52 protein-coding genes (1 of these 52 cut by a window edge) are annotated in these 57,671 nt (G+C 52.3%); 28 read left to right on the forward strand and 24 right to left on the reverse strand.

Features of this window, described 5'->3' with window-relative positions:
• The first annotated feature begins 166 nt into the window (after positions 1-166).
• From priA to rraA, 7 genes are all read left to right on the forward strand, one after another.
• Positions 167-2,362 carry a primosomal protein N' gene (gene priA, locus ACJ9Y9_RS23430; RefSeq protein WP_028018109.1) on the forward strand — a complete coding sequence of 732 codons (2,196 nt, stop codon included), beginning with the start codon at positions 167-169 and terminating at the stop codon, positions 2,360-2,362.
• 119 nt (positions 2,363-2,481) lie between these two features.
• Positions 2,482-3,507, forward strand: coding sequence for a DNA-binding transcriptional regulator CytR (gene cytR, locus ACJ9Y9_RS23435; RefSeq protein ID WP_028018110.1), 1,026 nt, complete (start codon positions 2,482-2,484; stop codon positions 3,505-3,507).
• 93 nt (positions 3,508-3,600) lie between these two features.
• Positions 3,601-4,602, forward strand: a complete 1,002-nt coding sequence (ftsN, locus tag ACJ9Y9_RS23440) for a cell division protein FtsN (RefSeq protein ID WP_028018111.1) — start codon at positions 3,601-3,603, stop codon at positions 4,600-4,602.
• Positions 4,603-4,696: 94 nt separating this feature from the next.
• The gene (gene hslV / locus ACJ9Y9_RS23445; protein ID WP_014172194.1) at positions 4,697-5,227 is read left to right on the forward strand and encodes an ATP-dependent protease subunit HslV; all 531 of its coding nucleotides are present in this window, start codon (positions 4,697-4,699) and stop codon (positions 5,225-5,227) included.
• Positions 5,228-5,236: 9 nt separating this feature from the next.
• Positions 5,237-6,571 (forward strand): HslU--HslV peptidase ATPase subunit, encoded by a 1,335-nt coding sequence (gene hslU, locus ACJ9Y9_RS23450; protein ID WP_028018112.1) that lies wholly within the window; start codon positions 5,237-5,239, stop codon positions 6,569-6,571.
• A gap of 62 nt (positions 6,572-6,633) precedes the next feature.
• Positions 6,634-7,560: a 1,4-dihydroxy-2-naphthoate polyprenyltransferase gene (menA, locus tag ACJ9Y9_RS23455; protein WP_152546600.1), complete on the forward strand. Its 927-nt coding sequence runs from the start codon at positions 6,634-6,636 to the stop codon at positions 7,558-7,560.
• A 92-nt stretch (positions 7,561-7,652) separates the two neighbouring features.
• Positions 7,653-8,138, forward strand: a complete 486-nt coding sequence (rraA, locus tag ACJ9Y9_RS23460) for a ribonuclease E activity regulator RraA (RefSeq protein WP_014172197.1) — start codon at positions 7,653-7,655, stop codon at positions 8,136-8,138.
• A 584-nt stretch (positions 8,139-8,722) separates the two neighbouring features.
• Here rraA and zapB read toward each other — a convergent pair.
• The gene (gene zapB / locus ACJ9Y9_RS23465; protein ID WP_010436935.1) at positions 8,723-8,962 is read right to left on the reverse strand and encodes a septal ring assembly protein ZapB; all 240 of its coding nucleotides are present in this window, start codon (positions 8,960-8,962) and stop codon (positions 8,723-8,725) included.
• 398 nt (positions 8,963-9,360) lie between these two features.
• Between zapB and ACJ9Y9_RS23470 the strand changes: the two genes are divergently transcribed.
• The 4 genes from ACJ9Y9_RS23470 (at position 9,361) to fpr (ending at position 13,689) form a co-directional block, all read left to right on the forward strand.
• Positions 9,361-10,206 carry an MIP/aquaporin family protein gene (locus ACJ9Y9_RS23470; RefSeq protein WP_028018114.1) on the forward strand — a complete coding sequence of 282 codons (846 nt, stop codon included), beginning with the start codon at positions 9,361-9,363 and terminating at the stop codon, positions 10,204-10,206.
• 21 nt (positions 10,207-10,227) lie between these two features.
• Positions 10,228-11,736: a glycerol kinase GlpK gene (gene glpK / locus ACJ9Y9_RS23475; RefSeq protein ID WP_028018115.1), complete on the forward strand. Its 1,509-nt coding sequence runs from the start codon at positions 10,228-10,230 to the stop codon at positions 11,734-11,736.
• Positions 11,737-11,835: 99 nt separating this feature from the next.
• The gene (glpX, locus tag ACJ9Y9_RS23480) at positions 11,836-12,846 is read left to right on the forward strand and encodes a class II fructose-bisphosphatase (RefSeq protein ID WP_028018116.1); all 1,011 of its coding nucleotides are present in this window, start codon (positions 11,836-11,838) and stop codon (positions 12,844-12,846) included.
• A gap of 96 nt (positions 12,847-12,942) precedes the next feature.
• Entirely contained in the window at positions 12,943-13,689 is a 747-nt protein-coding gene (fpr, locus tag ACJ9Y9_RS23485) for a ferredoxin--NADP(+) reductase (RefSeq protein ID WP_028018117.1), read from the forward strand.
• Here fpr and ACJ9Y9_RS23490 read toward each other — a convergent pair whose 3' ends face one another.
• Complete coding sequence (locus ACJ9Y9_RS23490) at positions 13,690-14,109, reverse strand: DUF805 domain-containing protein (protein ID WP_023309691.1); 420 nt, start codon at positions 14,107-14,109, stop codon at positions 13,690-13,692.
• Positions 14,110-14,221: 112 nt separating this feature from the next.
• Between ACJ9Y9_RS23490 and ACJ9Y9_RS23495 the strand changes: the two genes are divergently transcribed.
• The gene (locus tag ACJ9Y9_RS23495) at positions 14,222-14,818 is read left to right on the forward strand and encodes a DUF1454 family protein (protein WP_407226226.1); all 597 of its coding nucleotides are present in this window, start codon (positions 14,222-14,224) and stop codon (positions 14,816-14,818) included.
• A gap of 111 nt (positions 14,819-14,929) precedes the next feature.
• Positions 14,930-15,697: a triose-phosphate isomerase gene (gene tpiA / locus ACJ9Y9_RS23500; RefSeq protein ID WP_028018119.1), complete on the forward strand. Its 768-nt coding sequence runs from the start codon at positions 14,930-14,932 to the stop codon at positions 15,695-15,697.
• Positions 15,698-15,741: 44 nt separating this feature from the next.
• On the opposite strand, the gene ACJ9Y9_RS23505 is transcribed toward tpiA, so the two are convergent.
• The 6 genes from ACJ9Y9_RS23505 to cpxP all read right to left on the reverse strand — a co-directional run bounded on the left by ACJ9Y9_RS23505 (position 15,742) and on the right by cpxP (position 21,788).
• The gene (locus tag ACJ9Y9_RS23505) at positions 15,742-17,046 is read right to left on the reverse strand and encodes an SLC13 family permease (RefSeq protein WP_028018120.1); all 1,305 of its coding nucleotides are present in this window, start codon (positions 17,044-17,046) and stop codon (positions 15,742-15,744) included.
• A gap of 73 nt (positions 17,047-17,119) precedes the next feature.
• Entirely contained in the window at positions 17,120-17,863 is a 744-nt protein-coding gene (locus ACJ9Y9_RS23510; protein ID WP_028018121.1) for a CDP-diacylglycerol diphosphatase, read from the reverse strand.
• A 111-nt stretch (positions 17,864-17,974) separates the two neighbouring features.
• Complete coding sequence (locus tag ACJ9Y9_RS23515) at positions 17,975-18,964, reverse strand: sulfate ABC transporter substrate-binding protein (protein ID WP_028018122.1); 990 nt, start codon at positions 18,962-18,964, stop codon at positions 17,975-17,977.
• A 134-nt stretch (positions 18,965-19,098) separates the two neighbouring features.
• The gene (gene pfkA, locus ACJ9Y9_RS23520) at positions 19,099-20,061 is read right to left on the reverse strand and encodes a 6-phosphofructokinase (protein ID WP_028018123.1); all 963 of its coding nucleotides are present in this window, start codon (positions 20,059-20,061) and stop codon (positions 19,099-19,101) included.
• A 174-nt stretch (positions 20,062-20,235) separates the two neighbouring features.
• Complete coding sequence (gene fieF, locus ACJ9Y9_RS23525; RefSeq protein WP_028018124.1) at positions 20,236-21,129, reverse strand: CDF family cation-efflux transporter FieF; 894 nt, start codon at positions 21,127-21,129, stop codon at positions 20,236-20,238.
• A 152-nt stretch (positions 21,130-21,281) separates the two neighbouring features.
• Positions 21,282-21,788 carry a cell-envelope stress modulator CpxP gene (gene cpxP, locus ACJ9Y9_RS23530; protein WP_028018125.1) on the reverse strand — a complete coding sequence of 169 codons (507 nt, stop codon included), beginning with the start codon at positions 21,786-21,788 and terminating at the stop codon, positions 21,282-21,284.
• A gap of 150 nt (positions 21,789-21,938) precedes the next feature.
• Here cpxP and cpxR point away from each other — a divergent pair, with 150 nt between their 5' ends.
• Both cpxR and cpxA read left to right on the forward strand, forming a co-directional pair.
• Positions 21,939-22,637 carry an envelope stress response regulator transcription factor CpxR gene (gene cpxR / locus ACJ9Y9_RS23535; protein ID WP_028018126.1) on the forward strand — a complete coding sequence of 233 codons (699 nt, stop codon included), beginning with the start codon at positions 21,939-21,941 and terminating at the stop codon, positions 22,635-22,637.
• Positions 22,634-24,007, forward strand: a complete 1,374-nt coding sequence (cpxA, locus tag ACJ9Y9_RS23540; protein ID WP_028018127.1) for an envelope stress sensor histidine kinase CpxA — start codon at positions 22,634-22,636, stop codon at positions 24,005-24,007. The genes cpxR and cpxA overlap by 4 nt, the downstream gene beginning before the upstream one ends.
• 44 nt (positions 24,008-24,051) lie before the next feature.
• Here cpxA and ACJ9Y9_RS23545 read toward each other — a convergent pair whose 3' ends face one another.
• The 7 genes from ACJ9Y9_RS23545 to ACJ9Y9_RS23575 form a co-directional block, all read right to left on the reverse strand.
• Positions 24,052-25,302, reverse strand: a complete 1,251-nt coding sequence (locus tag ACJ9Y9_RS23545) for an MFS transporter (protein ID WP_028018128.1) — start codon at positions 25,300-25,302, stop codon at positions 24,052-24,054.
• Between the two features lie 107 nt (positions 25,303-25,409).
• Positions 25,410-26,375 carry a sugar phosphate isomerase/epimerase gene (locus ACJ9Y9_RS23550; RefSeq protein WP_028018129.1) on the reverse strand — a complete coding sequence of 322 codons (966 nt, stop codon included), beginning with the start codon at positions 26,373-26,375 and terminating at the stop codon, positions 25,410-25,412.
• Positions 26,376-26,383: 8 nt separating this feature from the next.
• On the reverse strand, positions 26,384-27,088 hold the full coding sequence (locus ACJ9Y9_RS23555; RefSeq protein ID WP_028018130.1) for a UTRA domain-containing protein: 705 nt from the start codon (positions 27,086-27,088) through the stop codon (positions 26,384-26,386).
• A gap of 184 nt (positions 27,089-27,272) precedes the next feature.
• Positions 27,273-27,947 carry a 6-hydroxyaminopurine reductase gene (yiiM, locus tag ACJ9Y9_RS23560; RefSeq protein WP_028018131.1) on the reverse strand — a complete coding sequence of 225 codons (675 nt, stop codon included), beginning with the start codon at positions 27,945-27,947 and terminating at the stop codon, positions 27,273-27,275.
• Positions 27,948-28,026: 79 nt separating this feature from the next.
• The gene (locus tag ACJ9Y9_RS23565) at positions 28,027-33,471 is read right to left on the reverse strand and encodes an Ig-like domain-containing protein (RefSeq protein WP_231079210.1); all 5,445 of its coding nucleotides are present in this window, start codon (positions 33,469-33,471) and stop codon (positions 28,027-28,029) included.
• Positions 33,472-33,695: 224 nt separating this feature from the next.
• On the reverse strand, positions 33,696-34,316 hold the full coding sequence (gene sodA / locus ACJ9Y9_RS23570) for a superoxide dismutase [Mn] (RefSeq protein WP_010436906.1): 621 nt from the start codon (positions 34,314-34,316) through the stop codon (positions 33,696-33,698).
• 184 nt (positions 34,317-34,500) lie between these two features.
• Complete coding sequence (locus tag ACJ9Y9_RS23575) at positions 34,501-35,049, reverse strand: helix-turn-helix domain-containing protein (protein WP_028018133.1); 549 nt, start codon at positions 35,047-35,049, stop codon at positions 34,501-34,503.
• A gap of 102 nt (positions 35,050-35,151) precedes the next feature.
• Here ACJ9Y9_RS23575 and ACJ9Y9_RS23580 point away from each other — a divergent pair, with 102 nt between their 5' ends.
• Together ACJ9Y9_RS23580 and ACJ9Y9_RS23585 are read left to right on the forward strand one after the other, a co-directional pair.
• On the forward strand, positions 35,152-35,811 hold the full coding sequence (locus ACJ9Y9_RS23580; protein ID WP_028018134.1) for an AzlC family ABC transporter permease: 660 nt from the start codon (positions 35,152-35,154) through the stop codon (positions 35,809-35,811).
• Entirely contained in the window at positions 35,811-36,134 is a 324-nt protein-coding gene (locus ACJ9Y9_RS23585) for an AzlD domain-containing protein (RefSeq protein WP_028018135.1), read from the forward strand. The genes ACJ9Y9_RS23580 and ACJ9Y9_RS23585 overlap by 1 nt, the downstream gene beginning before the upstream one ends.
• A gap of 41 nt (positions 36,135-36,175) precedes the next feature.
• Here the strand turns inward: ACJ9Y9_RS23585 and ACJ9Y9_RS23590 are convergent, their stop codons facing one another.
• Both ACJ9Y9_RS23590 and fdhD read right to left on the reverse strand, forming a co-directional pair.
• Positions 36,176-36,388, reverse strand: a complete 213-nt coding sequence (locus tag ACJ9Y9_RS23590) for a DUF1471 domain-containing protein (RefSeq protein WP_014072382.1) — start codon at positions 36,386-36,388, stop codon at positions 36,176-36,178.
• A gap of 114 nt (positions 36,389-36,502) precedes the next feature.
• Positions 36,503-37,339 (reverse strand): formate dehydrogenase accessory sulfurtransferase FdhD, encoded by an 837-nt coding sequence (gene fdhD, locus ACJ9Y9_RS23595; RefSeq protein WP_028018136.1) that lies wholly within the window; start codon positions 37,337-37,339, stop codon positions 36,503-36,505.
• A 372-nt stretch (positions 37,340-37,711) separates the two neighbouring features.
• On the opposite strand from fdhD, the gene fdnG reads away from it, so the two are divergent.
• From fdnG to fdhE, 4 genes are read left to right on the forward strand one after another with little or no spacing between them, the layout of a single operon-like run.
• Entirely contained in the window at positions 37,712-40,762 is a 3,051-nt protein-coding gene (gene fdnG, locus ACJ9Y9_RS23600) for a formate dehydrogenase-N subunit alpha (protein ID WP_152546601.1), read from the forward strand.
• Positions 40,763-40,774: 12 nt separating this feature from the next.
• Positions 40,775-41,677, forward strand: coding sequence for a formate dehydrogenase subunit beta (gene fdxH / locus ACJ9Y9_RS23605; RefSeq protein WP_028018139.1), 903 nt, complete (start codon positions 40,775-40,777; stop codon positions 41,675-41,677).
• Positions 41,674-42,309, forward strand: coding sequence for a formate dehydrogenase cytochrome b556 subunit (gene fdoI / locus ACJ9Y9_RS23610; RefSeq protein ID WP_008501832.1), 636 nt, complete (start codon positions 41,674-41,676; stop codon positions 42,307-42,309). The genes fdxH and fdoI overlap by 4 nt, the downstream gene beginning before the upstream one ends.
• Positions 42,306-43,235: a formate dehydrogenase accessory protein FdhE gene (gene fdhE, locus ACJ9Y9_RS23615; protein WP_028018140.1), complete on the forward strand. Its 930-nt coding sequence runs from the start codon at positions 42,306-42,308 to the stop codon at positions 43,233-43,235. The genes fdoI and fdhE overlap by 4 nt, the downstream gene beginning before the upstream one ends.
• 39 nt (positions 43,236-43,274) lie before the next feature.
• On the opposite strand, the gene ACJ9Y9_RS23620 is transcribed toward fdhE, so the two are convergent.
• Both ACJ9Y9_RS23620 and ACJ9Y9_RS23625 read right to left on the reverse strand, forming a co-directional pair.
• Positions 43,275-43,646, reverse strand: coding sequence for a type II toxin-antitoxin system VapC family toxin (locus ACJ9Y9_RS23620; RefSeq protein WP_028018141.1), 372 nt, complete (start codon positions 43,644-43,646; stop codon positions 43,275-43,277).
• A 2-nt stretch (positions 43,647-43,648) separates the two neighbouring features.
• Complete coding sequence (locus tag ACJ9Y9_RS23625; RefSeq protein WP_028018142.1) at positions 43,649-43,891, reverse strand: ribbon-helix-helix protein, CopG family; 243 nt, start codon at positions 43,889-43,891, stop codon at positions 43,649-43,651.
• A gap of 198 nt (positions 43,892-44,089) precedes the next feature.
• On the opposite strand from ACJ9Y9_RS23625, the gene ACJ9Y9_RS23630 reads away from it, so the two are divergent.
• The gene (locus ACJ9Y9_RS23630; RefSeq protein WP_028018143.1) at positions 44,090-45,007 is read left to right on the forward strand and encodes an alpha/beta hydrolase; all 918 of its coding nucleotides are present in this window, start codon (positions 44,090-44,092) and stop codon (positions 45,005-45,007) included.
• An 11-nt stretch (positions 45,008-45,018) separates the two neighbouring features.
• Here ACJ9Y9_RS23630 and fabY read toward each other — a convergent pair whose 3' ends face one another.
• Genes fabY through yihX form a run of 4 tightly spaced genes read right to left on the reverse strand, consistent with a single transcriptional unit; the run spans position 45,019 to position 47,913 of the window.
• A complete protein-coding gene (fabY, locus tag ACJ9Y9_RS23635) occupies positions 45,019-45,960 on the reverse strand; it encodes a fatty acid biosynthesis protein FabY (protein WP_028018144.1) in 942 nt (313 codons plus the stop codon).
• Between the two features lie 44 nt (positions 45,961-46,004).
• Positions 46,005-46,442: a D-aminoacyl-tRNA deacylase gene (dtd, locus tag ACJ9Y9_RS23640; RefSeq protein ID WP_028018145.1), complete on the reverse strand. Its 438-nt coding sequence runs from the start codon at positions 46,440-46,442 to the stop codon at positions 46,005-46,007.
• Positions 46,439-47,320 carry a virulence factor BrkB family protein gene (locus tag ACJ9Y9_RS23645; RefSeq protein WP_028018146.1) on the reverse strand — a complete coding sequence of 294 codons (882 nt, stop codon included), beginning with the start codon at positions 47,318-47,320 and terminating at the stop codon, positions 46,439-46,441. The genes dtd and ACJ9Y9_RS23645 overlap by 4 nt, the downstream gene beginning before the upstream one ends.
• Positions 47,314-47,913: a glucose-1-phosphatase gene (yihX, locus tag ACJ9Y9_RS23650; RefSeq protein ID WP_028018147.1), complete on the reverse strand. Its 600-nt coding sequence runs from the start codon at positions 47,911-47,913 to the stop codon at positions 47,314-47,316. Before yihX ends, ACJ9Y9_RS23645 begins: the two co-directional genes overlap by 7 nt.
• Before the next feature lie 411 nt (positions 47,914-48,324).
• Between yihX and ACJ9Y9_RS23655 the strand changes: the two genes are divergently transcribed.
• The 4 genes from ACJ9Y9_RS23655 (at position 48,325) to ACJ9Y9_RS23670 (ending at position 52,842) form a co-directional block, all read left to right on the forward strand.
• Positions 48,325-49,101: a hypothetical protein gene (locus tag ACJ9Y9_RS23655; protein ID WP_028018148.1), complete on the forward strand. Its 777-nt coding sequence runs from the start codon at positions 48,325-48,327 to the stop codon at positions 49,099-49,101.
• Positions 49,102-49,103: 2 nt separating this feature from the next.
• On the forward strand, positions 49,104-49,388 hold the full coding sequence (locus tag ACJ9Y9_RS23660) for a hypothetical protein (RefSeq protein ID WP_028018149.1): 285 nt from the start codon (positions 49,104-49,106) through the stop codon (positions 49,386-49,388).
• Positions 49,389-49,457: 69 nt separating this feature from the next.
• Positions 49,458-50,732 carry an HlyD family secretion protein gene (locus ACJ9Y9_RS23665; protein ID WP_028018150.1) on the forward strand — a complete coding sequence of 425 codons (1,275 nt, stop codon included), beginning with the start codon at positions 49,458-49,460 and terminating at the stop codon, positions 50,730-50,732.
• A complete protein-coding gene (locus ACJ9Y9_RS23670) occupies positions 50,725-52,842 on the forward strand; it encodes an ABC transporter transmembrane domain-containing protein (RefSeq protein WP_028018151.1) in 2,118 nt (705 codons plus the stop codon). Before ACJ9Y9_RS23665 ends, ACJ9Y9_RS23670 begins: the two co-directional genes overlap by 8 nt.
• 157 nt (positions 52,843-52,999) lie before the next feature.
• On the opposite strand, the gene typA is transcribed toward ACJ9Y9_RS23670, so the two are convergent.
• On the reverse strand, positions 53,000-54,823 hold the full coding sequence (gene typA / locus ACJ9Y9_RS23675) for a ribosome-dependent GTPase TypA (protein WP_023331638.1): 1,824 nt from the start codon (positions 54,821-54,823) through the stop codon (positions 53,000-53,002).
• Positions 54,824-55,201: 378 nt separating this feature from the next.
• On the opposite strand from typA, the gene glnA reads away from it, so the two are divergent.
• Together glnA and glnL are read left to right on the forward strand one after the other, a co-directional pair.
• Positions 55,202-56,611 (forward strand): glutamate--ammonia ligase, encoded by a 1,410-nt coding sequence (glnA, locus tag ACJ9Y9_RS23680; RefSeq protein WP_008501856.1) that lies wholly within the window; start codon positions 55,202-55,204, stop codon positions 56,609-56,611.
• A 170-nt stretch (positions 56,612-56,781) separates the two neighbouring features.
• Positions 56,782-57,671, forward strand: the 5' portion of a protein-coding gene (gene glnL / locus ACJ9Y9_RS23685) for a nitrogen regulation protein NR(II) (protein WP_028018152.1). The gene runs 160 nt beyond the window's last position; 890 of the gene's 1,050 nt are visible here — the first part of the coding sequence; it begins with the start codon at positions 56,782-56,784; its stop codon lies beyond the right edge, outside the window.

Consider the following 57,671-nt stretch of genomic DNA (forward strand, 5'->3'; position numbering starts at 1 on the left):
AGCCCTAACGCCAGACACCACGCGATGTTGATTGTAAGTTCTTTGGCGTAAAGTACACCAAAGGCGGCGAATCATACAGAATTTGACCAACGTATGCAAACTGATCCGCACGCCGCTTTTACTAATGTGTATACTAACGCGCCACTTTTCAAGTCAGGAAGATTAGATGCCCGTCGCTCACGTTGCCCTGCCCGTTCCGCTTTCCCGCACCTTTGACTATCTGCTGCCTGACAGCATGAGCGCCAAAGCGGGCTGTCGCGTGATCGTGCCCTTTGGCAAGCAGCAGCGTGTGGGGATTGTGGTTTCGGTCAGCGATAAGAGCGAGTTACCGCTTAATGAACTGAAATCCGTTGTTGAGGTGCTGGACAGTGAGCCGGTTTACTCCAGCAGCACCTGGCGACTTCTGCTGTGGGCGGCGGATTACTACCACCATCCCATCGGCGACGTCCTGTTCCACGCCCTGCCCATTATGCTGCGTCAGGGTAAGAGCGCCAGCCATGCGCCGATGTGGTACTGGTTTGCCACCGAAGAAGGTCAGGCTGTCGACATCAACAGCCTCAAACGCTCGCAGAAACAGCAGCAGGCGCTGGCGGCGCTGCGCCAGGGGAAAATCTGGCGTCATCAGGTCGACGAACTTGAGATCAGCGAAACGGCGCTACAAGCCCTGAGAAAGAAAGGGCTGAGTGAACTGGGCAGCGAAGCGCCTGCGCTTTACGACTGGCGAGAGAGTTTCTCCGTTTCAGGTGATCGCCTGCGTCTGAATACCGAGCAGGCCACCGCCGTCGGCGCGATCCATAGCGCCTCCGATCATTTCTCTGCCTGGCTGCTGGCGGGAGTCACCGGTTCCGGCAAGACCGAAGTCTACCTGAGCGTGCTGGAAAACGTGCTCGCACAGGGTAAACAGGCGCTGGTGATGGTGCCGGAAATTGGCCTGACGCCGCAAACCATCGCCCGATTCCGCGAGCGCTTTAACGCGCCGGTTGAGGTGCTGCACTCCGGCCTGAACGACAGCGAGCGCCTCAACGCCTGGCTGAAAGCGAAAAACGGTGAAGCGGCGATTGTGATCGGCACCCGCTCGTCGCTGTTTACGCCGTTTAAAAATCTCGGCGTTATCGTGATCGACGAAGAGCACGACAGCTCCTATAAACAGCAGGAAGGCTGGCGTTACCATGCCCGCGATCTGGCGGTCTATCGCGCGCACAGCGAGCAAATTCCTATTATTCTCGGCTCCGCCACGCCGGCGCTCGAAACGCTGCACAACGTGCGCCAGCGTAAATACCATATGCTGCGCCTGACGCGTCGCGCGGGAAATGCGCGCCCGGCCATTCAGCACGTACTGGATCTGAAAGGACAGCAGGTTCAGGCGGGGTTAGCACCCGCGCTTATCACCCGGATGCGCCAGCATTTGCAGGCCGGGAACCAGGTCATTCTGTTTCTCAACCGACGCGGATTTGCGCCAGCTCTGCTGTGCCACGACTGCGGCTGGATTGCCGAGTGCCCGCGCTGCGATCATTACTACACCTTCCATCAGGCCCAGCGTCATTTGCGCTGCCACCACTGCGACAGTCAACGCCCTGTTCCGCGCCAGTGTCCATCGTGTGGTTCAACGCACATTGTGCCGGTGGGTCTGGGGACTGAACAGCTGGAACAGGCTCTTGCGCCCTTCTTCCCTGACATCCCCCTGTCCCGCATCGATCGGGACACCACCAGCCGCAAAGGCGCGCTGGAACAACAACTGGCGGAAGTGCATCGCGGCGGCGCACGCATTTTGATTGGTACCCAGATGCTGGCGAAAGGACACCATTTCCCGGGTGTAACGCTAGTTGCCCTGCTGGATGTCGACGGCGCACTCTTCTCAGCAGACTTCCGTTCCGCGGAACGTTTTGCCCAGCTTTATACCCAGGTCGCCGGTCGTGCCGGACGCGCGGGCAAACAGGGCGAAGTGGTTCTGCAAACGCACCACCCTGAACACCCGTTACTCCAGACCCTGCTACACAAAGGCTATGACGCCTTTGCCGAACAGGCGCTGGCAGAACGCCAGACCCTGCAGCTACCGCCGTGGACCAGCCACGTGATCGTTCGTGCAGAAGATCATAACAACCAGCAGGCCCCACTTTTCCTGCAGCAGCTGAGAAACCTCCTGCAGGCCAATCCACTGGTGGATAACCAACTGTGGATTTTGGGCCCGGTTCCGGCACTGGCACCAAAGCGCGGCGGACGTTTTCGCTGGCAAATTTTGCTCCAGCACCCTTCGAGAATTCGTCTCCAGCATATCGTCAGCGGCGCGCTGGTACTGATTAACACCCTTCCGGAGGCGCGAAAAGTGAAGTGGGTACTGGACGTCGATCCCATCGAAGGCTGAAGACGGATCGAAAAATTTAACGTTCCTCACACTTTTTATGAAAATTCTGTAACCGATTCCATTAACTATCTGTAAAAATGGTGATGTCAGAAGTTCGGTGTTCAGGCGAGGAGAAGACGTTGAAGTCCAGCAAAGAGGTTGCACCGGCGACCATGAAAGACGTTGCCCAGAAAGCACAGGTCTCTACGGCAACGGTATCCCGCGCATTAATGAATCCGGATAAAGTCTCCCAGGCGACCCGTAACCGGGTTGAGCAGGCTGCGCTGGAAGTGGGCTATTTTCCACAGGCGATGGGCCGTAACGTCAAGCGCAATGAGTCGCGCACCATCCTGGTGATTGTGCCGGACATCTGCGATCCCTTTTTCAGCGAGATTATCCGCGGTATTGAAGTGACAGCGGCTGAACAGGGTTATCTGGTACTGATTGGCGACTGTGCGCACCAGAACCAGCAGGAAAAAACCTTTATCGACCTCATTATCACCAAGCAGATCGACGGTATGTTGCTGCTTGGCTCTCGCCTGCCGTTTGATGCCAGCATTGAAGAGCAGCGTAATTTACCGCCGATGGTCATGGCCAACGAGTTTGCGCCAGAGCTGGAGCTGCCGACGGTCCATATCGATAACCTCACCGCCGCATTCAACGCCGTCAACTATCTCCAGGAACTGGGGCATAAACGTATTGGCTGCATTGCCGGACCGGAAGAGATGCCGCTGTGTCACTACCGCTTACAGGGCTACGTTCAGGCGCTGCGCCGTACCGGCGTCACTGTCAATCCGCACTATATTGCTCGTGGTGACTTCACCTTCGCTGCGGGTGGACAGGCGCTGGAAAAACTTCTGGACCTGCCTGAGCCGCCCACCGCCGTATTCTGTCACAGCGATGTAATGGCGCTGGGCGCATTGTCGTATGCCAAACGTCGTGGCCTGCGCATACCGAAAGATTTATCGATCATCGGATTCGATAATATTTCGCTTTCAGAATTTTGCGATCCACCGCTCTCAACGGTCGCTCAGCCGCGCTATCAAATCGGCCGCGAAGCGATGCTTCTTCTGCTGGATCAGCTTCACGGTCAAACAGTTAGCAGCGGCTCGCGGTTGCTGGACTGCGAACTGATTGTTCGCGGCACTACCCAGGCATTGACTTAAAGTAAACGTCTTTCGGATACCCTTATCTGGTCAAAGCCCCGCCGCTTAAGTAACATGGCGGACTGACGAACGAATAAATACAGCGAAACGATAGTGGCACAACGAGATTATGTACGTCGCGGCCAGCCGGCACCTTCGCGACGCAAAAAGAGTAGCTCAAGGAAAAAGCAGAGTAACCTGCCTGCTGTCTCGCCAGCAATGGTCGCTATTGCTGCGGCTGTAGTCGTCGCCTTTATTGGTGGACTGTACTTTATTACGCACCATAAAAAAGAAGAGTCTGAGGCGCTTCAGGCCAGTAAAGTGGCCGGAAATGGTCTTCCTCCGAAGCCTGAAGAACGCTGGCGCTATATCAAAGAGCTGGAAAGCCGTCAGCCTGGCGTACGCGCGCCAACCGAGCCTTCCGCAGGTGGAGAAGTGCAGAATGCGAATCAGCTGACGGATGAACAGCGTCAGTTGTTGGCACAAATGCAGGCTGATATGCGCCAGCAACCCACGCAGCTGAATGAAGTCCCGTGGAATGAACAGACTCCGGCACAGCGTCAGCAAACGTTACAGCGACGTCAGGCGCAACAGCAAATTCAGCAACAGCAACAGCAGCAACAACAGTGGGCGCAAACCCAGCCGGTGCAGCAGCCGAAAGCACAGCCGCGGGTAACGGAACAGCCTTACCAGCAGCAGACGCGTACGGTGCAGTCCCAGCCGGTTCAGCAACAGCCGAAGACTCAGCCGCAGAAGCAAACGGCTCAGCCATATCAGGATCTCTTGCAGACGCCAGCGCATACCACCGCTCAGCAGCCGAAAACGCAGCAGGCCGCGCCTATCACTAAAGAGACCGAGGCACCGAAGCAGACGGCAGAGAAAAAAGACGAGCGCCGCTGGATGGTTCAGTGCGGTTCGTTTAAAGGTGCCGAGCAGGCGGAAACGGTGCGCGCGCAGCTGGCCTTTGAAGGGTTTGATTCACGTATTACCACCAACAATGGATGGAATCGCGTGGTGATTGGCCCGGTGAAAGGCAAAGAAAATGCTGATGGCACCATTTCACGTTTGAAAGTCGCTGGTCACACAAACTGTATTCGACTCGCATCCGGGGGTTGAAACCCCCAATTTCCCCCCCATCTATCATTCTATTCAGCCCTGAGCACAGGCTCAGGGCTTCTGTTTCCCGATTCTGTAACCAGGGGGTCTGCTCGTGACAACAATAGTAAGTGTACGCCGTAACGGCCATGTGGTAATCGCCGGTGATGGCCAGGCCACGCTGGGTAATACCGTCATGAAAGGCAACGTGAAGAAAGTACGTCGTCTCTATAACGACAAAGTGATCGCCGGTTTTGCTGGCGGCACCGCTGATGCCTTCACGCTGTTTGAACTTTTTGAACGCAAACTGGAAATGCACCAGGGTCATCTGGTGAAAGCCGCTGTTGAGCTGGCGAAAGACTGGCGTACCGACCGCATGCTGCGCAAGCTCGAAGCGCTGCTGGCCGTAGCCGACGAAACCGCGTCGCTGATTATCACCGGTAACGGTGACGTCATTCAGCCGGAAAACGACCTGATTGCCATCGGCTCTGGCGGCCCTTATGCCCAGGCTGCAGCCCGCGCGCTGTTGGAAAATACCGACATGAACGCGCGAGATATCGCGGTGAAGGCGTTGGATATTGCAGGTGATATCTGCATTTATACCAACCACAACCACACCATCGAAGAATTACCGTCTAAAGCGTAAGGATCTCCCATGTCTGAAATGACCCCACGCGAAATTGTTAGCGAACTGAACAAACATATTATCGGCCAGGATAACGCCAAGCGCTCCGTGGCGATCGCCCTGCGTAACCGCTGGCGTCGTATGCAGCTTGACGAAGAGCTGCGCCATGAAGTGACGCCGAAAAACATTCTGATGATCGGCCCGACCGGCGTCGGTAAAACCGAGATCGCCCGTCGTCTGGCGAAGCTGGCTAACGCACCGTTCATCAAAGTTGAAGCCACCAAGTTCACCGAAGTAGGTTATGTCGGTAAAGAAGTGGATTCTATCATCCGCGATCTGACCGATTCTGCTATCAAAATGGTGCGCGTTCAGGCGATTGAGAAAAACCGCTACCGCGCGGAAGAGATGGCCGAAGAGCGCATTCTCGACGTGTTGATCCCACCGGCAAAAAACAACTGGGGCCAGGCTGAACAACAGTCTGAACCTTCAGCCGCACGTCAGGCGTTCCGCAAAAAACTGCGTGAAGGCCAGCTGGATGATAAAGAGATTGAGATCGATCTCGCGGCCGCACCGATGGGCGTGGAAATCATGGCACCTCCAGGTATGGAGGAGATGACCAGCCAGCTGCAGTCCATGTTCCAGAACCTGGGCGGCCAGAAGCAGAAAGCGCGTAAGCTGAAAATCAAGGACGCGATGAAGCTGCTTATCGAAGAAGAAGCGGCAAAACTGGTGAACCCGGAAGAGCTGAAACAGGATGCTATCGACGCGGTTGAGCAGCACGGTATCGTGTTTATCGACGAAATCGATAAAATCTGTAAACGTGGCGGCAACAGCTCCGGCCCGGATGTGTCCCGTGAAGGCGTTCAGCGCGACCTGCTGCCGCTGGTTGAAGGCTGCACCGTTTCCACTAAGCACGGCATGGTAAAAACGGACCACATTCTGTTTATCGCCTCCGGTGCATTCCAGGTTGCCAGCCCGTCTGACCTGATCCCGGAACTGCAGGGTCGTCTGCCCATCCGCGTTGAGCTGCAGGCGCTGACCACTGAAGATTTCGAACGTATCCTGACCGAGCCAAATGCCTCTGCTACCGTACAGTACAAAGCGCTGATGGCGACCGAAGGTGTGAACCTCGAGTTCACCCAGGACGGTATCAAACGTATCGCCCAGGCCGCATGGCAGGTGAACGAAACCACCGAGAACATCGGTGCGCGTCGTCTCCATACCGTGCTGGAACGCCTGGTAGAAGATATCTCTTATGATGCGAGCGACCTTAACGGTCAAACCATCACCATTGACGCAGAATATGTGAGTAAACATCTGGATGCGTTAGTGGCAGATGAAGATCTGAGCCGTTTTATCCTATAATCGCGGTTACTGGATTCTCATCACGTTTAATGGGGGCTAATGCCCCCATTTTTATTGGCTAAATAACTATGACTGATATCAGCCGTACTCAGGCGTGGCTCGAAAGTCTGCGCCCTAAAACACTTCCTCTGGCCTTTGCTGCGATTGTCGTCGGTACGGCTCTTGCCTGGTGGCAAGGTTATTTTGACCCGCTGGTCGCGGCACTGGCATTGATTACCGCTGGTCTGCTGCAAATTCTCTCCAATCTCGCCAACGATTACGGTGACGCGGTAAAAGGCAGCGATAAACCTGACCGTATCGGGCCACTGCGCGGGATGCAGAAAGGGGTGATTACTCAGGCGCAGATGAAACGCGCATTGATTATCACCGTGGTGCTGATTTGTTTATCGGGTCTGGCACTGGTGACGGTGGCGTCTAAAACCACCAGCGATTTTATTGGCTTCCTGGTGTTAGGTTTATTGGCCATTGTTGCGGCCATCACCTACACCGTCGGCACGCGTCCTTATGGTTATATTGGTCTGGGTGATATTTCCGTGCTGGTGTTCTTCGGCTGGTTGAGCGTGATGGGAAGCTGGTACTTACAGGCGCATACCCTTATCCCTGCGTTGTTCCTGCCTGCAACCGCCTGCGGACTGCTGGCAACGGCGGTGCTCAATATCAACAACCTGCGCGATATCGACAGCGATCGTGAGAACGGTAAGAACACGCTGGCGGTACGTCTGGGTCCGGTTAACGCGCGCCGCTACCACGCCTGCCTGCTGATGGGTGCGCTGGTCTGCCTGGCACTGTTTAACCTGATCTCGCTGCACAGCGTATGGGGCTGGCTGTTTGTACTTGCCGCACCGCTGCTGATTAAGCAGGCGCGATTTGTCATGCGCGAACTGAGCCCTACAGCCATGCCACCAATGCTGGAACGCACGGTAAAAGGCGCGCTTCTGACTAACCTGTTGTTCGTCATCGGGATTGTTTTAAGCCAGACGCTTCGTTAGCTGACAAATATCAATTAACAATTGATGATTTTGCCAACAACGCATTTCGCACGATATACTGAACACATTCGCAGCAACTGAGCGTTAAACCTATGAAATACGATACCTCCGAGCTTTGTGACATCTACCAGGAAGATGTCAACGTCGTTGAACCGCTGTTCTCCAACTTTGGTGGGCGGTCGTCGTTTGGCGGACAAATCGTCACGGTGAAATGTTTCGAGGACAACGGGTTGCTGTACGATCTGCTCGAACAGAATGGCCGTGGCCGCGTTCTGTTAGTTGACGGCGGGGGTTCCGTGCGTCGCGCGCTTATTGATGCTGAGCTGGCTCGCCTTGCCGTGCAAAACGAGTGGGAAGGGATTGTGGTTTACGGTTCCGTGCGCCAGGTAGACGATCTTGAAGATCTGGATATTGGTATTCAGGCCATTGCCGCCATTCCGGTTGGTGCAGCGGGTGAAGGCATTGGTGAAAGCGATGTGCGCGTTAACTTCGGCGGCGTGACCTTCTTCTCCGGTGACCATCTGTACGCCGATAACACCGGCATAATCCTTTCCGAAGATCCGCTGGATATCGAGTAATAAAACCGTAAGCGTGGGCCATAAAAAAACCGCCAACAGCAATGTGGCGGTTTTTTTGTCCCTCGGGATTCGCGGTCCGTTGGGTTATCTTGCAACCTTTAACCAGGATTTTTATCTTACCCTGGTTCATCCCTCTGGTAACCCCCGTCGACCCTTTATAAATTCCTAATCTCCTCTGAAGGCCTTAACTACGCTACTGTTGCTCATTATGATGCACCGTCCCTTTCCGCCATCTCGCACATGGGCATCGGTCCAGGGAAAGGTGTATTCACAACCGTAAAGCAACCTTTAACCGGGCTTGTGTCCACCGACTTATCGCCGGTGGTGAACGGTGGAGCGGTTAGCTGCAGGGAACGCATAATGAAACGCTATTTATGTATCGCGTTCATTGTCGCCAGCGTACTCGTTGTAAAGAGTGATGAACCGAATGTGTTCGTTGCTTTTGCTATGACAGCGCAGGACAAGTAGCGTTAAGGCCGCCTCTGGCGGCCTTTTTTATGGTTGGATGTCAGTTAGCGAGAACCATAAAAAAGCCGGGTAGCGGCATCGCCTTACCCGGCCTGTTCAGTTCATTCCAATGGGAATCAGACTTCTTCCATACGTCCCAGCAGCGCCTGCAGGCGATCCTGCCAGCCGTTCTGCTGTTCGCGCAGCTGGTTGTTTTCGCGCTCCAGTTCTTCGCGGCCGTGCTGAGCGTTCTGAACTTCCTGCGCCAGGCTGTTGTTCTTCTCTTTCAGCTCTTCGATTTCCATCTGCAGCAGGGTGATGGTGTCAATCGCCTGCTGTACTTTCGATTCCAGTTTCTCAAACACTTCTAAAGACATGATGCTACCTCTCCTGAATTGCAAGGCGACGCTTTAACGTAAACGCGCACGACATATACCGTCGATTGTATGGAGCACAGCGCTCTGTGTCCAGCGACACACCGCGCAGATCGCGGTTTGCAACACTTTTAGGTCTGGTCCTGGTGCGTTCGCGTCATATCACCCTAAATTGTTAACTCATTCGTTAATGAAATGATTCAGCTCACATTCCGCCACTGATGCAAAAATGTGCTTTATGGCGCGAAAACGCTCATTTTATGACGAAGACCACACATTTTGATTTCGATATTTCTCGTTTTTGCTCGTTAACGATAAATTAACACTATGTCTACAGGGCATCGTGGCTGTCACGGGCGGCCATGCTAACAATAAACATCAATTTCTTCAGGATTCCGATTATGAGTCAGACATCAACCTTAAAAGGCCAGTGCATTGCCGAGTTCCTTGGTACCGGGTTGTTGATATTCTTCGGAGTGGGCTGTGTCGCTGCACTGAAAGTGGCGGGTGCCAGTTTTGGTCAGTGGGAAATCAGTATTATCTGGGGTCTGGGCGTGGCGATGGCCATCTACCTGACTGCAGGTGTTTCTGGTGCACATCTTAACCCGGCGGTGACTATCGCACTGTGGCTGTTCGCGTGCTTCGAAGGACGCAAAGTTGTTCCTTTCATTCTTTCTCAGTTTGCCGGCGCGTTTTGCGCAGCGGCGTTAGTTTACGGGCTTTATTACAATCTTTTCATCGACTTCGAACAGACGCATCATATGGTGCGCGGCAGTGTCGAAAGTCTGGACCTGGCAGGCATCTTCTCAACCTACCCTAACCCGCATATCAATTTTGTGCAGGCGTTCGCAGTTGAAATGGTGATTACCGCTATCCTGATGGGCGTTATCCTGGCGCTGACTGACGACGGAAACGGCATTCCGCGCGGCCCGCTGGCACCCCTGCTGATTGGCCTGCTGATTGCGGTGATTGGCGCATCAATGGGCCCGCTGACTGGGTTTGCGATGAACCCGGCACGTGATATCGGACCAAAAGCGTTCGCCTTTATCGCAGGCTGGGGCGACGTCGCCTTCACCGGTGGCAAAGACATTCCTTACTTCCTGGTTCCGCTGTTTGCGCCGGTTGTCGGGGCTGCGCTGGGTGCATTTAGCTACCGCAAATTAATTGGTCGCCACTTACCGTGCGACACCTGTGTGGAAGAGGAGAAGGAAACGACTTCTACCGCACAACAAAAAGCTTCGCTGTAATCTGACTACGGGACACATACCATGACCGAAAAAAAATATATCGTTGCGCTCGACCAGGGCACTACCAGCTCCCGCGCTGTCGTAATGGATCATGACGCGAACATCGTCAGCGTGTCACAGCGCGAATTTGAGCAAATTTATCCTCGTCCAGGCTGGGTAGAGCACGACCCGATGGAGATCTGGGCATCACAAAGCTCCACGCTGGTCGAAGTGCTGGCGAAAGCCGATATCAGTTCCGACGAGATTGCCGCGATTGGTATTACTAACCAGCGTGAAACGACGATTGTCTGGGAACGTGAAACCGGTAAGCCTATTTATAATGCCATCGTCTGGCAGTGCCGCCGCACATCAGAAATCTGCGAACAGCTGAAGCGCGATGGCATGGAAGAGTATGTGCGCAGCGCCACCGGTCTGGTTGTTGACCCGTATTTCTCCGGTACCAAGGTGAAGTGGATCCTCGACCACGTGGAAGGGTCGCGCGAGCGTGCAAAACGTGGCGAGCTGCTGTTCGGTACCGTCGATACCTGGCTTATCTGGAAGATGACCCAGGGACGTGTCCACGTCACCGACTATACCAACGCCTCACGTACCATGTTGTTCAACATCAACACCCTGGAGTGGGATGACAAGATGCTGGACGCGCTGGATATCCCACGCGCGATGCTGCCTGAAGTACGCAAGTCTTCTGAGGTATACGGCCAGACCAACATCGGCGGTAAAGGCGGTACGCGTATTCCTATCGCCGGTATCGCGGGTGACCAGCAGGCGGCGCTGTTCGGCCAGCTGTGCGTCAAGGAAGGGATGGCGAAGAACACCTATGGCACTGGCTGCTTTATGCTGATGAACACCGGCGAGAAAGCGGTGAAATCAGAAAACGGCCTGCTGACCACCATTGCCTGCGGCCCACGCGGCGAAGTGAACTACGCGCTGGAAGGTGCAGTGTTCATGGCGGGTGCGTCTATTCAGTGGCTGCGTGATGAGATGAAACTGATCAGCGATGCGTTCGACTCCGAGTACTTCGCGACCAAAGTGAAAGACACCAACGGCGTATACGTGGTGCCTGCATTCACCGGTCTGGGCGCACCGTACTGGGACCCGTATGCACGCGGCGCGATTTTCGGTCTGACGCGTGGTGTGAACTCTAACCACATTATCCGCGCCACGCTGGAATCCATCGCCTACCAGACGCGCGACGTGCTGGAAGCGATGCAGGCTGACTCCGGCATTCGTCTGCACGCCCTGCGCGTGGACGGCGGTGCGGTCGCAAACAACTTCCTGATGCAGTTCCAGTCGGACATTCTGGGTACCCGCGTTGAACGCCCTGAAGTGCGTGAAGTCACGGCGCTGGGTGCGGCGTACCTCGCCGGTCTGGCAGTAGGTTTCTGGCAGAACCTGGACGAGCTGCAGGAAAAAGCGGTGATCGAACGCGAATTCCGCCCAGGTATTGAAACCACCGAACGTAACTTCCGCTACAGCGGCTGGAAAAAAGCGGTGAAACGCGCCCTGGCATGGGAAGATCACGAAGAGTAATTCCCCTCACCCTAACCCTCTCCCCACAGGGGAGAGGGAACTCGTCTCCCCACTCTGTGATAAACTTCGTGCAATTCCTTTTGATTGCACGAGTACCTCATGAAACGTGAACTTGCTATCGAGTTTTCCCGCGTCACCGAAGCGGCCGCCCTCGCAGGCTATAAATGGCTGGGTCGTGGCGACAAAAATACCGCAGACGGTGCGGCTGTCCATGCCATGCGCATCGTCCTTAACCAGGTCAACATCGACGGCACCATCGTGATCGGCGAAGGCGAGATCGACGAAGCGCCAATGCTCTACATTGGTGAGAAAGTCGGCACCGGCAAAGGCGATGCGGTAGATATCGCCGTCGATCCGATCGAAGGCACGCGCATGACGGCAATGGGTCAGGCCAATGCCCTGGCGGTGCTGGCGGTGGGCGACAAAGGCTGCTTCCTCAACGCGCCAGATATGTACATGGAAAAGCTGATTGTCGGCCCGGGTGCCAAAGGCGCAATCGACCTCAGTCTGCCGCTGGAAGAGAACCTGCATAATATCGCCAAAGCATTGGGCAAACCGCTCAGCGAGCTGACCGTCACCATTCTGGCGAAACCGCGCCACGATGCCACGATTGCGCAGATGCAAAAACTCGGTGTGCGCGTGTTTGCCATTCCGGATGGCGACGTTGCCGCCTCGATTCTGACCTGTATGCCGGACAGCGAAGTCGATGTGCTTTATGGCATCGGTGGCGCGCCGGAAGGAGTCGTATCCGCAGCAGTGATCCGCGCCCTGGACGGCGACATGCAGGCGCGCCTGCTGCCACGTCATGATGTCAAAGGCGACAGCGAAGAGAACCGTCGGATTGGCGAAGAGGAGCTGGCACGCTGCGAAGCAATGGGCATCGAAGCTCATAAAGTTCTCGCTCTGGACGAAATGGCCCGCAGCGATAATGTTATCTTCTCGGCGACCGGCATCACGAAAGGCGATCTGCTGGACGGCATTACCCGTAAGGGCAACATGGCAACCACTGAAACGCTGCTGATCCGCGGTAAATCACGCACCATTCGTCGCATTCAGTCTATCCACTATCTCGACCGTAAAGACCCGGACGTACAGACGCACATTCTGTAAAACCGTTTGATCGATAGAGCTTTCCGGCCCAAATGGGCTGGAAATCTTCACGACAAGACAGGAAGATAGACCAGAGAAACAGCACAGGAGAAGATCATGGCGGACTGGGTAACAGGTAAAGTCACAAAGATACAGTTCTGGACCGATACGCTATTTAGTCTCACCCTGCATGCTCCCGTTCACCCGTTTACGGCCGGGCAATTTGCGAAGCTGGGGCTGGATGTCGACGGTGAACGCGTACAGCGCGCTTACTCTTACGTTAACGCGCCAGATAACCCGGATCTCGAGTTCTATCTGGTTACCGTTCCGGACGGCAAACTCAGCCCGCGTCTCGCCGCTCTTAAGCCCGGTGATGATGTGCAAATTGTGAGTGACGCTGCCGGCTTCTTTGTGCTCGACGAAATTCCTGACTGTGACACGCTATGGATGCTGGCAACCGGTACGGCCATCGGTCCGTATCTCTCCATTTTGCAATATGGCAAAGACCTTGAACGCTTTAAAAACATCGTGTTGGTTCATGCCGCGCGCTACGCTGCAGACTTAAGCTATTTGCCGCAAATGCGCGATCTGGAACAGAAGTATGGCGGTAAGCTCAAAATTCAAACGGTGGTCAGTCGTGAAACGGCAGAAGGTGCGCTGACGGGCCGTGTGCCGGCATTAATTGAAAGTGGAGTTCTGGAAAAGGCAGTGGGTTTGCCGATGACGGCGGAAACCAGCCATGTCATGCTGTGTGGTAATCCGCAGATGGTTCGTGACACGCAACAACTTCTGAAAGATACCCGGCAGATGACGAAACATCTTCGCCGCCGGCCGGGCCATATGACCGCCGAACACTACTGGTAATCAGCGGTACTTCACCTCAAGGGTGTCTTTACCGTATTTGTTTTCGCTCTGGGTGCCAATAAACGCGCCCAGATCGACAATCATCATCACGAAGATAACTGACGGTAGCAGCCTGCCGACGACCCAGGGAAGAATGGACGGAAGCATCGCCCAGTTCCCTGCCACCAGCATCCACGCCAGAATAATCAGAAATGCCCACGCCCCGGAACGCCCGCGATCGTGCAAACGTTTTACCACCACGGCCGCTGTTGGCCATAGCAGACAGACCAGCGCAAAGGCCGCCGTTTGCGTACTCAGCCACGCGTTGTAAGCAACAAAAAACAGAAGCAGCATGGCGACAACCCACGTCACCATCCAGATCCAGAAATCACGGCGTCCAATACGCCCTTTGAATGAAAACAGCCACTGCTGTATGGTCATGTAAGGTTCCTTATTATCGTATAGCGCGCATTTTACCCTGGAGTTGTGACCTTTTGACAAGCCGACCAGATATCGTTTTAATCATGAGCACTTACGGCCAGGGGCAATGTTGATGAAAATTTCGGCGCGTTCTCTTTTCCTGTGTTTAACGCTGCTTATCGCGGGCTTTCCCCTGCATGCAGCCGAAACCACCGCCCCGACAACGGCGCCGTATCTGCTTGCGGGCTCCCCGTCTTTCGATCAGTCCATCAGCCAGTTTCGTGAAGCCTTCAATCAGGCCAACCCAACGCTGCCGCTGGATGAATTTCGCGCCATTGATGGTTCTCGCGATACCCCTACGCTGACCCGTGCGGCAAGCAAGATTAACGAGAACTTGTATGCCTCAACGGCGCTGGAGCGCGGCACGCTAAAAATCAAAAGCATGCAAATCACCTGGCTGCCAATTCAGGGGCCAGAGCAGAAAGCAGCGAAGGCGAAGGCGCTGGAGTATATGAGCGCGGTGTTACAGGCCTTTACCCCGGCACTGACGAAAAAGCAAAGCCAGCAAAAGCTGCAAAAACTCCTCGCCGCCGGTAAAAACAAGCGCTACTACGCCAATACCGAAGGTGCGATTCGCTATGTTGTCGCAGACAACGGCGAAAAAGGACTGACCTTCGCAGTTGAACCGATTAAGCTGGCACTATCTGACACTCTCGGAGGGGCGAATTAATGACAAAAAGCAAAGCCTTTCGAGGGAAAATCTCTATACTGATTCACAGACCATGCTGCCCGACAGGGTGGCCATATTCCTTAATTCGCTTATTTAGCGTGGAGAATTGAAATGCGACATCCTTTAGTGATGGGTAACTGGAAACTGAACGGCAGCCGCCACATGGTAAACGAACTGGTTGCGAACCTGCGTAAAGAGCTGGCTGGCGTGACGGGCTGTGCGGTTGCTATCGCTCCGCCGGATATGTACCTGGATCTGGCTAAACACGCCGCTGACGGCAGCCACATCATTCTGGGTGCACAGAACGTTGACGTTAACCTGTCTGGCGCATTCACCGGTGAAACCTCCGCTGAAATGCTGAAAGATATCGGTGCGAAATACATCATCATCGGCCACTCTGAGCGTCGTACCTATCACAAAGAATCCGACGAGTTCATCGCGAAGAAATTCGCGGTGCTGAAAGAGCAAGGTCTGACCCCAGTTCTGTGCATCGGTGAAACCGAAGCTGAAAACGAAGCAGGCAAAACGGAAGAAGTGTGTGCTCGCCAGATCGACGCAGTGCTGAAAACTCAGGGTGCAGCAGCATTCGAAGGCGCGGTCATTGCTTATGAGCCAGTCTGGGCGATCGGTACCGGCAAATCAGCAACCCCTGCGCAGGCTCAGGCAGTTCACAAGTTCATCCGCGACCACATTGCTAAAGCCGACGCGAAAGTGGCTGAACAAGTCATTATCCAGTACGGCGGTTCCGTAAACGCATCCAACGCTGCTGAGCTGTTCACCCAGCCAGACATCGATGGCGCGCTGGTTGGCGGTGCATCCCTGAAGGCTGACGCTTTCGCGGTGATCGTTAAAGCAGCAGAAGCGGCTAAACAGGCGTAATGCTGTTGTGGCGGGTAGCGCTTGCGCTTACCCGCCTTACTCCGCTACAAACGACCCAATACGCTAAACCACAAGTAATCCAGCGGCAACAGCACCAGATAGGTCGCTATCGCCAGCGCCAGACAGAGCACCATCCCCGCCTTTGCAGGCACCTTCCCGAGCCCCATCGCCACCACAATTGGTGACGCCTGATACGGCAGCAGCGGTGTGGAATAACCCAGTACCTGGATCATGATCACCGACAGCAGCGGGAAACCCGTCGCGTCGGAAAAACTCTGTGCCAGCGTGGTATACAGCGCAGGAACACCGTTGGCGGTCATAATGAAGTTGAGCGCGGTGGTAATACCGGTCAGCGCCAGGAAACTGGTGAAGGGGTTATCAGCGTCCAGCGGCATTATCCGCAGCAATGCTTCACCTACGGCTGCACCAATCCCGGTCTGCGTCACCACAATCGCCAGACCAAGAATACCCGCGACATAAATACAGGTACGCATATTCACCCCCGCAGAAAACTCTTCTCCGGTGATAAAACCGATGCGCGGTAGCATGACGATGACCGAGGCCGCAAGCCCCGTCCACGCGGGCCCCACACCGTGCCAGCTCTCCGTCACCCACATCCCCAGCACCACCGCCAGCAGCCAGGCGAGACGCTTTTCATCCCGCCCCATCGGTTCAGACGGTGCCAGATCCTTCGGTGGTTTTGGATTACCGGGAAAGAGCCAGCAGATCAGGCCAATCAGAATCAGACCTTTGAGAATACCCAGCACGGGGGTGTGCAGCAGCAGATACGGGACGTAACTCAGGTGGATGCCGTACGAACCTTCCGCCGCACCGCTCATCACCAGGTTAGGAACGTTTGCAGGCAAAATAGTTGCCGAGAGCTGGAATGTACCGAACCCCACAGCCAGCGCCAGGCCAAACCACGCCCGCGAACCGTCTGCGATACTCGCCCTTTTCGCCATCGCAGCAACGATAGGCATCAGGAGCGCAATACGTCCCATATTCGACGGCATCACAAACGCCAGCGCATAGCTCAGCAGCACCACGCTCGCCACCATCAACACCCAGGAGTCGGTGAGCTTTGCCGACAGCGCACGCGCAGCCCTGTCCGCCAGGCCGGTTTTACGGATCGCCACGCCGAGCACAAAACCGCTAAACACCAGCCAGAACGCCGACGAGGCAAAACCACCGAAGATCACCTCCGGCGGGGCGATTCTGGCGGTCATCGCGGCCGTGAAGAACAACAGCGCGGTGATAAATTCCGGTAATAGCGACGTCGCCCACAGCACAATGGTGACGCCAACGATCAGTGAGGGCAGCAGTAGAGGGTGAGCTAACCAGAGCGACATACCTGTCTCCCGTAGATTTTTTCAGCAAGTCTACGGTGACAGGCAGCCGGAGTAAACGCGATTTATGGTGGGGTCAATTCAGGATAGTGCATTGATGATCCTGCAGTTCCTCAGCCGATGCGCGATTAAGGGTAAGCAGGTTGCGTTCCGTTGCCAGTAAAACAAAAGAGCCATCTGACTGCTGCGCCATCGCCAGCGCAAAGCGTCCCATATGGTCGCGTGCTTCCGGCAGCTCTTCCGCCAACATCATAAACGGACTGCGCTGCACCAGCTCATTCTCCGTTACCCGACGAGCAAGATACTCATGCCCTTCCAGCCCACCCGGAAGAGGCAGCCACTGGGTGCTAATTTCGCCCTGAGCCGCGTTCAGCTTCTCGCGCACATCCGGGCGCAGGCAGGAGATATGAATATGAAAATGGTTCTGCGTACGGCCTGTCGGGGAGTTAATCGTCAGTGAAATGGCGCTGTCAGGCACCTCGGTTCCCCGCTTCAGGGTCATAAAACTGCGTGACTGCCACGCCAGCCAGAAAAAGTTCGGCGTATGAGGCTCGGTCAAAAGCGGACTTTCTGTGCCGTTGATACGGTAGGTTGGCATCAGCAGATACTGCAGCGGTCCATTGCGGTCTTTAAACACCACATAACCTGCATCTGTTTTCACCTGCGCACACGGCGCCGGGTTACGGTTCTGGATTTGATTCGGCACACACTGGTCGAGAACGATATGTCGCAGCGCATCCGGATTACCCGCTTTCATCCAGTACCCGCCACCAGCGGCAAGGGCAATGACAATCAGGATCAATAAGATAATTTTTTTCACAGCGCGTTCCCCGTATCCATTTGAAGTGAAAGAGTAACGCAAAATGATGACCAAATAAAAAACCCGGTGGATTTCTCACACCGGGTCACCGTGTCGTTCTTTGCGAAATACTTAGCGTTTGCTGATCTGGTCGAAAGTACCGCCGTTTGAGAAGTGATCTTTCTGCGCTTTGGCCCAGCCACCAAACTCGTCATCAATGGTGAAGAGCTTCAGTTTCGGGAAGACGTTTTCGTATTTCTTCGCAACCGCCGGGTCACGTGGGCGATAGAAGTTTTTCGCTGCAATTTCCTGACCTTCTGGCGAGTAGAGATACTTCAGGTAGGCTTCCGCCACTGCTTTGGTCTCTTTCTTCTCAACCACTTTGTCGACCACAGAAACGGTTGGTTCCGCGAGGATAGATTCGCTTGGGGTCACAATCTCGAATTTGTCTTTACCCAGTTCGTTGGTGGCCAGCAGGGCTTCGTTTTCCCATGCGATCAGCACATCACCAATACCGCGCTCGACAAAAGTGTTGGTTGCGCCACGCGCGCCGGAATCCAGCACCTCAACGTTTTTATACAGCGCTTTCACGAATTCCTGAGCTTTAGCCTGGTCACCGTTGTTGTGGTGCAGCGCGTAACCCCACGCCCCCAGGTAGTTCCAGCGAGCGCCGCCGGAGCTTTTCGGGTTCGGAGTAATCACAGACACGCCCGGTTTGATCAGGTCATTCCAGTCATGAATTTGTTTTGGGTTGCCTTTACGCACCAGGAAAACAATGGTCGAGGTGTAAGGCGCGGAGTTGTCCGGCAGGCGTTTGATCCAGTTTTTATCTATACGTCCACGTTCGGCGATGGCGTCGACATCGTAAGCCAGTGCCAGAGTGACCACATCGGCTTCAATACCGTTGATCACAGACGTCGCCTGCTTGCCGGAACCGCCGTGAGACTGGCGAACCACAACGTTGTCGCCGGTTTGCTGCTTCCAGTGTGCGGCAAACGCTTTGTTGTACTGCTCGTAAAGTTCACGCGTCGGGTCGTATGACACGTTCAGTAACTGGATGTCCTTAGCCAGAACGCTGGTCGATGCCAGCAATAATGTTAAACCCACGCCCCATTTATTCATCGCCCAGCTCTCTTGTGTAGTGTTTTGATAAATGCAGCGTGCCAGAAAGCGAATCGAGGATTAAAGAATAAAAAAAGATTGGCTATAACTTAGAGGAATAAAAGCCCTCTCCGCAACGGAGAGGGCTTGAGGGATCAGTACAGTTTTTTCGCGCAGTCCAGCCAGTCACCTTTGAACGGACGTTTCATGTTTTCAATGGCGTCGATGATGTCATGGTGCACCAACTGCTCGTTCTGAATACCGACGCAGCGGCCGCCGTGACCCTGCAGCAGCAGTTCAATAGCGTATGCCCCCATACGGGACGCCAGAATACGGTCGTACGGGCCAGGGGAACCGCCACGCTGGATGTGACCCAGTACGGTCGCGCGGGTTTCGCGTTTGGTTTCGGTTTCGATGTACTTCGCCAGCTCGTCAACATCACAGATGTGCTCGGTGATGGCAACAATCGCGTGTTTTTTACCTTTCGCGATGCCTGCTTTGATTTCAGCAACCAGATCTTCACGGCTGAATTCCACTTCCGGCACAACCACGAACTCACAACCACCCGCAATCGCGGCGGCCAGAGTCAGGTCACCACAGTAACGCCCCATCACTTCAACGATGGAGATACGCTGGTGAGAAGAAGAGGTGTCACGCAGGCGGTCAATCGCTTCCACAACGGTACCCAGCGCGGTGAAGTAACCGATGGTGTAGTCAGTGCCTTTGATGTCGTTGTCGATAGTGCCTGGCAGACCGATGCACGGGAAGCCCATTTCAGTCAGACGTTTTGCACCCATGTAAGAGCCGTCACCACCGATAACCACCAGGGCGTCCAGGCCACGTTTCTTCATGTTCTCGATAGCCACTTCACGAACGTGTTCATCACGGAATTCCGGGAAGCGTGCAGACCCAAGGAAGGTGCCGCCACGGTTGATCATGTCAGACACGCTGTAACGGTCGAGCTGAACCATACGGTCTTCGTACAGACCCAGGTAACCATCATAGATACCAAAAACTTCCAGACCTTCCGTCAGCGCTGCACGGACAACCCCACGAATTGCCGCGTTCATGCCCGGCGCATCACCGCCGCTTGTCAACACACCGATTTTCTTAATCATGACTACCTCTGAACTTAGGAATGCAAAATTGAAATCTGTTGCCGGAAGAAACTTATCGACCAACGAATACTGCAAATAGTATATCAATCACTTCCAGCTGAATTGATTCAGGTCAGACCAAATGGCGGTAATTTATACACAAAATGCTGGCCTGGCTCACTTTTTTACAACGAATTACGAAAGCCCAACATGTCCAGGTACTACCGAGCAGGGATCCTGGTGAATGATGACGTCTGAACCAGGAAAACGCTGCAAAATCGCCTGCTCGACCTGCTCAGCAATAACGTGAGCCTGAACCAGTGGCAGGTTGTCTTCCATTTCAATGTGAATCTGAATAAAGCGGGTCGGCCCTGACTGCCGCGTTCGAAGATCGTGCGCACCGCTGACGCCAGGCCAGGAGGTCACAATAGTAAAAATTTCATTACGTTCTGAGTCCGGAAGAGCGCGATCGAGCAGCGATTGCACCGCTTCATACCCCATCCGTAAGGCACTATATAAAATATAGATACCAATCCCTAACGCGAACAACGCATCGGCCCGATGCCAGCCGTACCAGGCCAGACCGAGCGCAATAAGAATAGCCCCATTCATCATAACATCAGATTGATAATGAAGCATATCCGCCCGTACTGCCTGACTTTGCGTTTTGCGAACGACCCAGCGCTGGAACGTTACCAGAACAAGTGTGCATATAAGTGCAACGACTGTCACAACGACGCCCACGCCGGGATCGTTCATCGGGGTCGGCGAGACGAGATGCTGAATGCCGGTTAAAAACAGGAACAGTGCAGACCCGGAAATGAACATGCTTTGCGCCAGCGCGGCCAGCGACTCCGCTTTGCCGTGCCCGAACGTGTGCTCTTCATCCGCCGGTTGCAGCGAGTAACGCACCACCAGCAAGTTGGTCAGTGAGGCTGCAATGTCCATCAATGAGTCTACCAGCGCCGCCAGAATACTGACCGAGCCGGTATACCACCAGGCAAAGATTTTGATCAGTAGCAGGCTAGAGGCCATGACGGTTGCCGCAATGGCGGCCCGGCTTACCAGCCTTCCATAGGATTGATTCATAAACACTCCTGTCATGTCATGCCGCTAGTATAACGGAAGCGTGAGGAGTCAAAGGATGAATAAACGGTTAACAAATTAGAATGAAGGCAAAAAAAACCCCCACATCATGTGGGGGAAGACAGGGATGGTGTCTATGGCAAGGAAAACAGGGTTTACTGGTTACTACGGGTACTGCTATTGCTACTGAAAAACGTCGTTTCCGAGTTTCGCTGCATCCGTGCAACCTCACGCAGCTGGTCCATACGCTGCAGATGTTTGGTGTTCAAAACCGCTTGCTGCTCGGGCGTTAGCAGGTGGAACATTTGGTTGCGGACCTTCGCCATCTCTACCTGGCGGGCAACTTGTTCCTGTGCCATTTTTTCTGCCTGAGCGCGTACAGCGCTTTCGTCAAAATTTTCTGCGGTGACAAGGCGATGCATTGTCTCCATTTCGCTAACATTAACAGGGGGCTGGTCATGTCTTGCCCTCTGCATCAGATCTCGCATCTGTTGACGCTGATGTTCGGTTAAACTTATGCCGTCAAACATATGGCTTTGGCTACTGTGCTGCGTTGTGCCCTCTTGTGAGGAACCGTTATCGCTGATGATAGCTACAGCAGCCTGGCTAAACGCACTGAACGCCAGCGTTGAGGCCATGACGGCAGCGGTAACTTTGCGCATCACTTGCTCCCAAAATCTTTCGTGTCGCGATTCAACGAGAGACAGTCTACGATTCAGGCTGCAAACATGCGTCAGGGGGTGTAAAACAACGTAAAGTCATGGATTAGACAGCCTTGATGTCGTAATTTCTGCCTCGGAGGTATTTAAACAATGAATAAAATCCTGTTAGTTGATGATGACCGAGAGCTCACATCCCTTTTAAAGGAGTTGCTCGACATGGAAGGTTTCAACGTTCTGGTTGCCCATGATGGCGAGCAGGCGCTGAGTCTCCTTGACGACAGCATCGATTTACTTTTGCTCGACGTCATGATGCCGAAGAAAAACGGCATTGATACGCTGAAAGAGCTTCGCCAGACACACCAGACACCCGTAATTATGCTGACCGCACGCGGCAGCGAACTTGACCGCGTACTTGGCCTTGAGCTGGGTGCGGATGACTATTTACCGAAACCGTTCAACGACCGTGAACTGGTCGCCCGTATTCGCGCTATCCTGCGTCGTTCGCACTGGAGCGAGCAGCAGCAGAATACCGACAACAGTTCGCCGACGCTGGAAGTGGACTCCCTGAGCCTGAACCCGGGCCGCCAGGAAGCCAGCTTCGACGGACAGGCGCTGGAATTGACCGGCACGGAGTTCACCCTGCTTTATCTGCTGGCGCAACATCTCGGTCAGGTGGTATCGCGTGAACATCTGAGCCAGGAAGTGCTGGGCAAGCGTCTCACGCCGTTTGACCGCGCCATCGACATGCACATCTCTAACCTGCGCCGTAAGCTGCCGGAGCGTAAAGACGGTCACCCATGGTTTAAAACCCTGCGTGGTCGCGGTTATCTGATGGTCTCCGCTTCATGATAGGAAGCTTAACCGCCCGCATCTTCGCCATTTTCTGGCTGACGCTGGCACTTGTTTTAATGCTCGTACTGATGTTGCCAAAACTCGACTCACGCCAGATGACGGAGCTTCTCGACAGCGAGCAACGTCAGGGCGTGATGATCGAGCAGCACGTCGAAGCCGAGCTGGCAAATGACCCACCAAACGATTTGATGTGGTGGCGCAGGCTGTTTCGCGCTATCGACAAGTGGGCACCACCCGGGCAACGCCTGCTGCTGGTCACCAGTGAAGGCCGAGTCATTGGTGCCGATCGCAATGAAATGCAGATTATCCGTAACTTTATCGGTCAGGCAGATAACGCCGATCACCCCCAGAAGAAGAAATATGGCCGCGTTGAGATGGTGGGGCCTTTTTCTGTCAGGGATGGGGAGGATAATTATCAGCTCTACCTGATTCGACCGGCGAGCAGTTCCCAGTCTGATTTTATCAATCTGCTGTTTGACCGTCCGCTCCTGCTGCTGATTGTCACCATGTTGGTTAGCTCGCCGCTGCTGTTATGGCTGGCGTGGAGCCTGGCAAAACCGGCGCGTAAGCTGAAAAATGCCGCCGACGAAGTGGCGCAGGGCAACCTGAGACAGCACCCTGAGCTGGAATCCGGGCCACAAGAGTTTCTTGCTGCAGGTGCCAGTTTCAACCAGATGGTGAGCGCGCTGGAGCGTATGATGACGGCGCAGCAACGGCTGCTTTCGGATATCTCGCACGAACTGCGTACCCCGCTAACACGACTACAGCTTGGTACCGCCCTGCTCCGTCGTCGTAGTGGCGAGAGCAAAGAGCTGGAACGTATTGAAACGGAAGCGCATCGTCTGGACAGCATGATCAACGATCTGCTGGTGATGTCGCGCAATCAGCAGAAAAACGCGCTGGTCAGCGAGACGGTGAAAGCCAATCATCTGTGGCATGAAGTATTAGACAACGCGGCGTTCGAAGCAGAACAGATGGGTAAATCCTTTACCGTCAACTTCCCGCCGGGGCCATGGCCGCTGTACGGTAACCCTAACACGCTGGAAAGCGCGCTGGAGAACATCGTACGTAACGCCCTGCGCTATTCGCATACGAAGATTGAGGTCGCCTTCTCGGTGGATAAAGACGGGATCACCGTGATCGTCGATGATGATGGTCCTGGCGTGAGTCCGGAAGATCGCGAGCAGATTTTCCGACCGTTCTACCGTACCGATGAGGCGCGTGACCGCGAATCTGGCGGCACGGGGCTGGGTCTGGCGATTGTTGAAACCGCCATGCAGCAGCACCGCGGTTGGGTGAAAGCTGACGACAGCCCACTGGGCGGATTACGGTTAACGCTGTGGCTGCCACTGTATAAACGTTCCTGACCCCACGTCCCCCGATGTTGTATCGGGGGACGCTGTTCATGATCTTATGCCGCCTCACTGACCGACATAACTTTCTGTTTTTTGATGCGTTTCACCAGCAATGTCGAGCAAATAAATCCTGAAAGACTAAAGGCAATCATCACGCTGAACACATAGTTGTATCCGGTGATCCCTTTAAAGTTATCCAGAATCCAGCCGTAGAGTGTGTACGCAAACATCGCGGGCATATAGCCGATAATACAACCAAATGCCATTGCCGAACCGGCATATTGCCGTGGGGTTCCAATTTCATCCATCGGGGCAAAGAAGATGGCGCGCTGCGAGAAGATGATGGCGCCAAACCCTAACGTTGCAACCATCCCGATGTAAACGTTCATCGACTGATGAGGGAGTTGCATAAACAACATCATCGCAACGGCTGAAATCAAGAACGTCCATTTCAGGTAGACCGTGGGAGACTTAGCGACTTTATCTGCCAGGAAACCACCCACCGGCCCACCCACCATTTTGAGGGCATACTGGTTAATGATCCCGTACGCCCCTACCAGCGCAACCGGAAGCATGTAGATGTCTTTCAGGAACGGGATGAAATAGGTTAAACCGCAGTAAGCCGCATACACAAAAAAGATACCAAATGATGCTAACCAGACGTTCGGGCAGGTCAGAACATGCTTAATACCTTTCAGGGTTTCAATGTTTGCGCTGCTTCCTTTAGCGTTTTTGACATGGTCATCATCAACGATGAAGTAGGTGATAACACCGGCCATCAGGGTGATGAACGTGTAGTAGAGCAAACCAGCCTGCATCCCCGCTTTCCCTTCACCAAAGTGCACAAAGACGAACAGCGCGCCAGAAGCCACAATAACGTCCACCACACCACGTCCAGCCTCCAGAAGCCCGAACAACCGCCCTTGTTCTTCTTGAGTTCCTAACAGGCGCACAGCTTTTAATAACACCGGCCAGTAAACGACATCAGCAAAGAAGGCCATCGCCGCAAAGCAAATAAGATAGCCAGTGAAAGACGGCAGCGTGGATAAATAGAGACCACACAGCCCCACACCAATTAACCCGAAGGGCAGAAGGATCTTCTTAGAATAGCGGTCGGCAATATATAAAGAGAGGAAAAGCCCCGTGGTTTGCACAATCGTATACACCGTAAAACTGAGCCCTATTTGTGTATTTGTCAGCCCCCAGTCACTTTGCATTGGAACATAAAAGACATCCTTCATGCTGGAAAGCTTAAATATCGTCCCACCACCTAATACCAAAAAGCACAGACGAGCCCATTTATTCATGAACATATTCGACACCCTCACTGCAATTTTGAGAGAAAACCGTTCTGTAATATATAAAAATCCAGGCCATCCCTGAAAAAGGAAGCCGTAAGACACTGTTAAATTAATTAAGCAGGTTGTTTTATATTTATAAATTTAGCGCACAAATTACGAATAAATTCAATTTGAGAAATAGCATACTCTTTTTCCTGTGCCAGACGAGCATCAACCAGTTCATTATCAGGAAGTGGCGTAAAACTTGCGTCACGCCACGGTATCCAAGGGTTATCTCCTTCATCATCAAAACGAAATGCTGGTGCGTAATAATCAACCTCTTCTTCAAGGCCAAAAGAAGTGACCTGGGCCTGGTCGTCACCCAACAGTAAAAGTTCACGCAACATCATCTCTACAGGGAGATCGCCGAGCCCTGTACGGCAGGCTTCATGCGCCCATCCTTTACCCTCTTTTATCACTCTGGCATCCTTGATATGAACCTGAGTGATGTAAGGCGACATAGTCCGTAACGCAGCCATTGGCTCTTCATTAGCATTGATCATATTGCCAAAATCAAAGAGTATTGAGAGGTTTTTCATACCACTGTTTTTTACCAGTGTAACCAGTTCATGTCCTTTGAGATCTTCATGCTGTTCAATCGTAAACTGGATACCGCTATTATCAAACTGCGCCAGATAAGCAATATCCTGGGCGATTTTTTCCAGTACTGAATTTAAACGCCCTTCATAACGTGGATAAAATCTGACAGAGGTAGCACCTGTGGCCTGCGCAATAGCAATAGCCTCATCCAGGGTCTTTTTATCTGACGCGCTGGTTTCAATATGAATATCCAGTCCGTATTGCTCGGCTTTCTTTTTAAAAGAACTCAACTGCTCTGGTCGCATATTTCTCAGTGAAAAGGATTCACCGTCTTCAACATGCACTTTCACACCCGATAAATGATTCTGATATGCAATATCCAGTAAATCTTCAGGAAGAACTCTCTCGTAGCGCATGTTTAAATGAAAGGCATAGGCGTGCAAATAAAGACGAATATTTTTTGCACGCTCAGCCAGTTTTTCTCTGATAATGTTTTCCATAATTTTTCTCACTCATCACGAATAACCAGTTCGACGGATTCAAGTCTCCAGTACTCCAGATCAACCTGAACCACTTTCTTTTCAGAGGTGGCACGATGCTTCTCTACCAAAATACCGTACGTATTGGGTGCCACTCCCAGCTCTTTGCAGGCAAGTTCAGGCATATTGACGGGTTTGAAAATCATCTCTTTGATGGTTAAGGCAAGCCCAAACTGCTCTTCCCAGACTTTAGAAAAAGCGTGGTTTTCCAGCTTCACCATAAACTCCGGGGCGGCTTCGGCATCAATCCAGGACTCATGGTAAAAAACTTTATGATCGTCCAGTCCGCACCAGCCGGTAATCAGGTAGGGAGCCCTGGAAGACGAAAAAGCTTTCTCAATATGACGAGGTACGGTATCAACAACATCTTTGGTCAAATAACCCCAGGAAGGTTTTCGCCCCTGCGCACGCGCCTCCGCATTAAAACTGGAGAGCGATTTTGGGTTGTAGATGAATCGCCGGGGAGAGATGAACCACCCGCTGCGGTTCTTGCGGAAAATACGTGCCGCAACCTCAAGCTCAATTAAAACCTGCCTTAAGGTCATGCGTTTAGCATCCAGCAATTCGCACAATTCGCGCTCGGAGGGAAGTCTGGAGCCCGGCGGAAAATCATTAGCCGCTAGCCAACTTTCGAAGCGGTCTCTCAGGAGATCAACATTGTTTTTTTCTTTCATGTCTCGCAATCTGGTTTAAACCAATTTGAAGACACAATATTTGAGCGGAGAAAATTCTCAAGTTTTTTCGGCAAGCTGACGCTATTTTTGTGGGCCAGGTATCAAGTTCATGATTAGCGAGGACAGCGCCAGAAAGGTGCTGTCCTCTTGATTCAGGCGGAGGCTCTCGTTTTTGCAGAAACCGCTATTTCCCCCACAATCTCCTCGAATTATCCTCGATCTCCCCACTAATACGCCGCTTCTGCATCGTTCTTGTCCAGCTGGTTGATAACCCTGCCGCCGACAGGAGGCGATGATACTGGTCGTCATCAAACGGCATATGCCAGGCTATCGCGCAGGCGTCATACACTGAGACATCGCTCAGGCGTGATGCCAGTTCCAGCGGTGCGTCCGCAGAGACTTGCCCGGCCAGCACTACGCGGTACAGCCAGCCGGTTTTGCCTGCCGTCTGCAGTTGGGCAGACATATCGCTGATGCCAAAATGGTAGTTAAGTTTGAAGCACGGTGAGCGCGGCTGCGTCACCTGAATCAGGGCGTCGCCCCAGCGGAAGATATCGCCGATGAAAACATTCCTCTCCGTCAGCCCTTCGGTGGAGAGGTTCTCGCCAAAGGCTGGCGCGACAAAGAGGTCCGCCTGCTCGGGGAATTCGGCTATCCAGTATTGATAGTGCTCGCGCGGATAGTGGCACAGCGCCCGATCGGGCCCACCGTGGATTTTCTTCTCGGCCTGCTCGTCGCCCGCAAGCCCAAGCTCGGTTAACGTCAGCTCACCGTCGACCTGCACTTTGGCGATGGCACTCGGGCGACTGCCGTCGTACTCCCTGACCTTGCCTGTAAATACATTCACCGGATAATGCATTGCTGCTCCTTTTTGCAGATACAAAAAAGCGAGTCATCAGACTCGCTTTTCCTTATTCCTTTCGCAAGTTTTTTAGCGGTTAGTTCACGGTAAGATCCAGCGTTAACTTGTACTCAAATGCATAACTGGTACGCCAGTCTTTACCCAGGAAGTGAACCAACCCGGTGTAATGTCCGGCTGGTAAGTCTGTATTGTCCGTACGGGCATAAGTAAATTTAGCGCGCATACCATTGCCACCATCGCACCCTACCGCTGCGTTCAACGGCCGCAGAGAACAATCAGACTCTCTGTACCCTTTCAAATTCACCATATACTGCTGCCCACTTTCGTTAGTCAGCATAACTGGTGTGGAAACGTCGGAATATCCGCTGGGTGCCCATTCCAACTGAGTCGGCCCATTTGTTGGATCAACCGTAACAAAACCTAATGACGGGAACCCACCGATCTTTGCTGAAGAATAATTTGATGAATCTGAGTTAATAACCCAGGTATCTTCAATCGTGTTAATAAACTTCACGTTAGCGTTAGACAACGTCGAGTTATTAATGGAAGCCGTCACCGTTGCCATCCCGATATCATGGCCTGAAAGTTTGACAGTGGCGATCCCCGAAGCATCCGTTTTGGTACTGGCAGCCGACAGAGTGTTCATCGTGGTTTGCCAGTTTATCGACGCGTCCGGAACAAGGTTCTGATTAGCGTCTTTTACCTCAACAGTGTACGTTGCCGAATCCACGCCGTTACTGAGAATGACCGATTTATCCACGTTTAACGACACCAGTTCCGCCGTTTTAACATCGCCGATAAAACTGACCTTAGCCGCTGTAAGCGACTGACCACCTGCCGCCAGCGTTGCCGTCATTACGGCATCACCTGCTTTTGTCGTCGTGCCACTTATCGTCGCAATACCGTTCGCATCCGTCACGCTACTGTCGCCGGATAACGTCATGGCGGCATCATCACTACGCCAGTTCACAACTATCCCAGGCAAGAGGTTGCCATTCGCATCTTTCACCGTCACCGACCAGGTGACGCGTTCTGCGTTATCCGCCACAGCTTTCGACTTATCGGCTTTGATGGCAGATAACGTCGCCGTATCTGCGTTGCCGATGTAGTTGACCGTCAACGTTTGCTGCGTATGGTTAATTCCCGCGCCAATGACCGTCGGTTGCGCTTTTGTCGCCGTAAATGTAATTTCGGCAATACCTTCGCTATTCGTCGTACTGCTATCGGCAGGCTGGAATTCACCGCTATCGTTATCCGACCCCCAATGCACGACGGCATTGTTAACCGGGTGGTTTCCCTCATCCACCACTGTGGCCTGGAGCGTAATGACATCTTTGCCAGCCACCACATCCGCCGTTTTGCTGGAGGTAATCTGAGACACTTTCTCTGTCGCAGCATCGGCAACATAACGCAATGTCGCAGAGGGTTTATTCACACCATTGAATGTTGCAATCGCTTTGCAGGCGACAACATCCGAACTCGACAGCATAACGTTTGACTTACCAGCATCATCAGTCACCTGCTCGGCAGCGGATAACTGATAATTCCCCGCAGGCGTTACCTGCCATCCCACATTGGCCTGACTGACCGCGTTACCGTACCGATCTTTTACTGTTGCAGTTAATGCGATTTGATCCTCGCCATTGGCTGCAGCGCTGGATTTATCAGCCACAACCGTGACGGGTATTGCGCTCTGAAGATCGGGAACAATAGTGAGTTGCACTGTTTTTTCGCTATTATTACTGCTCTTAGCCATCACTAGTGTCGATGTTGCCAGCGTGCTGCTGTAGGTAACGGACGTTTTACCCTCACTATCTGTCGTTGTGCTGGTTTCACTGAATACGCCACTCGCGTTATCACCAGACCACACTACAGGAGCATTTGCGACGGGATGATTGTAATCATCCATAACCGTTGCCGTTAATGTGACTTGCTCGCTTCCCGCGCTGATATCGCTGGTTTTATCTGCAACCAGTGTACGAATCGCTGTCGTAGAAGAATCTGTCGTAAACGACACGCTGTCAGATGTTTCTTCATGCCCATTAACAATCGCTTTCACACGATAGTCTGCGACCTGATCTGATTTCAGGGTAACCGATACATTTCCCTGGGCATCAGATTCACTCGTTGTTGAGGAAAGCACACCTGTCGCTGGCACCACAGACCAGGCCGCCGTCTCGCCGCTTACTGGATTACCGTTTTTATCCGTTACCACGCCAGTGAACGTGATGCTGTCCACGCCGTTAGCCAGCGCGGTCGCTTTGCTCGCCGACAGTTCGCCAATCTGCGCTGTCGTGCTATCGGCAGTGAATGTCACCACCGGCGCATTCCAGGCGGCTCCTGTTCCAGCCTGGGCGGTAAGGCTGACGTCCCCGGCTTTCAGCGTCGTCACACTTACTGACGCAGTGCCGTCTGCACCTGTCTGTGACGTTGCTAAAGACAGTTTCGCGGAAGAAGGTGTGACGCTCCAGTTTACATCCATTCCCTGAAGCGGATTGCCATTCGCATCCGTCACGGTTGCGGTATAAGTCACCTTGTCTTTGCCATCGGCCATCGCGAGTGTTTTATCAGTGGTCACCTGCGAAACCTTGCCAGTGGCCGTATCGGCTACAAACACCAATTCAGGTGAATTCACCGCAGTTCCCGTCGCAGTATTCACCGATACGATAACGGTTCCCTGCTGCGTGGCGGTGAGTGTCACTGACCCCATACCTGACTCATTTGTCGCATTCTGTGATGCGCTCAATGTGCCTTGCCCCTGAACAATGGACCACTGCAACGTTGATGCAGGAACCGGATGATCGTTAGCATCGACAACTTCCGCCGTCAGCGTAATACGATCATTGTTATTCGCTGTCGCCTGAGATTTATCGACATTCAGCGTTTTGACCACTGCCGTTGTGCTATCCACGGTAAAATTAAGTGCAGGAGATGTCTGCGTTTGTCCGCCCATCGTCGCCGTCACTTCAAGCGCTTCAATGTTTGCTGAAGTGACTTCAATGGTCGCTATCCCGAGAGCGTTAGTTTCAGTAGATGTCCCGGAAAGGTGGGCGGTCGCGCTGCCCGTAGACCAATCGACTTTTGCACCCTTCACCGGGTTTTTGTTGGCATCTTCCACTTTAACTTCAAGTGAGATCGTATCCTGCCCGTTCGCCAGCGCACTGGTTTTACTGGCCGTGATAGTTCCAAGGGTTGCGCTTTCGCTATCGGCAACAAAGGTGAGTTTGTCAGAGGTGACGCTCTCGCTATTGCCGGCAGTGGCGGAAACAATTCCCTGCCCGGCTTTAGCCGAGGCGATCGAGATCGTCGCCACCCCTTGTTCATTGGTGTTGCTCTGTTTATCCGCGAGATGTACCGACGTATTTGCAGAGTCTATCGCCCATTGCACAGGCTGATTAACCAGCGGATGCTGACTGTCATCAGTCACCACCGCGGTAAGCGTGATCGTATCCTGATTATCCGCTTTGGCGACGGTCTTATCCGCTTCAAGATGCGTCACGACGGCGGAATCGGCATCAGCGGTGAATTGCAGCGCAGGGCCTGTAATCGATTCGCCATTTTCCAGTTGCGCGTTAACCGTCAGACTAAGTACATCGTGACTGGTGACCGATACCGTCGCATTACCTTGCGCATCGCTGGTGCTTTGCGCAGCAGAGAAAACGGCATGCGAGTTATCCCCCTGCCATTTAACCTTCGCACCTTGTACCGGTTCATTCGCCGCATTAACCACATGCGCCGTCAGCATAATCGCATCCTGACCGTTCGCCAGTGCCGTATTTTTTGACGCCTCCAGATGGTCAAAGTGTTGAGAGTCGTCTGTTGCATCAAGAGTGACCACGGTTTTATTCAGCTTCGTCGTATCGTACAACGGCTGGATTGTCACATCCCCCGGCACACTTCCGCTGGTGAATGTACTCACATACACCCCTGCGGACTGTTCCCGAAACGCCGTCATTTTCTCGCTAACCAGGTCGGTACCCACGGTCTTTTTCCGTGCGGACACGCGGAGCAACTGGCTGCTCAGATGGCTGGCAAGCCCCGTGATTTTCTGCCCGCCACCGGATGTTATCGTCACCATGACTTGTGTGGTACTCACGCCATCAGCTGGCAAATGCGTATTTTCGGAAGTGGTATCAGAAGTGACCTGAGTGACGTCAAATCCATTCACCGCCACGGTCATATGCGCGGTATCAGATTTATTTCCTCGATTGTCATAAGCCGTTGCGGAGACCACATACATATTTTTCTCAGCACCGTTTTGCTCATAATGCGGTAATACAACAAACCAGGCGCCATTTTTCTCGCTAATTTTCCCGCCATTTTTAACCAGATTTTCGTCTTGCCAGACAATATGATCGACAGGGTATTTTGTCTTAATGTTCACAGTAACAGGCACTGTTTTCGATTCAACACCTTCAATACGCTCAGGAAGCGAGAGCGAAATAAGATCCTGCTTACGGTATTCCAGCACAATGTTATTGTTACGATTAACCAGATCCATTCGACTGCCAAGTAATGTGCGGCGCTCTTTGACTTTTTCGGAGTCTAGCTGTGTTGCAATGGGTACACCCGGCATCCAGTTAACATTAAATTCAACCTGTGTATCATTGTGATCACCCTTACCCATTTTTTGGTTAAGACCAAATGAAATAAGGGGGAATGGGGTAAAGTTAATTCCAGCAGTAACAGCATAAGGATTTTTTTGGCGGTCATCATCGTCGTCACCAAACAAGGCAACATCGTCGCCATAATATTGTTCCCAGACCAGTTTTGCGCCGAGTTGAGGATAAACGGGTAAATACCCCTCTGTACGCACATCATAGCCATCTGCGACGCGCTCTTCGTAATCCTGATGTGTTGAAGATGTTTTCCACCCGGAAAGGCGTTTATAACCGTTGGCACTGAGCTTCAAGTAGTCCCAACCTAATTCGCCACCGACACCCATTCGCTGGTGCGTATTGCCGGATACTTGCTGATCATAGAAGGCGTTCACCCCCCACATCCAGCTATCAGCAAAGTAGCGATAGCCAAGACCGGCGTTAAAGATGTTACGATCGTCTTCGCGTCGCCCACCCAGTTGCGTGAATAATAAATTGGCGCCTTTATCATCATACAGCGGGAGCAGCAGATCCAGATTCGCACTCTCCAGCGAAAAATTCTGGTCAAGACCAATATTCACTCTGGCCGTGCCAAATTGCTGCAACCACTGTTGAATTTCATTTGTAGCTTTACTTGAACCGCTATTAATCAATGAATTTATAATAGCGTCACTTTTATTATCCTGGCTTAATAATGAGCCAGCACCAGAAAGCACCCCGGCTATATCTTTATCACTATCGCGGGTATCTGATGGCGTATCTTTTACTTTTACAGTATTATTTTCACCACTTTTCGTATTGATTTCTACGTTCCGATTTGTTTCAGCATGCGCGGGAAACGAGAACAAGAATGCATTACAAAACGTGAAGTGCAGGTAAAAAAACACCTGCAAACATATTGTTAGCTTTTTATTAATATGCATGGACATTGACCTGAAAAGGGTGGGAACAAAAGCGTTAGCAACTGTCAGCCAGAATATTTTTCAGGTCAAATTATATTCATACAGATAAACCTCAGGCGCTGATATTTTCTTAATTAGAATTTAAGTAAAAATAATCTGATACGCTGAGAGGGAAAAATTGAAAAAGCCTGGTGAAATTAACCAGGCTTCATTTATGAATTAACCGGTGATACCGATATCAGGGATTATTTTTTAGCAGCAAAACGTGCAGCGGCTTCGTCCCAGTTAACAACGTCCCAGAATGCTTTGATGTAGTCCGGGCGACGGTTCTGGAATTTCAGGTAGTAAGCATGTTCCCATACGTCCAGACCCACGATTGGGAAACCGGATGCACCAGAAATTGCTTCACCCATCAGAGGGGAATCCTGGTTAGCCGTTGAAACTACCGCCAGTTTGTCACCTTTCAGTACCAGCCACGCCCAGCCAGAACCAAAACGCGTTGCAGCCGCTTTTTCGAATTCCGCTTTGAAGTTGTCAACTGAACCGAAGTCACGCTCGATCGCCGCTTTCAGGTCACCCTGCAGGGTGGTACCGGTTTTCAGGCCTTTCCAGAACAGGCTGTGGTTCGCATGACCACCTGCGTTGTTACGCAGTACGGTTTTCTTGTCCGCTGGCAGTTGATCCAGTTTGGTGATCAGCTCTTCAGCAGACAGGTTAGCGAACTCTGGCAGGCTTTCCAGCGCCGCATTCGCGTTGTTCACATAGGTCTGGTGGTGTTTAGTATGATGGATTTCCATCGTCTGCTTGTCGAAATGCGGTTCCAGTGCGTCGTAGGCATACGGCAGGGATGGCAGTGTATAACTCATAATCCTCTCCATTATTGTCGGGCGGCACAGCTGTTAATGCCGCGTAAGCAGTTGGTTCATTATAGTTAATTAAATGATATTGAAAATGATTATCAATGCCGTAATTTTTATAAGGTTATTTGCTTTTGGGAAATGGAGAAATTGTTATTTATATCATTGAGTTAACACAAAATTACCCGGCGCTTTAATTCTGTTCCGCCACCAGCAGCGCATACGTGTCTGGCTCCAGAGCTTTAAAGATGTGCGGACGATCGGCGGGATAGCAGATGTAATCCCCCGCATTCAGCTCTTCCGCCGCGTCAATCAGGCCGACCAGTGCCCGCCCCTGCGTCACGATAATATGCTCTACCGAGCCAGGCGAATGCGGCTGAGAGAGTCGATCTGCACCCGGTTGGGTCATCAGAAGGTAAACATCGCGACGCGCGCCCGGTGGACACGCCGCCAGTAAAATGGCTTCATAGTTAGCCTGCCCGGCGACCACTTTGGTCCCTTCACCGCGGCGAATCACCTGCGTGGTCGGCTGTTGTGGTTCCAGTAAACGGGCGAAAGGAATATCCAGCGCCACGCAAAGCGACCACAGCGTTTCCAGGCTAGGGTTGCCATTGCCAGACTCCAGCTGGGACAGCGTGGATTTAGCGATCCCGGCACGGCGGGCAATTTCCGCCAGTGAAAGTCCGGTTCGCTGGCGTTCTCGCACCAGACTTTTGGCGATTACGCTAATTGGCTGCGTCATATAACGGCCTCTTGTTCTATAAATCGAACGAATCGTTCGTCTTGAAAAACTGTTTTGTTGCGTTCATTATAATGGATACACGTTCGATATGGCTAAAATTGTATGAAGCATCATTTCTCTTGCCTGAAAGGCGACACGATAAAAGCAATCATCCTGGTTTGTCTCGCCGTTGGTGTGGTCGGGATGTCATACGGCTCGCTGGCGATAGCCTACGGTTTTCCTGTTTGGGTACCGTTTGTGCTTTCCATTACCGTACTCGCGGGCGCGTCCGAATTTATGTTTATCGGCATTGTCGCGAGCGGGGGTAACCCTCTGGCGGCTGCGGCTGCCGGGTTGCTGGTGAACGCCCGCCATGTGCCGTTTGGCGTCACGGTGCGTGAACTGGTCGGCAAACGTGGTTTGAGTTTTTTGGGCTGTCACATCATGAACGATGAAAGCGTGGTGTTTGGCCTGTCGCAAAAAACGCCCGAACAGCGTAAAGCTGCCTACTGGTTATGTGGTTTAGGTGTGGCGATTATCTGGCCGCTGGGAGCGCTGCTGGGTGCCATGGTCGGTAAACTTCTGCCAGATCCAGAAACCATCGGGCTGGATGCGGTGTTCCCGGCCATATTACTGGCCTTAGTGGTACCCGCATTTAAAAACCGTACCACGCTGATCCGTGCCTGTAGCGGCGCAGTGTTGTCACTGTCTGCCGTACCGTTTGCTCCGGTCGGTTTGCCGGTTCTGCTGTCTTTACTGGGCCTGGCGGCGAGGAAAAAATAATGGGAAACATGACATTCTTTATTCTGGGGATTGCCATCTTATCGGCAGGGACGTATCTGATGCGTCTGGGTGGTGCAAAGCTCGGCAGCAGGCTGGCACTGTCGGAGCGTTCACAGTCGCTGCTTTCTGACGCGGCAACGGTTTTACTCTTTTCCGTGGCGCTGGCGACAACCTTTTATGAAGGGGAACATTTTGCGGGTATGGCGCGCGTGCTGGGCGTGGCGTTTGCGGTGTTTCTGGCCTGGCGGAAGATGCCGTTAATTGTGGTGATCGTTGCGGCGGCGGTGGTAACGGCGCTACTGCGCCTGGCGGGGATACAATAAAAAAAGCGCCCCGGGGGCGCTCTTTCGACGGTAAAGCGAGATTATTTGTTCAGTTCAGCCGTCATGTGTACACGGTTACCGGAGAATGCCTGGGTAATTTTGTAAGATGACGCGCCTGCTTCCTGAGCCTGTGCAGCGATTTTCGCTTCTGCGCCGTCAATGGTAGAGGCTGTTGCGGTCACAGTCTGTGCTGCGAAAGAACCGAAAGAAGTAGCCAGAGCGATTACAGCGACAAAAGTTTTGATGCTTTTCATGATTTAAACCCTTTCGTTAAGTTGTTTAGATAAGGCGTTGTGCCTTGATGAGATAAATACTAGACCTCATCACCAACAACTAAAAGCGGAAGGATTTGCTAATATCATTCAAAATTACTGATCAACAATTAAGCGCTGAGGATGGGTATAAATTGTCGCCCTTCCCGGCTTGCAGAACCCTACCAGCGTCAGGTTACAGCGCTCGGCCACTTCCACCGCCAGCGTGGTCGCCGCCGACACGGCAAACAAAATTTCAACGCCACACATCGCGGATTTCTGCACCATCTCGTAGCTGGCCCGACTGGACACCAGCGCAGCACCTTGCTGCCAGATGTCGTTTTCACGCGCACGGCGACCGAGCAGCTTATCCAGCGCCACGTGGCGACCCACATCCTCATGCCCACCGGCAATTTCACCTGATGGCAGCACCCAGGCTGCGGCGTGTGTACAACCGCTCAGTTGACCTATCGGCTGAACGTCGTTGAGGTGTTCAAGCGCATGGTCGAGATACGCCAGATTAAAGGTCTGAGTAAACGGCAGAGGCGTAACGGGTTTACCAATATCGTTGAGTTGCTCAACGCCGCAGACACCGCAACCGGTGCGCCCTGCCAGCGCACGTCGACGCTCTTTCAGCCCCATAAAACGGCGGCTCGAGAGTTCAATTTGCACTTCCAGGCCGTTGCAGGCCTGAACCACATCCATGCCGTAGATCTCCTGCGGGTGCTCAATGATGCCCTCCGAAAGAGAAAAACCAATGGCAAAAAGCTCGAGATCTTTCGGAGAGGCCATCATCACCACATGCGAAATACCGTTGTAAACCAGGGCAACGGGAACTTCCTCGGCCAGAAAATCGGGCGTGGCGTGAGTAATGTGGGGCGGCCTGTGCACCGACAATTCCACAATGCCCGCAGGCAATGACGACGAGTGAGGAGCACGGTTTTGTTTAGACACAGCGGTATTCCTGAACAACCACGAAGGTGAGCCTGCTATTGCAACATAAACTGCAGGTCTTACGCATAGTATGGATCAACTTTTCAACAACCATTCTCCTACTCATTTCGGAGGGGTGCAACCCGACACCCGCTACACGGCTTTAACATGTCGAGCTTCCAGCGTGATCAACATCACACTTTATAATCAGCAAGGTGATAATACGTTCACTTTGTTTTAACGCCATGAGAACAGGCATACCGACATTGTGGTATTCTTATGATATCCCTCGTGGAATTGAGGGATTAACGCAAATTTTTCTCCTTTGCGGTCATTCTTTAGCCGCGAAGTCAAAACACCATATGTAAGCAATGTCGAAACAAGGAGTGACCCATGCAGGTCAGCAGAAGGCAGTTCTTTAAGATCTGCGCTGGCGGTATGGCAGGCACCACGGCAGCGGCACTGGGCTTTGCGCCCGGCGTAGCGCTGGCGGAAACGCGGCAGTATAAGCTGCTGCGCACCCGTGAAACCCGTAATACCTGTACGTACTGCTCTGTCGGTTGCGGGCTGTTAATGTATAGCCTCGGCGACGGTGCTAAAAACGCCAAAGCGTCTATTTTCCATATCGAAGGCGACCCGGATCATCCGGTCAACCGCGGCGCGTTGTGCCCGAAAGGGGCCGGTCTGGTGGACTTTATCCACTCCGAAAGCCGCCTCAAATTCCCTGAATATCGCGCGCCTGGCTCCGACAAATGGCAGCAAATTAGCTGGGAAGAAGCGTTTGACCGCATCGCAAAACATATTAAAGAAGATCGCGATGCCAACTTTGTTGAGAAAAACGCCGACGGCGTCACGGTCAACCGCTGGCTCTCCTCCGGGATGCTGTGTGCCTCTGCTTCCAGCAACGAAACCGGTTATTTAACCCAGAAATTTACGCGTGCACTCGGTATGCTCGCGGTCGACAACCAGGCGCGTGTCTGACACGGACCAACGGTAGCAAGTCTTGCTCCAACATTTGGTCGCGGTGCGATGACCAACCACTGGGTCGACATCAAGAACGCCAACCTCATTGTGGTGATGGGCGGTAACGCCGCTGAAGCGCACCCTGTCGGGTTCCGCTGGGCGATGGAAGCCAAAATCCACAACGGTGCGAAACTGATTGTTATCGATCCCCGCTTTACGCGTACTGCGTCAGTGGCGGATTTCTACACCCCTATTCGTTCAGGTACTGACATCACTTTCCTGTCAGGCGTATTGCTGTACCTGATGACCAACGAAAAATATAACCGCGAATACACCGAAGCCTATACCAACGCCAGCCTGATCGTGCGTGAGGATTACCACTTCGAAGATGGCCTGTTCAGCGGTTATGACGCCGAAAAACGCAAATACGACAAAACCAGCTGGAACTACGAGCTGGATGAGAAAGGCTTTGCGAAGCGCGATACCACGCTGCAACATCCGCGCTGCGTGTGGAACCTGCTGAAAGAGCACGTTTCCCGCTATACACCGGACGTTGTCGAAAACATCTGTGGTACGCCGAAGGCGGACTTCCTGAAGGTGTGCGAGCTTATCGCCGAAACCAGCGCGAAAGATAAAACCGCGTCGTTCCTGTACGCCCTCGGCTGGACGCAGCACTCTATCGGTGCGCAGAACATCCGTACCATGGCGATGGTTCAGCTCCTACTCGGCAACATGGGGATGGCAGGCGGCGGCGTGAACGCCCTGCGCGGTCACTCCAACATTCAGGGCCTGACCGACCTGGGTCTCCTGTCTCAAAGCCTGCCAGGCTATATGAATCTGCCAAGCGAGAAACAGCCAGACCTGCAAACCTACCTGACGGCCAGCACGCCTAAACCGCTGCTTGAAGGCCAGGTGAACTACTGGGGCAACTATCCGAAGTTCTTCGTCTCCATGATGAAAGCGTTCTTCGGCGACAAAGCGACGGCGGAAAATAGCTGGGGCTTTGACTGGCTGCCGAAGTGGGACAAAGGTTACGACGTTCTGCAGTATTTCGAGATGATGCACCAGGGCAAAGTGAACGGCTATCTGTGCCAGGGCTTTAACCCGGTTGCCTCGTTCCCGAACAAGAACAAGGTTGTTGAGTCTCTGTCGAAGCTGAAGTTCCTGGTGACGATTGACCCGCTCAATACCGAGACCTCGACCTTCTGGCAGAACCACGGTGAATCGAACGACGTCGATCCATCGAAGATTCAAACCGAAGTGTTCCGTCTGCCATCGACCTGCTTCGCGGAAGAGAACGGTTCTATAGTCAACTCCGGACGCTGGCTGCAGTGGCACTGGAAAGGTGCGGACGCCCCGGGCATCGCCATGAACGACGGCGAGATCCTGGCCGGTATCTTCTTACGCCTGCGTAAGATGTATGCGGCTGAAGGCGGCGCGAACCCGGAACCGGTGCTGAACATGAGCTGGAACTATTCGACGCCGGAAAACCCAGCGCCGGAAGAAGTGGCGATGGAGAGCAACGGTAAGGCGCTGGCGGACGTTATCGACCCGGCCACCGGTACCGTGCTGGCGAAGAAAGGCGAGCAGCTGAGCACCTTCGCGCATCTGCGTGATGACGGCACCACCTCAAGCGGCTGCTGGATCTTTGCCGGTAGCTGGACGCCGAAAGGCAACCAGATGGCCAACCGCGACAACGCCGACCCGTCAGGTCTTGGCAACACGCTGGGCTGGGCGTGGGCGTGGCCGCTCAACCGCCGCATCCTCTATAACCGCGCCTCCGCTGACCCGCAGGGTAATCCGTGGGATCCGAAGCGTCAGCTTCTCAAGTGGGACGGTGCGAAATGGGGCGGCGTGGATATTCCGGACTACAGCACTGCCGCACCAGGCAGCGATGTCGGGCCGTTTATCATGCAGCCTGAAGGGATGGGACGCCTGTTTGCTATTGATAAAATGGCGGAAGGGCCGTTCCCGGAACACTACGAGCCGTTTGAGACGCCGCTGGGCACCAACCCGCTGCACCCGAACGTGGTCTCTAACCCGGCAGCCCGTATCTTCAAGGGCGATTTCGAAGCGCTGGGTAAAAAGGACAAGTTCCCGTACGTGGGCACCACTTACCGTCTGACTGAGCACTTCCACTACTGGACCAAGCACGCGCTGCTTAACGCCATCGCGCAGCCGGAACAGTTTGTGGAGATCGGTGAAAAGCTGGCGAACAAGCTCGGCATTGCCCATGGCGATACCGTGAAGGTCTCCTCTAACCGTGGCTACATCAAAGCCAAGGCGGTGGTGACCAAGCGCATTCGCACGCTGAACGTTCACGGTCAGCAGGTGGATACCATCGGTATTCCTATTCACTGGGGGTATGAGGGCGTGGCGAAGAAAGGGTTTATTGCGAACACCCTGACGCCGTTCGTCGGTGATGCGAACACGCAGACGCCGGAGTTTAAGGCCTTCCTCGTGAACGTGGAAAAGGTGTAACGGAGACGACTTATGGCTTATCAATCTCAGGACATTATCCGTCGTTCCGCGACTAACGGTTTCACGCCCGCGCCTCAGGCGCGGGACCACCAGCAGGAAGTGGCGAAGCTTATCGACGTGACCACCTGTATCGGCTGTAAAGCCTGTCAGGTGGCCTGTTCAGAGTGGAACGACATCCGTGACGAAGTGGGTCACAACGTCGGGGTTTATGACAACCCGGCGGACCTGACCGCCAAGTCCTGGACGGTGATGCGCTTCTCTGAAGTGGAGCAGAACGACAAACTGGAATGGCTTATCCGCAAAGACGGCTGTATGCACTGCGCGGATCCGGGCTGTCTGAAGGCGTGCCCGTCAGAAGGGGCTATCATTCAGTATGCCAATGGTATCGTCGACTTCCAATCTGAGCAGTGTATTGGCTGCGGCTACTGCATTGCCGGCTGTCCGTTCAACGTGCCGCGACTGAACCCGGAAGACAACCGCGTCTACAAATGTACGCTGTGTGTTGACCGTGTAAACGTCGGCCAGGAGCCGGCTTGCGTGAAGACCTGCCCGACCGGTGCTATCCACTTTGGTTCGAAAGAGGATATGAAAACGCTGGCGGCAGAGCGCGTGGGCGAGCTGAAAACCCGTGGTTACGACAATGCGGGCCTGTACGATCCGGCCGGGGTTGGCGGTACGCACGTGATGTACGTGCTGCACCACGCCGACAAGCCGAATCTGTATCACGGCCTGCCGGAAAACCCGGAAATCAGCGCCACCGTGAAGTTCTGGAAAGGCATCTGGAAACCGCTGGCCGCGGTGGGCTTTGCTGCTACCTTCGCAGCAAGCATTTTCCACTACGTTGGTGTCGGTCCGAACCGCGCGGAAGAGGAAGATGACAACCTGCATGAAGAGAAAGACGAGGTGCGCAAATGAGAAAACGTGACACCATCGTGCGCTATACCGCGCCGGAACGTATCAACCATTGGGTCACCGCCTTCTGCTTCATGCTGGCGGCGATAAGCGGGCTGGGGTTCTTCTTCCCGTCCTTCAACTGGCTGATGCAGATCATGGGGACACCACAGCTGGCGCGCATCCTGCACCCGTTTGTTGGCGTCATCATGTTCGCGTCGTTCATCATCATGTTTTTCCGCTACTGGCACCATAACCTAATCAATCGGGATGATATCTTTTGGGCGAAGAATATTCGTAAGATTGTCGTCAACGAGGAAGTAGGTGATACCGGGCGTTATAACTTCGGTCAGAAATGCGTATTCTGGGCGGCGATTATCTTCCTGGTCCTGTTGCTGGTGAGCGGCGTGATCATCTGGCGTCCGTACTTTGCGCCTGCTTTCTCAATCCCGGTGATCCGATTCGCGCTGATGCTGCATTCATTTGCCGCAGTGGCGTTAATTGTGGTTATCATGGTGCATATCTACGCCGCCCTTTGGGTGAAAGGCACCATTACCGCGATGGTGGAAGGATGGGTAACCAGTACGTGGGCAAAGAAACATCACCCACGCTGGTACCGTGAAGTCCGCCAGAAACAGGAAAAGTCATCTGAATGAGTATTCGCATAATCCCGCAAGATGAGCTGGGGTCGAGCGAGAAACGCACGGCGGAATATATTCCGCCGTTGTTATTCCCCAGGCTCAAGAACCTCTACAACCGCCGCGCAGAGCGTCTGCGCGAGCTGGCAGAGAACAACCCGCTGGGCGATTTTCTGCGCTTCGCCGCGCTGATTGCCCACGCGCAGGAAGTGGTGCTGTACGACCACCCTCTGCAAATGGACCTGACTGCGCGCATTAAAGAAGCCAGTGAGCAAGGCAAACCACCGCTGGATATTCACGTGCTGCCGCGCGATAAACACTGGCACAAGCTGCTGCATTCGCTGATTGCCGAACTGAAGCCAGAGATGAGCGGCACCGCGCTGGCCGTTATCGAAAATCTGGAAAAAGCCTCCGATCAGGAGCTGGAAGAGATGGCGAGCGCGCTGTTTGCTTCCGATTTTACGCTGGTCAGCAGTGATAAAGCCCCGTTTATCTGGGCTGCGCTGTCGCTCTACTGGGCGCAAATGGCGAGCCTGATCCCCGGTAAAGCCCGTGCAGAATATGGTGAAGCACGCCAGTTTTGCCCGGTATGCGGCTCTATGCCGGTATCCAGTATGGTGCAGATTGGTACCACTCAGGGGCTGCGCTACCTGCACTGCAACCTGTGTGAAACCGAATGGCATGTAGTGCGCGTGAAGTGCAGCAACTGTGAACAGACTCGCGATCTCAACTACTGGTCGCTGGAAAACGAAGAAGCAGCGGTAAAAGCCGAAAGCTGCGGCGACTGCGGGACTTACCTCAAGATTCTGTATCAGGAAAAAGACCCAAAAGTCGAAGCGGTAGCCGACGATCTCGCCTCGCTGATTCTGGACGCAAAGATGGAGCAGGAGGGCTTTGCCCGCAGCTCGATCAACCCGTTCCTGTTCCCGGGTGAAGGGGAATAATTCCCTGTGACAGTGCCGGGCGGCGCGTGCTTGCCCGGCCTACAGCTGGTACGGTGAAACAACCCCTGGAATACCCTGAAAGTCTTTGGTATTCCGGGTTATTAACGGGCTATTTCTGCTTTGGGCAGTCGCTAAAATAATGGCATCCGGCAGTTTCATGCCATGTTTCTCACGGAGCACGACGCTTCTTTCAGCAATCTCTCGGGTTACATCGATAATCTCAAATGCGCCCAACACTGTCGCTGTTTTCGCTTCGTGGCCATGTTTGCGTGCCCCCACCATGACTTCCATCCATGTAATTAGACTGATTGACCGGTGCGATGCTGTGTTTTCGATTGTATTTGCTGCCTCGACGCGATTATTGAAAAGGTCGATCAGGATATTGGTATCAAAAACCGCCATGTGTTCCATAGCTACCACTCCTCACGCAGCTTACGTTCATACTCTAATCCATCTTCTTGCTGGTTCCCCCACAGACCAAGCGCATCACGGATAACGGATGAGCTTTGCTGATCGAGAAACTGCTCAATTGCTTCACGCAGTAATTCGGCACGAGGTTGGTTACGCAGCTGTTTGAGGTTATCGAGACGTTGAATAACGTCATCCGACAAATCGATCAGAATCCTGCCCATGTTAAGCTCCACGAGAAAACTCATATATCACCTCAGTATATCATTATTGTTTATTTTCAAGGCAACATACGCTTTCTCTCAGTAGAGTAAAAGTCCCCGCCAATAGTTTGCCTTCCATTTGCGAGGCGCTTTCCAGATTGTTGTCCTCAACAACATTCTTGTTTTCTTTTGAATTAAACCAGGCTATAAAGCTGTATATCCATACAGTTAAAGGGCATTTTCATGGCACTGGAAAAGGGTATTGCGCAGCTGGTTCAGGGATTTATCGCTGCAGGTCGGCCATCGTCGCGTCGACAGACCATTGAGGTACGACGAGCAGGGTATGTTGCCAGCACGGGGCTTGCCGGGAAGATAGAAACGCGCGTTCAGGTGGAGACGCTTGTCCTTGATGGACTTACCATCCGGGTGTTTTCACCTCTCAATGCGTCTGAATTATTGCCTGCAGCCATCTACTACCACGGCGGGTGCTTTATCAGCGGTGGATTTGATACGCATGATAATCAGCTCCGCCAGCTGGCATTTTACGGTAGCTGCCGGGTGATTGCGGTTCAGTACAGACTGGCACCCGAGCATCAATTCCCCGCAGCACATGACGACGCAGAACGCGCTGCAGAGCTTGTCTGGCAGAATGCAGACAAACTGGGTGTAGATAAAAACCGAATCACCCTTTGCGGCGACAGTGCAGGTGGACATCTTGCGCTGGTGACATCACTGCGGCTCAAAGATAAAGGCCTGTGGAATCCAGCACAGCTCATCCTGATCTATCCCATGCTTGATGCCACAGCCAGCTTTGAAAGTTATGCCCTGAATGGCACGGATTATATTATCACCCGCGATACCCTGCTCAGCGGGTATGAAATGTATCTCGCAGAGACTGACCTTCAGCATCCGGAAGCCAGCCCACTGTGGCGCGATGATTTTCACGGCCTTCCGCCTGTGCACATTATTACCGCTGAATACGATCCGCTATGTGATGAGGGAGAAATGCTGTTCCAGCATCTGACTGAGCAGGGTGTGAAGTGTACTGCTCAGCGCTGGCTGGGCGTTATCCATGGCTTCTTTCAGCTTGGCGGTGTTAGTCAGTCAGCTCGAGACGTTATGCGAGACATCGCCTGGCGAATTAGCTCAGCCAGGCAATAACAACGAAGGGATTATTCCTCTTCGTTCCCACCCTCTTCATACGCGCCGAATGGCTTCGCCGGAAGAACAATATAGGTGCCTTCAAACACCGCGCCAGATGTTTTGTCACCAAACAGTTCAACCTGCATTTGTACGCGGGCTTTGCGACCTCGGGCCAGGCGATCGAGGTCGCCACCCAGTGAACCCAGATCGGCCACGGCGCTCGGTTTACCGCTGATCGGTGCGCTATAGCGGATATGGGCGTCGGCCAGAATGATCGTCCCCCCCAGATGGCGCTCACGCAGCATCAGCCAGATAAGCCCCCAGCCGGTCAGCGTAGCCAGCGAGAACAGACTTCCGGCAAACAGGGTGTGGTGTGGGTTTTGATTGCCGATCTCCGGCATGGTGGTGATAAATTTTTGTCCTGTGTACTGCTGAATACGGACACCCATTTTTTCACTCAGCGGAATGTGCTGATACCAGGCTTGCTGTAGCTGCCCGCACCAGTCGGCGCGATGCAAAATATCATCCAGCGTGGCGATAGGTTTAATCATCAAAAAGTGACGAATCGGTGTGGTTTGCGGGGTAGTGATTTCCCCCTGATTAACAAAACCAAGTTTCGCGAAGAACTCCACGGCATCTTCGCGGGCACTACAGGTGACGCGCTTAACGCCTTCCTGACGGGCGACAGATTCCAGGGTCATCGCCATCAGCGTCCCCAGACCTTTGTCCTGCACGGAGGGATGAACCGCCATAAAGCGAATAGACGCTTCGTTATCGGCGTTGATATACAAACGCCCAACGGCGACGAGGTTGCCCTCTTCATCCATCACCATCTGATGGTGGGCCATCGCATCCCAGGCGTCGCGTTCAGACCCTTTTGGCTGATGTAATGGCTTGCGCAGCATTTCCCAGCGGAACTGGTAATAGGCTTCTAACTCTTCTTCCGTTTGCGGTACTCGAAGGTGATACATAGCTGTACTCTCTCTTGTTACCCGCGGCCACGCCGCCAGTTGGCTCATACCTGGAGCCAGAATGTGACGGGGCCATCGTTCACCAGCGAAACCTGCATATCAGCAGCGAATCGTCCGGTTTGCGTATTCATTTCCTGCTGGCGACAGCGCTCAACAAAATACTCATAAAGTTCTTCAGCACGATCAGGTGTGGCACCTTTAGAAAAACTCGGGCGCATGCCGCGCTCGGTATCCGCCGCCAGTGTGAACTGAGACACCACCAGCACGCTGCCGCCCGCCTGCTGAACGTTAAGGTTCATCTTACCTTCCGCATCGCTGAAAATACGGTAGCCCAACACACGCTCACACAAGCGGTTGGCTTTTTGTTCGTCATCATCCTTTTCGACACCTAACAACACCAAAAGTCCTGGGCCAATTTCACCCGTCACCTCTCCCTCCACGGTGACGCTGGCAAGGGTTACGCGCTGTATCAATGCAATCATGGTTGGTCTGCTTCTTGTTGTTTTTCAGCTGCTGCTGCTTTTTTGAGTTCGCGATAGACACCGAGAGTGACAGTTATTTCGGCACCAAGCAAGACGATACACCAGGTCCAGTAGACCCAGACAAACAAAATCGGGATCACCGCCAGCACGCCGTAAATCAGCTGATAGGACGGAAACATGGTGATGTAGAGGGCAAACCCTTTCTTCCCGAGCTCAAAGAGCAACGCCGCCACTAGCGCCCCCACGACCGCATCACGGTTAGGCACGCGCGTGGTCGGCACGACGCTATAGAGCAGCCAGAATGAGAGCCAAGACAGGATCAGCGGGAAGATGCGAAGCACATTATCAATAACGCCGTTTAAATCACTCGCCCAGCGTAATGAAAGAAGATACGAGCTGATTGCCAGACTCGCCCCGGCCAGCAACGGACCCAGCGTCAGGATCATCCAGTAAACGGCAAAGGAGTACACCTTCGGTCGTGCCTTTTTACTCCGCCAGATGGTGTTCAGCGCGTTATCAATGGCGTACATCAACAGCAGCGCAGTGACGATAAGACCGCATGCCCCCACTGCCGTCATCTTGTTGGAGTTAGCAACGAACTGCTCAATGTAGTTCTGGATGACATCCCCGGTTGCAGGAATAAAATTTGCGAAGACAAAATGGCGAAGCTGCAGACTAACGTCTGCAAACATTGGAAAAGCGGAAAAAAGCGCAAAGATAACCGCCACCAGCGGCACTAATGAGAGCAACGACACGTACGCGAGATTACCCGCCAGCGTGGTCATGTTGTCCTCATCAATGCGATGCCAGAGCAGTTTTAGCCAGGCTCTCAGCGGGCGAGTATGATGGGTGGCTTTTTGATGAACGGTTTTTAGCATAACTGCTTCGCAAAGTAGTTTGGTATCGTCTCTTTTCCGGTCACCAGAATTGACGTAATACCCAACTGGTTAGCTCCCTCTATATTATCGGCGTTGTCGTCGAAAAAGACCGCATCGGCCGCGGTAAATCCTTCTGCCTGAAGAACAGCCTGATAAATTCGTGCCTCAGGTTTACGCATCCCCATTTCCTGCGAAAGATAAATCTTATCTGCCGCTGCCTTAACTTCAGGGTACTCCTCAGGCCAAAATGTGGTGTGCAGACGGTTGGTATTTGACAACACCACCACACGATGTCCTTGCTCTCGCAGTTTGTGCATGATGTTCGTAACTTCCGGACGTATCGCCACAAATACCGCCTGCCAGCCGTGAGAAAACTGCTCGTAGCTTAACGGCAGATCCAGTTCATGGCAGAAACGTTCGGCGAACTCTTCATCGCTGATTTCGCCGCGTTCGTGTTGATGGAAGGTCTCGCTCATCACGAAACTCTGCTTCAATGTCGCCAGTGGGACACGGCTAAAATCGCTCCATGCGCCCAGCACCCGATTAAAATCGATATCGACGATTACATTTCCTAAGTCAAAGATATAAAGCATGTTTATCTCCTGCTCGCCGTGGAAAAGTAACTGTAGCGGGAAAGATAAGCTTTGGCTATGCGCCAGATTCAGCTTAGGGGGATTGATCTAAAGAACGAAAATTTAGCATTCGGAGATGCTATTGAGTTTCGGGACAATAGTCAGTGAGACGAGTTTTATTTAAGTGCGTTTTTGCAGAGGTATTCGTATCAATTCAATCTGTAAAACCCTACAGAAAAACGCTTCCGTACAGTTTCTTTTCATCACCACATTACCACTACTTACTCCATGGGAATCCCATTTCACGCGGCTTTGCTCGAGATTGATACAAACTCACTTTACTCAAATTTACATTTAGATACAAATACTGCATTTATCTTCTTTTTTATAATGGTAGGTTTACATTACTTTACACATGGAGCAGCACTTTTCGTGAAGATTAAAAAGGGATACATCCTCTGTGCCGTTTTAATAGCGATACTCTGCACTTTCGCTATTTACTCATACAACGCCTACCGATATAAAAAAGCCAGCAGAGATATTTTATATCAACTCTCTAGCCAACTTATTGTGAGGCAAGGGCTTGAACCAAAACTTTCAACCCACCTCGTTTTTGATACGTTATATATCGACGGAAATATATCAAAAGATGATGACAAAATAATTTCTTCAATTATCAAAAAAAACCTTATTCCTGTAAGAACAATATCGATAAACAGTGGTGGCGGTGATGTCGAAACTGCAATCAAAATAGCACGCATTATTCATAACAAAGAAATTAACATTGAGGTCAGGCGATTATGTCTTTCTTCCTGTGCTAACTATCTTTTCCCTGCGGCAAAAAACAAAATCATCAATTATGGTTCCATTATTGGTTTCCATGGCTCACCTAATTCTGATGACAGTAAGTTAACGACCACGGTTAACGGTGAAATCAATACAGACACAACGATAACAGATCGCATTTTCTCAGAAATAAGAAAAACGGATAAAGCATTTTACAAAGATATAAATGTGTCATGGATGATGCCACTTTGCGGGCAAAAAGAAAATATTGGTGATCCAGACACAGGTCTGTCGACGTACAGCGAAAAGGATTTTACGCGTTTTGGCGTAAAAAACATTTCATTCACGGATGGTGAAATGGTATGGAAAAAGTCTATGGATATTATGGGTATACCTTTTGCTCACTATTGCAAGGAAAATTAATAATGCGTGAACTCAATGAAAATGAATTAAGCAATGTAAGCGGTGCAGGAATGTGGGGTTCTATCGGTAGTGCGATTGGTGGGATGTTCGGTGGTGGTAGTGCTGGTTGTAACGGCAGCTATTCCCACACCAGTACCACCAACAAGGATGGTTCTCACTCTGAAAGCACCTCCTTTAGCGGCGGTTGCTCAGTTAACGTTGGTGGTAAAAGCGGTGGTTCGTCAAAAGGTAATGGAGGTTCGAAAAATGGCGGTGGCCGCCAGGGTAATGATCACGGCAGACATTAATTCCTGAATCGTTATCACTCATAGCCGCTGATATTGAGCGGCTATTTCCACAGCCGTAAGAGGCCAGATATGTTTCGCAAGGAAGCTATTGAATATAAGAGTACCCGATGGGAAGGAAAGGCCGTACTTCTCCCAGGGATCCCTTTTGCTTTTATCGTATTGCTCAGCCTGTTTTTTATTGCCTCTATTTCTATTTTTATTGCCAAAGGTTCCTATACCCGGCGCGTCATTGTTCACGGTGAGATAACGACTTTCCCCGGTGCAGTGAATATCTCTGCATCAATGCAGGGTACGGTAGTGAAGAGTTTTGTTAGCGAAGGCGATCGTATAAAAAAAGGTGACGCACTCTTCCTCATTCATTCAGGTGTATCGACGCAATCAGGTCTGGTTGATGAGAACAAAAAAAAGGAGATCACCCTACAGATCAACAGTATCAGTGTAATGATGGCAAATTTGATCTCTTCGAAAAAACGTACGCTCAACGCACTGATAATTCAGAAAGTACATTATCAGTCCAGTTTTAACACCTCATCTGAATTGCTTGTGCAGGCTGAGCGGGAACTGCATCAGATTGAGAAAAACGTTAACGATTACCGCAGTTATCAGGAAAAAGGTCTGGTCACGAAAGACCAGATGAGCAGCCAAAACGCACTACTCTATCAACAGCAGAGCAATGTTTCTGACCTGGTCGCCAGAAAATCACAGGACCAGGTTCAGGTAGATATGCTCAATCAGCAGATCCAGTCCCAGGGAGCTGATTATGACCACCAGATTTATCAGCTTGAGCAACAAAAGTATGAGCTGGAAAAAGAAAAGTTAAACACAGAAGCAGAAGGAAATTATGTCATCGAGGCGACAGCCGATGGCTTAATCGACTCCATCAATACGACGCAAGGTAAGATGATCGGCTCCGGCGATGTACTCGCGCGTGTTCAGCAGAATATACATTCGCCATGCTATATCGAAACCTGGGTTCCGGATGAAGTTCTCCCCTATCTTGCGATTGGCCAGCGCGTTAATGTCAGTTACGACGCCTTTCCTTATGAGAAATTTGGTCAGTTCAGGGCATCAATATCAGCAATATCCAGGGTTCCGGCATCGAAACCTGAACTCCTGTCAAAGCAGACCATTGCACACGAATTCTATGACGATAAAAAATCCTGGTACAAAATCATGATCAAACCTGACCTACAGTCTGTGCAGGTTCATGGCAAGCAACTCTCACTGAGCCAGGGAGCAAAAGCGCAGATTTCTCTTTTCCTTGAAAAGAGACGTATCTACGAATGGTTATTATCGCCATTTTACGAAATGAAAATGAGCGTAACGGATGCGGGAAATGAATAATTTTTATACCCCTGAGACGCTGATGCGCAAACTTGATTTGAGGTTATTTAAACGCATCCCGGTTGTCTTTCAAACTGAAGCATCCGAATGTGGCCTGGCCTGTCTTTCAATGATATGCAGTTTTTATGGCAAGCAGGTTGACCTTCTACAACTCCGGCAACAATTCAATTTGTCATCGCGTGGGGTCAACCTCAATGCGATAAAAGCAATTGCCAGTGAACTGGAGATGTCGTCACGCGCATTGTCCGTGGAGCTTCAGGAATTACGTGATGTGCGTAAGCCCTGCATTTTGCACTGGGATTTTAACCATTTTGTCGTACTGATTAAGGTCGATAAGAACAGCGTGGTGATCCACGATCCTGCGTTTGGACGACGGGTAATTAGCATGCCCGAATTGTCCAGGCATTTTACCGGTGTCGTGCTTGAGGTATGGCCGGGAACGGCCTTCTCAGGTCAAAAGAAGCAAAAGAGGTTAAAAACCGCCACGTTATTAAAGAATATCAATGGTCTGACGGCATCACTGACAAAGATATTTTTCTTATCGCTGGTGATTGAGTTGATCAGCCTGCTGTTGCCAGTGGGTACACAATTAGTCACGGATAATGTCATTGCATCCGGAGATTACGGTTTACTCAATCTCATCTGTCTTGGGCTGTTCATTCTGATTCTGTTGCGTTTGGCGGTCAGTGTCATACGCTCCTGGACCACGCTGATACTGGGAACACTCATCGACGTCCAGTGGAGCTTTAGCCTCTTTTCGCACCTTATTAAGCTACCGACGACCTATTTTGAAAGGCGCAAACTGGGGGATATTCAGTCTCGTTTCCACTCACTTGATGTGATACGCGCCACATTTACCACCGGTTTAACTGGTAGCATTGTTGATACGCTAATGCTCATGGGTTTGCTGATAATGATGTTTTTATACAACCTGCAACTCAGCATGATCGTGGTCTCTTTTACCGCAATATATACCTTCATTCGGTTTGCAACCTATCGATACTACCGCCAGTTATCCGAAGAAGAATTAATCAAGGAGGCACGTCTTAATTCTTATTTTATGGAAACCCTGTACGGTATTGCGACGATTAAGATTCAGGGGATGACTGACCTGAGAATCAATAATTGGTTTAACCTTTTTTCAGATAGGGTCAATACTGGTATTCGTTTGACGCGAATGGATCTTTTCTTTGGTGGCGTTGTATCTTTTATCGCCGCCTGCGACCAAATTGTTATCCTGTGGGTAAGCGGCAAACTGATGATTGATAGTCATTTAACCATCGGCATGTTTATCGCGTTTAACACCTTCAGGAGCCAGTTCTATGATCGAATAAATACCCTCATCAACTTTATCATTCAGCTGAACATCATCAACTTACATAATGAACGCGTTGCCGATATTGCGCTACAGGAAGCAACATCTTTAACGGCCACCAGCCCGCTGCGTTTACCACAGGGAGCCTTAACGCTTGAAACCCAGGATCTGGCCTACCGTTATGATAACCATGCAGACCCCATCTTCAGTAAACTGAATCTGACCATTCATGCCGGAGAGAGTATTGCTATTACGGGCGTGTCGGGTGCCGGTAAAAGCACCCTAATGAAAGTGTTATGCGGATTATTCGAACCCGCGAACGGCTGTGTCCGAATTAATGGCATTGATATTAAGCAACTTGGTTTTGAGCATTATGCTGAACGCATTGCCTGTATTATGCAGGAAGATAAGCTGTTTTCGGGCTCAATCAAAGAAAACATCGCCGGTTTCCGGCCTGACATTGACGAGCAATGGATGGTGGAATGCACCATCGCCAGCCATATTCATAATGACATTTTAAAACTACCGATGGGTTATGAGACACTGATTGGTGAACTCGGGGAAGGGTTATCCGGTGGTCAAAAACAGCGGCTTTATATTGCCAGGGCATTATACCGCAAACCGGGTATTCTATTCATGGACGAGGCGACCAGCCACCTGGATAAAACCAGTGAGAGCCAGGTCAATCAGTCTATACAAGCGATGAATATTACCAGGATCATTATCGCACATCGCGAAACCACGATTTCATCGGCAGATCGGGTGTTCGTGATAAATGGAGAAGAGCTACCCTAATCTGTTGAATTTCGCGGAACAGAGATTGACTCAGGACATGTCAATTCCGGGTAATAAAGGAAGTCTGGTCATTATCAAATAAAAAGCCGCTGAACGCTCAGCGGCTTTTTACGTTCCGGGTAATGAGAACGCTTACCCGGCCTACGGCATAACCGTATTAGTCTTCTTTCGCACCGCGCATAGCACGTTTACGATCGTTCTCGGTCAGGTGACGTTTACGGATACGAATTGACTGAGGAGTCACTTCTACCAGTTCGTCGTCATCGATGAATTCCAGAGCTTGCTCCAGAGTCATCTTGATCGGTGGAACCAGAACCGTTGCTTCGTCAGTACCGGACGCACGCATGTTGGTCAGTTTCTTACCGGTCAGGCAGTTTACAGTCAGGTCGTTAGAACGACTGTGAATACCGATGATCTGGCCTTCATAAACTTCAGCACCGTGACCCAGGAACAGCTTACCGCGATCCTGCAGACCGAACAGCGCAAACGCAACCGCTTTACCCTGACCGTTGGAGATCAGCACGCCGTTGTTACGCTGGCCAACTTCGCCCGGACGAACATCGTCGTAGTGGCTGAAGGTGGAGTACAGCAGACCAGTACCGGAAGTCATGGTCATGAATTCAGAACGGAAGCCGATCAGACCACGGCTTGGGATCACGTAGTCAAGACGTACGCGGCCTTTGCCATCTGGATTCATGTTTTTCAGGTCGCCTTTACGCTCACCCAGAGCCTGCATCACAGAACCCTGGTGCTGCTCTTCAACGTCCAGCGTCACGTTTTCGAACGGCTCTTGTTTACGGCCATCGATTTCGCGGAAGATAACTTTCGGACGGGAAACCGCCATTTCGAAACCTTCACGACGCATGTTTTCGATCAGAACAGACAGGTGCAGCTCACCACGACCTGAAACGCGGAATGCATCAGCGTCTTCGGTTTCTTCAACGCGCAGCGCAACGTTGTGCACCAGCTCTTTGTTCAGGCGGTCAAGGATCTGACGAGAGGTAACAAATTTACCTTCTTTACCGCAGAACGGAGAGGTGTTGACGTTGAAGAACATGGATACGGTTGGTTCATCAACGGACAGGGCTGGCAGCGCTTCGACGTTCTGCGGGTCGCAGATGGTGTCGGAGATGTTCAGTTCACCCAGACCGGTGATGGCGATGATGTCGCCCGCTTCCGCGATGTCGCTCTCGATACGCTCAAGGCCCAGGTGAGTCAGTACTTTACCGACTTTACCGTTACGGGTTTTGCCTTCGCTATCAATGATAGTGACCTGCTGGTTAGGCTTCACTTTACCGCGCTTGATACGACCAATGCCGATTACACCAACATAGTTGTTGTAGTCGAGCTGAGAGATCTGCATCTGCAGGGTGCCGTCGAGATCGACGTTTGGCGCAGGAACACGGTCAACAATCGCCTGGTACAGCGGGGTCATGTCTTCAGCCATGTCTTCGTGATCCAGACCCGCAATACCGTTCAGCGCAGAAGCGTAAACGATAGGGAAGTCCAGCTGCTCGTCGGTCGCGTCGAGGTTAACGAACAGGTCGAATACCTGGTCAACAACCCAGTCAGGACGCGCGCCAGGACGGTCAACTTTGTTGATAACAACGATTGGCTTCAGACCATGGGCAAATGCTTTTTTGGTCACGAAGCGTGTCTGTGGCATTGGGCCATCCATTGCGTCAACGACCAGCAGAACGGAGTCTACCATGGACATTACACGTTCAACTTCACCACCGAAGTCGGCGTGCCCTGGGGTATCAACGATGTTGATACGGTAGTCATTCCATTTAATCGCGGTGTTTTTCGCGAGGATGGTAATCCCACGCTCTTTCTCCAAATCGTTGGAGTCCATCACGCGTTCTTGGGTTTCGGCACGCGCATCAAACGTACCGGATTGCTGCAGCAGCTTGTCAACCAGGGTAGTTTTACCATGGTCAACGTGCGCGATGATGGCGATGTTACGCAAATTTTCGATCACAACTTTGCCTCAGGCATTTAGAAATAGCGCGTTATTGTACACGGATTAATCGCACTACAAAACAGGATCACAAACATCCCCCGCAAACAAGTATTGCAGAGATGCTTTGTGATCGCTTTCACGGAGCGGTAAAAGGGCACTTTAACGTAAATTGCACCAATATGGTGCTCAATGTTCACATTGAAGCACTATACTGGTGCAACAAATCCATTGTGGTGCAGCCCTTTTGCACTATGGTGCGCATGATAACGCCTTTTTGGGGTGTTTTAAAAGTTGGCACAGATTTCGCTTTATAAAAAATACATGGCACCAGCCAGTACAAACAGAAATTGAAGACCTCGTTACCACGACGACAATGACCAATCTGGAGAGTTAAGTATGTCCGCTGAACACGTTTTGACGATGCTGAACGAACATGAAGTGAAGTTTGTTGATCTGCGCTTCACCGATACCAAAGGTAAAGAACAGCACGTCACAATTCCTGCTCATCAGGTAAACGCCGAATTCTTCGAAGAAGGCAAAATGTTTGACGGCTCCTCCATTGGTGGCTGGAAAGGCATTAACGAATCCGACATGGTTCTGATGCCAGATGCGACCACTGCGGTCATTGATCCGTTCTTCGAAGAACCAACCCTGATCATCCGTTGCGACATCCTCGAGCCAGGCACGCTGCAGGGCTACGACCGCGACCCACGTTCTATCGCAAAACGCGCTGAAGAGTACCTGCGTTCTACCGGCATCGCAGACACCGTTCTGTTCGGGCCAGAGCCAGAATTCTTCCTGTTCGACGACATCCGTTTCGGTGCGTCTATTTCTGGTTCCCACGTTGCTATCGACGATATCGAAGGCGCATGGAACTCTTCCACCAAATACGAAGGTGGTAACAAAGGTCACCGTCCAGGCGTTAAAGGCGGTTACTTCCCGGTTCCTCCGGTCGACTCAGCACAGGACATTCGTTCCACCATGTGTCTGGTGATGGAAGAGATGGGCCTGGTAGTTGAAGCTCACCACCACGAAGTGGCGACTGCGGGTCAGAACGAAGTGGCTACCCGCTTCAACACCATGACCAAAAAAGCAGACGAAATTCAGATCTACAAATACGTTGTGCACAACGTTGCGCACCGTTTCGGTAAAACCGCTACCTTCATGCCAAAACCTATGTTTGGCGACAACGGTTCCGGTATGCACTGCCACATGTCTCTGTCCAAGAACGGTACCAACCTGTTCTCTGGTGACAAATATGCTGGTCTGTCTGAGCAGGCGCTGTATTACATCGGCGGCGTAATCAAACACGCTAAAGCGATCAACGCCCTGGCTAACCCAACCACTAACTCCTACAAGCGTCTGGTCCCGGGCTACGAAGCACCAGTAATGCTGGCCTACTCTGCGCGTAACCGTTCTGCTTCTATCCGTATCCCGGTTGTTGCTTCTCCTAAAGCGCGTCGTATCGAAGTGCGCTTCCCGGACCCAGCGGCTAACCCATACCTGTGCTTCGCAGCACTGCTGATGGCTGGTCTGGATGGTATCAAGAACAAGATCCACCCAGGCGAAGCAATGGACAAAAACCTGTACGACCTGCCGCCAGAAGAAGCGAAAGAGATCCCACAGGTTGCTGGTTCTCTGGAAGAAGCCCTGCAGGCGCTGGACGCAGACCGCGAGTTCCTGACTGCAGGTGGCGTATTCACTGACGACGCTATCGATGCTTACATCGCCCTGCGTACTGAAGAGAACGACCGCGTGCGTATGACTCCGCATCCGGTAGAGTTCGAGCTGTACTACAGCGTTTAATTAAGTTGTTTTACCCGGCGTCACAAACGCCGGGGGTAGTTGCCGTGGAAACTTTTAGCCCATCTCCGGATGGGCTTTTTTCTCCACCAACAACCTGATCTCGCGCGCTTTTTACGACGAAAAAGCTATACTGCACTAAATTAGTGCAAACAACTCCAGGAGACTGCTGAATGGCAACTGGCACGCTGCCCGATGCTGGGCAGATTCTCAATTCTTTGATTAACAGTATCTTGCTTGTCGACGACGAGCTGGCCGTACATTATGCCAACCCGGCGGCACAGCAGCTGCTCGCCCAAAGCGCACGTAAACTGTTTGGCACCCCGCTTCCGGAATTACTGAGTTATTTTTCGCTGAATATTGGCCTGATGCAGGAAAGTTTGCAGGCCGGTCAAGGATTCACGGATAACGAAGTCACGCTGGTTATCGACGGGCGCTCGCATATTCTGTCACTGACTGCCCAACGCCTTCCTGAAGGACTGATCCTGCTGGAAATGGCGCCAATGGATAATCAGCGCCGACTGAGCCAGGAGCAGCTTCAGCATGCCCAGCAAATTGCCGCCCGCGACCTGGTGCGAGGTCTGGCGCATGAAATCAAAAACCCGCTGGGTGGGTTACGCGGCGCAGCACAACTCCTGACAAAGGCGTTGCCCGACCCCGCGCTGGCGGAGTACACCAACGTCATCATCGAACAGGCAGACCGCCTGCGCAATCTGGTTGACCGTCTTCTCGGGCCACAGCAACCGGGTATGCACGTATCAGAAAGTATTCATAAAGTGGCTGAGCGGGTGGTGAAACTGGTTTCGATGGAATTACCAGAAAACGTCACGCTGGTGCGTGATTACGACCCAAGCCTGCCAGAACTGGCACATGACCCGGATCAGATTGAGCAGGTACTGTTGAATATCGTACGCAATGCCCTGCAGGCTCTGGGGCCTGAAGGGGGCGAGATTATTTTACGTACCCGCACCGCCTTCCAGCTCACGTTACACGGCGTACGCTATCGACTGGCCGCCCGAATCGACGTTGAGGATAACGGACCTGGTATTCCATCGCATCTACA

Origin of the sequence: Enterobacter sp. CPE_E1241, assembly GCF_045618265.1 — a bacterium.
Taxonomy (GTDB): domain Bacteria; phylum Pseudomonadota; class Gammaproteobacteria; order Enterobacterales; family Enterobacteriaceae; genus Enterobacter; species Enterobacter adelaidei.

Coding starts and splice junctions, on each gene's coding strand:
- ACJ9Y9_RS23495 (WP_407226226.1), top strand. CDS start 14,222: ATGAAAATTTCGGCGCGTTCTCTTTTCCTGTGTTTAACGCTGCTTATC.
- ACJ9Y9_RS23580 (WP_028018134.1), top strand. CDS start 35,152: ATGAAGCATCATTTCTCTTGCCTGAAAGGCGACACGATAAAAGCAATC.
- ACJ9Y9_RS23590 (WP_014072382.1), bottom strand. CDS start 36,388: ATGAAAAGCATCAAAACTTTTGTCGCTGTAATCGCTCTGGCTACTTCT.
- yihX (WP_028018147.1), bottom strand. CDS start 47,913: ATGCTTTATATCTTTGACTTAGGAAATGTAATCGTCGATATCGATTTT.
- ACJ9Y9_RS23515 (WP_028018122.1), bottom strand. CDS start 18,964: ATGAATAAATGGGGCGTGGGTTTAACATTATTGCTGGCATCGACCAGC.
- rraA (WP_014172197.1), top strand. CDS start 7,653: ATGAAATACGATACCTCCGAGCTTTGTGACATCTACCAGGAAGATGTC.
- ACJ9Y9_RS23470 (WP_028018114.1), top strand. CDS start 9,361: ATGAGTCAGACATCAACCTTAAAAGGCCAGTGCATTGCCGAGTTCCTT.
- zapB (WP_010436935.1), bottom strand. CDS start 8,962: ATGTCTTTAGAAGTGTTTGAGAAACTGGAATCGAAAGTACAGCAGGCG.
- glpX (WP_028018116.1), top strand. CDS start 11,836: ATGAAACGTGAACTTGCTATCGAGTTTTCCCGCGTCACCGAAGCGGCC.
- ACJ9Y9_RS23625 (WP_028018142.1), bottom strand. CDS start 43,891: ATGAGTTTTCTCGTGGAGCTTAACATGGGCAGGATTCTGATCGATTTG.
- fdhE (WP_028018140.1), top strand. CDS start 42,306: ATGAGTATTCGCATAATCCCGCAAGATGAGCTGGGGTCGAGCGAGAAA.
- hslU (WP_028018112.1), top strand. CDS start 5,237: ATGTCTGAAATGACCCCACGCGAAATTGTTAGCGAACTGAACAAACAT.
- ACJ9Y9_RS23645 (WP_028018146.1), bottom strand. CDS start 47,320: ATGCTAAAAACCGTTCATCAAAAAGCCACCCATCATACTCGCCCGCTG.
- cpxR (WP_028018126.1), top strand. CDS start 21,939: ATGAATAAAATCCTGTTAGTTGATGATGACCGAGAGCTCACATCCCTT.
- glnA (WP_008501856.1), top strand. CDS start 55,202: ATGTCCGCTGAACACGTTTTGACGATGCTGAACGAACATGAAGTGAAG.
- sodA (WP_010436906.1), bottom strand. CDS start 34,316: ATGAGTTATACACTGCCATCCCTGCCGTATGCCTACGACGCACTGGAA.
- cpxA (WP_028018127.1), top strand. CDS start 22,634: ATGATAGGAAGCTTAACCGCCCGCATCTTCGCCATTTTCTGGCTGACG.
- ACJ9Y9_RS23505 (WP_028018120.1), bottom strand. CDS start 17,046: ATGTCGCTCTGGTTAGCTCACCCTCTACTGCTGCCCTCACTGATCGTT.
- cpxP (WP_028018125.1), bottom strand. CDS start 21,788: ATGCGCAAAGTTACCGCTGCCGTCATGGCCTCAACGCTGGCGTTCAGT.
- ACJ9Y9_RS23555 (WP_028018130.1), bottom strand. CDS start 27,088: ATGAAAGAAAAAAACAATGTTGATCTCCTGAGAGACCGCTTCGAAAGT.
- ACJ9Y9_RS23665 (WP_028018150.1), top strand. CDS start 49,458: ATGTTTCGCAAGGAAGCTATTGAATATAAGAGTACCCGATGGGAAGGA.
- ACJ9Y9_RS23565 (WP_231079210.1), bottom strand. CDS start 33,471: ATGCATATTAATAAAAAGCTAACAATATGTTTGCAGGTGTTTTTTTAC.
- ACJ9Y9_RS23545 (WP_028018128.1), bottom strand. CDS start 25,302: ATGAATAAATGGGCTCGTCTGTGCTTTTTGGTATTAGGTGGTGGGACG.
- fieF (WP_028018124.1), bottom strand. CDS start 21,129: ATGAATCAATCCTATGGAAGGCTGGTAAGCCGGGCCGCCATTGCGGCA.
- ACJ9Y9_RS23575 (WP_028018133.1), bottom strand. CDS start 35,049: ATGACGCAGCCAATTAGCGTAATCGCCAAAAGTCTGGTGCGAGAACGC.
- ACJ9Y9_RS23670 (WP_028018151.1), top strand. CDS start 50,725: ATGAATAATTTTTATACCCCTGAGACGCTGATGCGCAAACTTGATTTG.
- ACJ9Y9_RS23660 (WP_028018149.1), top strand. CDS start 49,104: ATGCGTGAACTCAATGAAAATGAATTAAGCAATGTAAGCGGTGCAGGA.
- ACJ9Y9_RS23490 (WP_023309691.1), bottom strand. CDS start 14,109: ATGACCATACAGCAGTGGCTGTTTTCATTCAAAGGGCGTATTGGACGC.
- fpr (WP_028018117.1), top strand. CDS start 12,943: ATGGCGGACTGGGTAACAGGTAAAGTCACAAAGATACAGTTCTGGACC.
- dtd (WP_028018145.1), bottom strand. CDS start 46,442: ATGATTGCATTGATACAGCGCGTAACCCTTGCCAGCGTCACCGTGGAG.
- ACJ9Y9_RS23620 (WP_028018141.1), bottom strand. CDS start 43,646: ATGGAACACATGGCGGTTTTTGATACCAATATCCTGATCGACCTTTTC.
- ACJ9Y9_RS23630 (WP_028018143.1), top strand. CDS start 44,090: ATGGCACTGGAAAAGGGTATTGCGCAGCTGGTTCAGGGATTTATCGCT.
- tpiA (WP_028018119.1), top strand. CDS start 14,930: ATGCGACATCCTTTAGTGATGGGTAACTGGAAACTGAACGGCAGCCGC.
- pfkA (WP_028018123.1), bottom strand. CDS start 20,061: ATGATTAAGAAAATCGGTGTGTTGACAAGCGGCGGTGATGCGCCGGGC.
- fabY (WP_028018144.1), bottom strand. CDS start 45,960: ATGTATCACCTTCGAGTACCGCAAACGGAAGAAGAGTTAGAAGCCTAT.
- ACJ9Y9_RS23550 (WP_028018129.1), bottom strand. CDS start 26,375: ATGGAAAACATTATCAGAGAAAAACTGGCTGAGCGTGCAAAAAATATT.
- fdxH (WP_028018139.1), top strand. CDS start 40,775: ATGGCTTATCAATCTCAGGACATTATCCGTCGTTCCGCGACTAACGGT.
- glpK (WP_028018115.1), top strand. CDS start 10,228: ATGACCGAAAAAAAATATATCGTTGCGCTCGACCAGGGCACTACCAGC.
- yiiM (WP_028018131.1), bottom strand. CDS start 27,947: ATGCATTATCCGGTGAATGTATTTACAGGCAAGGTCAGGGAGTACGAC.
- ACJ9Y9_RS23585 (WP_028018135.1), top strand. CDS start 35,811: ATGGGAAACATGACATTCTTTATTCTGGGGATTGCCATCTTATCGGCA.
- fdoI (WP_008501832.1), top strand. CDS start 41,674: ATGAGAAAACGTGACACCATCGTGCGCTATACCGCGCCGGAACGTATC.
- priA (WP_028018109.1), top strand. CDS start 167: ATGCCCGTCGCTCACGTTGCCCTGCCCGTTCCGCTTTCCCGCACCTTT.